The sequence below is a fragment of the Vibrio sp. 1751 genome (assembly GCF_033339895.1).
Lineage (GTDB): Bacteria > Pseudomonadota > Gammaproteobacteria > Enterobacterales > Vibrionaceae > Vibrio > Vibrio alginolyticus.
Genome location: NZ_JAWOVM010000013.1, coordinates 1 through 57,671, shown reverse-complemented (window position 1 = coordinate 57,671; position 57,671 = coordinate 1). Strand labels below are relative to the sequence as shown.

Below are 57,671 nucleotides of genomic sequence, written 5' to 3'. Positions count from 1 at the left end.
AATGGCATCACTACCTGATGTTGATATGGAAAAAGTAGAACAAGTACGCAACGCATTAGCGCGTGGTGAACTTAGCCTAGATACAAAAGTGCTATCCAAGGCAATCATGCAGTTCCATACAGGTCACGAGTAATAAAACGCTAGGAAGACATCATGGCAAGCGCAGTATCGCAGCGAATTCAACAATTTGTTCGCTCTATATCTGAGGATATTAAGCTTTATCAACAACTGCTTCCTTTGCTGCAGCAGCAAAAGGTATTGTACTTAAAGTTTGATGGAGAGGCACTGAACGACAATGTTCAGAAACAAATGCCGATACTCAATAAACTCAGCCGCTCCGCCAATGACAGAAGCCAGTGTATGCGAGCGCTGGGGTTAGCGTGTAATGACGCCAGCGTAAAACGAATTTTCAATGCTTTGCCTGCCCAAATAGGTATGCAAGCTAGAAAACAATGGGCGCTATTGGAAACGTTGGTAAGTCAGTGCCAACAATACAATCAGAGCAATGGCCACAGCTCTGCGGCGTTCCATGAGTTGGTCAGTCAACTCAAACAACCTGTGCAACACACTTATGAAGATAAATCGTTCTAAACGATGTTCGTCTTGCCTACAGATTCAGTCGCCATCTCGGCTGAGTACTGTAGGCCTTTTTATTTTTATTGCCTTTCTGTCCTACCTTCCATTCACATGCCAGGCAAAACCAAATGCTGTCGATATTCAAACGCAGTATCAAGTATTAGCCCCATACAAGCCACAAATTGCCAAGCGTCTCGATTCATCCAAGCCGGTAATTAACCACATTTTCAAACAGCTTCAAAACCACTCATTACCAAATAGCCTAGCCTTAGTGCCAATGTTAGAATCTTCTTACAACCCCAAAGCCGTTTCTCACGCTAACGCCGCCGGACTTTGGCAATTGATACCAACCACAGCGAAACGATTCGGATTAACGATAAATACAAAACAAGACGATCGCTTTGACACAGAAGCTAGCACAACGGCCGCGCTCAAGTACCTGGCGTTTTTATACAACAAATTCGATCAAAATATGGCTCTCACTTTAGCTGCATACAATGCCGGAGAAGGACGTGTTGCACGTGCTATTCAGCGAGCAGGAAGTCGAGATTTCCAACAACTCACGCTGCCTAACGAGACTCGCCAATATGTCAGCCGCTTCTATGCATTGGAAAAGTTGATAGATATCGGTCAGTTACAATCCTCATCATTTCAACCTTTACTCTTATTTGCTCCAGACGCTCCTATGATTTCACAACCGCTGGTCGACTTTAGCCGACTGCCTCCGCTAGTTAATTTGTGATAAAAGCTACGACAGAGCTCAATGTCAGAGAAACGTAAAATCACAAGATCCTGTTCGGCGGATTTGAAAACTCGTGATCTCTATGCAAACGTGTGCAAAAAAGTTGAGGTAAGGTATCTCAAAGATAAGAAAGAGTAGTGGTTTACTAAAAAGCGCCCCAATTGGGTAGATATGCGTCACATTGCGTTTGCAAAAAAACATGAAAACCAATGGTCAGACCTAATAATTATTTACACACTAAATGTAAAACAGCTATTGTTTTCATAGTTCGAAACAAATCTAACATATCAAGATGACGCTTCGCTTGCGCGTCTGGAATAAGTCCGGGTTCCGGGGGGGAGTCCGGACTTTTTTATTGCTCTAAAATCTTTGCCCACAATAGAGCCAACAGAAGCTAAGTCGTAATGATGCAAACTAGCTGTTTATAGTAATTCTTTAGAAATCAACTGAAGTAAAAACGTTTCGCGCTCAATGCTCATGCCTTTTTTCGGGCTTTCTGCCATCGTTTTTTCATTGTGTGCAATTGCTTCGTGTATGTTCATCCATACCGGGCGCATTCCATTTTTAACTTCGTAATCTTCATACGCCGTTTCGCCTAGCTCACGTTCGATTTTACATGTATAACAATACGACACCATGTGCATCACGTCAGCGTCATCCTTGTACCACGGACGAAACTCCTCAAAGATTCCGAAAGGCTTAATACCATGTATATTTTGGGCGCCCGTTTCTTCCTCTAATTCACGGACTAATCCAGCAATGACATCTTCACCATCATCAATACCACCGCCTGGTAGCGTGTAGTCATGGTAACGTTCTGTATAGAGCAACAGCACATCTTCACCATCAAGTACAATGGCTCGCGCTGCATTGCGCTGAAAAACAATTTTGTCATCCAAATGCTCTATGTCTGGATGAACGGTCGATTTTAAATGTCTCATCGAAAATACCACGGTCAATGTTTTGTGCGCATATTACCGAATTTCACACTTTAAATCATTGTTGTAGACCAGGTACGTTCGAGCGCTTGTCAGGAAGTGATTGATATGACCTTCACAACAATACGCCTAGAACAGAAGTGTGACGTGCTAATCAGCAATAAATGAGAATATCTAAATTCTTATACGTCCCTCTTACTTTTAACATCGATAAGACAATAATCTCTTAAAGTTGCCTATAATCAATACAATACTCGCCCACCCCATGCGGAGATAAAGAATGAAAAAGACAAATTTAATGATGGCTATGGCTGCAACATTGGTACTGGCTGGTTGTTCAACTTACGAGGGAGCGACCCGATCAACTGAGTATACCTCCGTTGCAAATCCCGCAGCCGTATACTGTGTTCAGCAAGGTGGTGAGCTGGATACCGTGTCGGAAAACGGCGAACGTGTCACTTACTGTGTGCTGTCGGACAATGAACGCGTCGAGCAATGGGAATACTATCGCGAGAATCACAAAGAAAATGAGGGTGACAACTACTAATTATTTTTATCGATACGTCACCTTCCCTCTATCACTTAGGAGCCTTTGGGCTCCTTTTTTATTTGATTTATCAAAGTGTTCTTACGTTGTTTTTACATATCTCTGACTTTACCGCACATCGACCCTATATCGAACAGTGTTCTATTCTTGACATTCCCCTGACATAACTTTCCACTTGGACAATAAAATTCCAAACACAGATCACACTAATTCACATTTCTTCCACATTTTCTGGGACAGGTGAGCAAGATGAAAACACAAATAGTAAAAGAAGCCGAGTCAGCCCCAAGCAACGTTGTTACTGAAAAATCAAAGCGCATTATTTATAAATCGAGTTTAAACGCCTTGATGATTGTCGCTATAAGTATTCTCGTTAACCTTAGTCTTCGTCTTGATTATGTCGTGTTGGGATCAAGCCTTGGCGAGCTTTCCGTTACAGAAACGCTCCAGCTTGTGATGCTTGCTATTGCATCATGGTCGTTTTTCAGCTTATCGAAACAACAGCCTCAGCTAAAGCATGCGGCTATTTTGATTGCAGGATTTTTTGCAGTACTGATTATTCGCGAAACGGACTATTGGACAGACATGATTCATCATGGCTCTTGGGTTTTCCCAGCACTTGCTGTCACCGCACTGGCTTGCGCCAAAGCTTACCAAGGTGGTAAAGGTACCATGAACGAAATGGCGACCATTTTAACGGTGCCACATATGAAGCTATTAGTTGGTGCTGTAATGCTATTATTAGTCTTCTCTCGTTTGTATGGTATGGGTAGTTTTTGGCAACAAGTGATGGACGAAAATTACATCCGTGATGTTAAAAATATCTCAGAAGAAGGTATAGAACTGCTTTGCTACTGTTTGATCGCATTAAGCGCCGTCCGCACAAAACGCGAGCTTAATGAATAGACTCTGGGTCAAAGCGACGGTTCAATGCAGTCAGTATCGGATGGAAGATACTTAATGCCTTTTCCGCAGCACCTATAGATTCATCCAAGGCCGTCATTTCGACGGCCTTTTTCATTTCTCCAATATGTTGCAAAGCCTCTTTATCGAGCGGGAAAGAGAGCAATTTGTGAATAGCATCTCTTGCGATCATAAGTGGCTTTTTTCGGACAATTGATAAATCTCGGAAAAATACGCCATGCTTGACCCCTTCTAAATAAACTCGGTAGGTTGTGAGTTCATCGAGTAGCAAGAATGTCTCCGCCATAAGCCCTTTATGTGGGTATGGCACGCTAATATGTTTGCTGATATCCAGTGGAATATTGAGAGTCACCCCCATGGATTCGCAATCGGATTTAAGTACTCGTAATAAGCCTTGCTCATCCATCAAATTCTGGATATCAATGATTCGTTCGAGGTGGTAGTCATTAGACAGCAAGATAACCTCAACCGGATGCCCCGACCATAACTCGAACAACCCACTTTTGCACAAAACTTGGGAAACATAACGCATGTTTTGAAACGTGTTCAACGACTCCGTTTCTAAGAGTATATGACGTTCAGGGAACGGATTCACAGAGTCTGCGTTTAGGGTTCTAAAATACGCGTACATCGCCTCTGCTTCAGAAACACTTTGTCCTTGCGTTACTCCGCCACAAAAAATAATCGCCGTTCGCTCTGTCGGTAGTGATGCAGTCCTACAAGACAAAGCTTCGACTCTGGTTATGCCCTCAGAGGTCAACCTGTTATTGACGAGGCGTTTACCTAAAACGATGACGATGTTGTCTAACTTCATTTTAAAATCTCGCGCTTAGTTGGCAGTGTTACAAAAATCTTCTTTCACTCCCGACCCACAAGCTTTAACATCTAGTTAACAACACTGTTCTAGAGACCTTTATAAAGGTTCACTGCTAAAGGAAGTCAATTATGCTGTCGATTTTCGATATATTTAAAATTGGTGTCGGGCCATCCAGCTCCCACACTAATGGTCCTATGCTTGCCGGATTCCATTTCACTCAGCTAGTTAGCGACTCTATGGCGAAAGTGCATCGGGTGCAAGTGGACCTTTATGGCTCATTGTCACTGACAGGTCGAGGGCACCATACAGACCGAGCCACGGTCCTTGGTTTGATGGGAAATAAACCTGATACCATCAAAATGAGCAGTGCCAAAAGTGCGCTACAAAATACCATAGACAATAATACGCTCATGCTCGCCGGTACACACCAGATTGAGTTTAGCTACGACCATGACATCGTCTTTCATAGCGACAACCTTCCCCTGCATGAAAATGGTATGACGATTACGGCATTAGACGCAGCTGGAGATCAAGTAGCGTTTGAAATTTATTACTCCATTGGGGGCGGATTCATCGCCACCGCCGACGAACTAGAGAACGGCACGCAACAAAATGAGGTCGCAGTACCATTTCCGTTTACATCCGCAGATGAGATGCTGGAAAAAGCCGAGACGAACGGTTTCAGCTTGGGAGGCATGATCCTCCAAAACGAACTCGCATTTCGCTCAGACGAAGAAATTAACCAAAGAGCAGAGCAAATTTGGAAAGTGATGTCGCTCTGCATGCAACGTGGCTTCGATACGGAAGGGATTTTGGAAGGTGGTCTAAATGTCACTCGTCGAGCACCAAACCTTTTGAAAAAGCTCGAAGCCAACGCTGCAGTTGAAAACGATCCGATGGAGATCATGGATTGGATCAATCTCTTTGCCTTTGCGGTTAGTGAAGAAAATGCAGCAGGAGGGCAAGTCGTCACTTCTCCAACGAATGGTGCAGCAGGGGTGATTCCGGCGGTATTGATGTACTACCATCGCTTCATCAAAGAGCTCGATGTTAAACAGCTAAAAGACTTTCTCGCAGTCGCCGGCGCTATCGGCATCTTATATAAAACTAACGCGTCAATTTCTGGTGCAGAAGTGGGGTGTCAGGGAGAAGTTGGGGTTTCTTCATCCATGGCTGCCGCTGGCTTAACAGCGCTAAGAGGGGGCAGTAACGAGCAGATTTGTATTGCTGCGGAAATTGCGATGGAGCATTCATTGGGTATGACTTGTGACCCGATTGGCGGCTTGGTTCAAGTACCTTGTATTGAAAGAAATGCCATGGGAGCAATGAAAGCGATTAATGCATCGCGTATGGCATTAAAGCGCACAAGTAAATGCTTAATTTCGTTAGATAAAGTTATCGAAACCATGTATCAGACTGGTAAAGATATGAATAAAAAATACCGTGAAACCTCTTTGGGGGGCTTAGCTGTCATTCATATGGCACCGCCATGCGAATAATGGCAAGTGGTCATTGCGCTTAGCTTCTCACCATGCGCTTATCTGGTAATTGTGATCTGATGATATTACATATAGAAATGCCGCGTTCTTCGCGGCATTTTCTTAACAAGAAACTATTCGATTAATCACGTCGACCACGAAGTTCAATTTTTTGAGTTGCAGCATCCGAATGGATTGTTACACCGCCATAAGCCATTTCATTGCGACCCTTCAGCGTCAATTGAGAATCTGCACGCTCTACGTCAACCTGATTTTTCGTTGCCATCGTCATATCAATCGTGCCCGTGTATGACCCATCGCCAGCAAATGCTACGTTTGTTGAGCAAACCATCAAAACAAGTGCGATTAGTTTTTTCATACATCACCTCTATTATCGTTCTTACTTTCTGTCGGTGGAAAAACTGTAACAACAGAAACGCGCTCATACGAGGAAAGCCATTATTTACCAAATGGAAATCCATGCTAATAAACTGATGTAACCAAGAATAACTTATCGTTACCTTCAATAAATCAGGGATAAGGCAGCAACTTAAATTGACCGAGCGTTGTCTTTTCTTAAGAAATTCAGCGATATGATTTGTCGACAAAAGCCAAGCGAGACAATGTATGAGCGTTAATCTGGATATTCAAAATATTTTGGTATTAAAACGGATGTATGAGTTACGTAACGTCCGGTTAGTCGCAGAATCACTCGGTAAAACGTCAGGAGCAATCAGCAAAAATCTGACAAAGATGAAAACTCAGCTCAATGATCCGCTATTCGTTCAGACCAAAAATGGCTTTGAACCAACAGCTTTTGTGGAAGCGAACATTGCGCATTTTGAGCAAATAATCAACAGTATTGATTCCATCAAACCACAGCATTTTTCACCAACTCATTTTGACGGTTCAATCACTATTTATGCCAACACATTGTTTTGGGAGTACTTTGGTGACAAGTTTTACTTGGAGTTACTAAAGCACGCCCCAAACGCAAAATTCTCATGTTTGCGCTGGGGTAGCGAAGCAAAAAAACGATTAATTGACGGTGAAAACGCCATTGCGATTCATTACTTTGATGAAGATCTGCCACAGTCAATTGTTCAGACCGAACTAGGGCGAGGAAAAGCGGTATTTTTTGTTCGACAAGATCATCCCGCTCAAAACTCCCAAGAACTAGAAGAATACCCTTTTATACTTTTTAAAACGCCGGGATGGAACGACTACCGATACCCAGTGTTGGAAAGGCTCAAACATATGGGTTTTAGAACCACACCTAAAGTGGAAATTGAGCATCCAGCGATGATTCAAAAAGTGCTTCTGCAAACGAATCATTTTGGCATAACGATGAGTGGACATGTTCCTAAGGATTGCCGGAGTATCGCGCTTCCTGCTGGGCTAGAGCTTGATGTTCGCTACGTGATGAGCTGTCGTCGCTCTCAACAGCAAGCTCCGGTAAATCAGTGGTTATTAGATGTCATTAAGCATGTCGCTCAGTCCTAGACTGATGACTTGCTACTGCTAATAATAGCTAAACCACACATGCGCTCTACTCACTCGCTGAACGAACATTAAAGACTCTGTATTAACCATTGAGCAAAGGTGTTTACGTGTGATTTTTCGGATGCTCGAACCATCATATAATGTGCACCAGAACTTGGCATATGCCAATTTCCAGCCTGGACTAATACGCCCTGTTGCAGCTCATCCTCAACAAGAAAGTCTCTTACCAGCAACACGCCAAGTTGATTAATCGCAGCATGAATAGCAAGCAATGAGTGTTCAAACTCGGCGACGACTTTGCTCACCTTCCCTTGGTAACCTTGGTGTGAAAGCCACTCTTGCCAAGATTCATGATAACCGCTAGTACAGATTTTAGGCGCTTTAGCTAACTGCGAGAGGTCATTTATCGGGTTTAAATGCATAAAGCCGGGGCTTGCGACAACAATCCAGTTTTCTTGGGTTAATCGTATGGCTTCTTGCTCTTGCCAATCTCCATCTCCGTTAATAATTTCGATATCCGCAATCGCACTGGCGTTTGGAACCGTATTAGCAGTGGTCGAGATTTTAAAGGAAATGTCTGGGAATTGTCGCTGAAAATCAGCCAACCTTGGCATTAACCACTGAGAGCAAAAGCTGTGAGCGACATGTAAGTTAACTTGCGTATTCTTAGGACGAGTAAATAAATGCTGCGTCGTGGTCGACAATGTTTGAAGCACATGATTAACCACAGGCCAGTATTCTTGTGCTGAGCAGGTCAGCGTAAGGTGCGTGCCCTTGCGCTCGAATAACGTCGCATTGAGCTGTGACTCTAGCGATTTCACCTGTTGGCTGACGGCCGCACGAGTCACATTTAGCTCCTCTGCGGCCTTTGTAAAACTCTGTAGTCGCGCCGTGGCTTCAAAAGCTCGGAGCAAATTGAGCGGCGGTAAACTTTGCATATCATTCTCCCAAACACTTGGCTGTCATGCTATGAACTGGTGATGACAAATTGATGAAGGTGCTGAGTTTACGTATGTTGAGCATATGTCAAAGCGTCCCGATATAACTATGTTTCTACACAACTACTTAGTTTGTTAAGCGGGATCAAAAAAGCCAGCGTGATACACGCTGGCTTTTGGAACTTTATCTTAAGCAGGAGTTATTCTGCTTTTTCAGTTGTTTGGTATTCAAACGCAGGAACAACCACTTCAACACGACGGTTCATTTGACGACCTTGACGTGTCTCGTTGCTTGCCACTGGGTTAGCTTCACCCATGCCTTTCACTGTCATACGCTCAGCCGCAATACCTTTTGCTTGGAACTCGTCAGCAACGGCTTTCGCACGTTTTTCTGTGAGTTGCTTGTTGTAAGCAGCAGAACCTGTCGTATCGCTGTAACCCGTGATCTCAACTTGAGCTTGTGGGTAAGTATTCATCAAATCAACGGTACCAGAAAGGTTCGACGCGTCTTTCACTTCTGCACTTTCTAAGTCGAATTGTACTGTCGCTGTTGTTTGAGCAGGGTAAACGTGATCTACAATGCGTGTTGCAGGACGTGCTTCTACCACCTCTTCAACGGCTTTTTCTTGAACGACTGGCTCAGAACCAAACTTGTAGTTGAAACCGATACCGAAGAAATCTGAATCCATATCTTCAATTACATCATCAGACATATCTTGGTAGCGTTGGTATTCAGCACGTAGGCTCCAGTTGTAGTTGATTTGGTATTCAGCACCCAGAGAGCCAGTTGGTACGAAATCTTTCTCGTCACCAGCCATCATGTATGCAGCACCAACTTTCGCGAATAGATTCCAAGAATCAGTTAGTGGTAGGTTAAATTTAGGAGCAAGCGTCAATGCCCAAAGATCACCATCAACGGTGTTTAGGCCAGGCTTTTTAAAGTTTGCAGTGAAGTCACCAAGGTAATCAACACCATACTCTGCCGCAACGTACTTGTTGAAGCTGTAGCCTAAGTGCATAGATGCTGCAAAACTGTCGTCGTCACAAGGTTCGTTCAGGTAACACGCATCGTTTAGAGAGTTGTAACCTACTTTACCGCCCATGTAAGTGTCAGCAAGTGCAACGTTTGAGATCACACCACCAGCAAGTACAGTAGCCACTGCTATAGCGATTTTTTTCATTATTCTTTTCCTTTTTCTTGTACACAAAGCAACACATCGCGGCAGCATACTGCCGTAAAATATGAAGCCGTAACTTTCTCTTTTCTTCGAATAGAAATAGCTAAATAGCGTAGGAAAGAATCAAAAATGATATTCAAACGCCAATGACGTAAAACGGAAAAAGGTAACCTCAAGACCATCTATTCATGAGCTTCATCCGCATACCCAACCGAAAAATAAAGTTCGTTGCGTTGGTTTAGCCATAGTCAATTCGTTGCGGAGAATATCACAAAGAAGCCAACTTTCTGTGACGCAAATCACCATAAAAAGCCACTTTCTCAAATTTAAGAATCATCATTTAAGCTTGTGAATGGCAACAAATTTTTACAGGGGAGCGTGGATATGGAGAGCACAAAAAAACAGCTCATTTAAATGAGCTGTTTTCGAAATAATGAAAAAGCGTTAACTCGTCGCGCTAAATTTTATCCGCTACGGTTAAAGTTGCAGCTAATACATCTTGCCCAAACAAGACACTACGCTCAGGAGACCAACCGTAAAGTGGATCAGGGTGATTGTTGTTATCTTTAAATGGCATTTCGATTGTGTAAGACAAGCATTTGAACTGCTCTGCAACCCAATTTGAACCCACCGTCAAATTCGCTTTACCAGGCTCATCTTTATCGTAACCAATCTCATCTTGGAACTCTGGCGTAATAGTCAATAACGCTTGCTTAAATGATACCTCTAAAGCGGCAAGATTTTCATCGTAAGAAGGAATACCTTCTGAGCCAGCGACGAAGTTATACGGAATCGCTTCATCGCCATGGATATCTAAAAACATGTCAACACCCGTTTCCAGCATGCGCTGACGCACAAGGTAGACTTCTGGGCTCTTTTCCATTGATGGCGTTTGCCATTCACGATTTAGGTTTACACCTACTGCGTTGGTACGCAAGTGACCGCGAATACCACCGTCTGGGTTCATGTTTGGTACGACGTAAAGCACCGCTTTTTCAAGCAATGCACGCGCAACCGTGTCGTTTTCATCTAACAGACGTTGGATCATACCTTCCATGAACCATTCCGCCATTGTCTCACCTGGGTGCTGACGTGCAATCATCCAGATTTTCTTTTTACCTTCTTCTGGCTCACCGAAAGTAAGCAGGCTCATGTCGTTGCCGTCTAATGTATGGCCTAGTGTTTCAAGTTGGCAGTGGTGCGAGCTTTGTGCCATGTGTAACAAGTCTAAATGACGATCGTACGTGTATGGCGCAAAGTACGCGAAGTAAATTGAGCTGCGCTCAGGGATTACAGTGAAAGTCAGCGTGTCGCCATCGAACTCTGCCGGTACTCGGAACCATTCTTCACGATCGTAAGACGCAACCACATCGTAACCTTGCCATCCTTCTGGATAAGCCGATTTAGCCAAATCAAGCAATTTGATGGTGTGTGATTGCTCGGCTTCTGTCTCAAGACGGAAGTGGAACCACTGGTAGAATTCCGACATATTGTCGTTAGGAATTTTGAGTTGGATGTCGTTTTTGTCGTCCGCTTTCACTACGTGAATGCTGCCGCTATCGAAGTTGCTGAATACTTTCATTTTATGACTCACCTTTTAAATCTGAGCTTGAAAGACAGAGGCTAACACAAGGCTTCATCGCGCCCCAATGACTTTCACTGCAAACTGTCTCGTTTGTGGCTAAAGTCTTCAGTTTAGTCAAGCTTATCCGCTTTGCCTGCTGGTCCTGCAAGTTTTGCTAGCCACTTATCCCAGATAAACGGCGTTTTCTCGTTATCTTCTGCTTCCTCTTTGCGACGTACCGCGTTGCGCACTATCATAGCCCCGGTCCAGCGAAGCGGTTCTGGTGGGAAATACCCCAACGGTCCTTTGGCTAAACCACTGTTCGTCCACTCGTTATCGATTCCCAATATCAATGAAGATAAGATCTTTCCGCCCATTCGAGTCTGCGCTACACCATTGCCTGAATAACCAAATCCGTAAAAGATATTGCTCTGTTTATCTAGCTCGCCGAAAAAAGGGAAACCAGTAGCAGAACGATCAGAGCCCCCCGTCCATGAATAAGCAAACTCCTCTCCTCTCAAATGAGGAAACAACTTATCGAACGACTTGCGCAGTAGACCTTGGTAGCGTGTTGGCTTGTTAAACATTGCGTCAACTTGGTTATTGAAAGAAAACTGATTGCCGCCTTTCCCCAACATCAAACGGCCATCTGGCGTATCTCGGTAATAGTGGACGAAGATACGTGAATCCAACACGCTAGAACCTGCCTGCCAACCAGATAGAGGTAGTGCGTCACCAAGCGGCTTGGTGATCACCATGTCGGAAGAGACCACCACGATACTGTTTTTGAACTGTTTAAACTGCTCCACCATCCATGCATTTAATGCCAATACCACCTGCTGCGCTTGAACATTTCCTTTAGGTGTACGGACAGTGGCAGGTTTTCCATAATCTAGACGCGTCATCGGCGTGTTCTCATAAACTTCTACACCCAGATCAATAGCAACACGGCGTAACCCCCTCACTAATAATGCAGGTTGAACGCTGGCTGCAACTGGAGAGTGAAAGCCTTCTATATGTCGAGGTGAACCCGCATTGGCACGCAGTTCCTCCACCGAGCAACGACGCCAACTGTTCACTTCTAATCGCTTTAACTCGTCCACAACTGGCTGCATTCCCCCAGTTTGAGCCTGATTGGTTGCAGTGTAATAAACCCCTTTCAACGATAAGTGCGCATCGATGTTGTGCTGCTGACAAAAGTCGTCAATCTCTAGCACTGCTTGTTCCGACTCTTTTACTAACCAAGCAGCATGTTCTTCACCGAATAACCGTTTCAATGTCGGAAACTTGGTAGACCAAGTCAGCATACAACCGCCGTTTGCGCCCGATGCACCACTGCCACAAAGGCCTTTTTCAATCACGACTACCTTTTTTTCCGGAGATTGCTGCTTAATCATAATCGCGGTCCAAAGTCCGGTGTATCCGCCACCAACAATCGCAACGTCAGTATTAATGTTCTGCTGTAACGGTTGTGGCGTTTCTGGTTGCTCAGCTTCAATTGCCTGCTTGAACCAATATGAATGATGTGTCATCGGGTATCCTCGTTAGTGCGTTACATCCATTTCCGCAAACACTTTACAAACGATGATGACAATCAACGAGCAAGAAAATCTAACGCTGAGCGATAGAAAATGTTGCACTGAGAGTGTGCGAATTTTCGCTTCCAACAAAAACAAAATGGGGAGCTCGTGGCTCCCCAAAACAAACAGCAAAAATATTAGTGGTAAACAATTCGAGTCCATCTTACTGGTTAATATTTACCGGTATCACGCATGCGGTACTCGTATTGAACATTGAGAATAGGCTGGTAAACAACTTGCCCGTCACTTTGCAAGAACTCATTTACCATGACTTTTGAGTCAGTGATAGAAAACGATTGGCGATCAACATACGTTGTAAGGCTCGTAAACTCATCACGGAGTTGTCCAGATGATTTATTTTGGTAGCTTTGGATCATGTCTCGGCCCATTTCATAAGCCGCTTGTTTGCTATCCATTACGTCGCCATGGATAGTTTCGGTATCGTTTGTCCAATGATAACCACCAGCAAGAGCCATAGAAGGTGCAGCAATCAGAGCAATCGTACTTGCTAAAGTTGTTAAGCGTTTCATAAACCTCTCCTTACTTACCTTTACATCGGGCCAAAATTGGCTCGATACTTATAAGGTACGTATAAAGACCTAAAACACGTCAAAACAATTTCAAATAATGTTCAATTTTCGTTCAACTTATTTCACATTAACTTAGCAACTCAACGTCATATTCAGCCGACATTCGCATTTTCTTCCTTTTGAACAATGGGTTTCAACCTGACATTTCCTTACCAAACCATACAATACCTAAGGTCAATTTTCTCTTAGAATTCCAGCAAAAGAACAGTGTTCAAAACCTTACAAAAACGTCGGACACAGCAAAAACCACCTCTTTTCAGTCGTGCTTTGCATTCCTCCTTTTCGGGTTCTTCGCTGCTCGTCCGTCGGTTCTTAATTGTCGCTATTGAGCACAAGTTAATCTGGAGTGAAAATGACCGCGAACAAATCCATTTTTTACCATAGCAAATCGATTTACTCAGATGATTATGCTGATGTCTACAAGCCAATTTGGACCTACAGAGCTAAGTTCATCTTACGTGCGCTTTATTACAAACGTGCATTTAAGCACCTTTCAGACAATATTGAATCGTCATTGTTAGAGTTGCTTTGTACACGTACGCATCGGTTTTTAGAGAAACCGTTTCGTCCGTATATCATCAAAAACAACTCAGCGTTCGATCGTTCTAACTTGGTAGTTGATCACTATAAAACTATTTCAGAACTGTTTTCTAAACAAACAATCGAAGAAATCTACACAGACTCGAAAGGCCTAACATTAGCCTCTTTTGAAATTGACGAAATACTGTACTCGGTGAGATTAGTATACGAAGCACGTTATCAAAAAGAAGGCGACATGAGCCTAGTGCTGCACAGCGCTGAAGATGGCAACTTCTACACGCTCTCTTTTACGCTAGGTCACATCGAATCTGGACGCAGCATTATGATTGGAGGCTTACAAGGACCGCGAAGCAGTGAAGAAAACAACGCGAAAATTAAAAAGCTAACTCGTAAGCTTTACGGACAGAGACCAAAAAGCTTGATGGTGAGCTTGCTCACTTTGCTCGCACAAATTTGGGAAGTAAATACGATTCTAGCGGTGAAAACGCAGTCCCATACTTACGCAGCTAAACGTTACAGCAAAGGGCGAATAAAAACGGATTACGATGCACTCTGGCAAGAATTGGGCGGCACCGAATACAATCGTCATTTTTACTCAATTGATGTAAATGCACCCCGTAGAGATATCGAAGGCATGTCGCGATCTAAACGTTCGATGTACCGTCGTCGTTATGAATGGCTAGACAACACCAAAGCAACATTCGAACAAGTACTAAGAAACTAAAAAGCTAAAAGGCTAAAAGCTAAAAAGCTGAGGAGAAACGTTCATGCGTTATTCATTCGTTGCTGCTCTGGTGTTGTCGACTCTTTCCCTATCGGCGAACGCAAGTACAAGCAAGCACATCATAGGCACGAACCTAGGTTATGGCGGTGTAAGCTATGACGCCCCCGCAAGTGAAGAATCCGGTGATATGTTTCTTGGTGAAGTTTATTACCGATACATGCCGACGCAAAACTTCGGGATTGAAGCGGGCTTCAAAGGGGCGTTTGATGGTATTGGCTCAACGCTGTTAAGCCCAATTTCAGAGGTTACCGACACGAGCTTTTCCGGCCCACGATTAAGCGGCTATGCGAGCTATCCTCTTGGTGCTGGTTTCGAACTTTACGGTAAAGCAGGTATGACGCTCTACACCCTTGAGTACACTTACAAGGTGAATGGACAGAGCCGAAACATTGAACACACTAGCGTTGGTGGTGAAGCAGCAGCAGGATTAGGATGGAGCTACAAGCACTTTGGTTTAAACGCAGAGTATGTGTACTCAAAGAACAGTGATTTTGATTCTGGTGGCGTGATGTTCGGCGCTCAATTGCGTTTCTGACGTCCCTTATACTCCTACCCCTTCCCCAAAAACTCAAAAAGAAAAAGGCAGCGATGGCCTGAGTCGCTGCCTTTTTCTTTCATCAATATGAGTCAGTTCGTCAACGCAAGAACGATCCCCGCCACGATAGAAGTAACGCCAAGCCCTCGGGTGAGATACCATTTCTCAGACAGAAACCAAATCCCCATAAACAATCCAAACACGATGCTGATTTGCCTTAGTGCCACCACCAAACTCACGTTGTCTGTCATTGTCATCGCAAACAACACCAAGCCGTAGGTAGATGCCATCATTACCCCTGCCATGCTAGCTGTTTTGCGGATCTGCCACGCTGTCTTAATCTCATCTGGCTTGCCCGTAGCTAAGCACCATACAAGGGCTGGAATACCAATTGCCCAAAACTGCACGCCCAAGTAGAAGATTGCACTGTACTGATCATTCAAGATCTCTGATGCTTGTCCTGTGAGTAAACTCAGCGCTTCTTTATCGACTACCGAGTAACCCGTTGTGCCTATTGCGGCAATCAATGCCCAGAACACACCAACGTTCAAATAAGAGCCCAATGTCATCTGACGAAAATTCGTCAGTGGTACCAGCATACAACCAAGGGTAATCAGCAAGAATCCAAGCCACTGCTGACTGGATAATTCATGCCCCAATGCAACACTGATTGCGCCGACCATCATCACAGGCAGTGCCCGAGCAATCGGATAAACCACCCCCACATCAGTGTGCTTATAAGCGACAATCAAACCGACCAAATAAACCATTTGTGAAATGCCGCTAATGAACAGCAATCCCCAAAATTCACTCGGTAATGATGTCCAGCCAATGGTCGCCAAATACCAAATCAAATAAGGGGTAAGAATGGCACAGGCAGAGAAGCTGGCTGCCATAGTAAACGCGAGTCCAGAGCCTGAGTTGCTTTTACCAAGGATATTCCAGCCCGCATGGAGAACAGCAGAAAAAACGACGAGACCAATCGCCAACAAATCCATTTCAATGTTCCTGTCTGAATAAAATAAAGGCCCCGAGATGGAGCCTTAGATGATGAGAAAATCCACTTAACGATTGAGTTCCGCTAGAGATTCAATGCTGATGGCATCGTGTCGCCAATACTCGATATCGCAATCAATCAACTCACCGTGCTGGTTGTAGTTGATGCGCTCCACCACCATCGCTGGCGTGCCAGCTGTCGCGCGCAGTGCCTGAGCCATTTCACCCAACAAAGTGCTGGTTGAAATGCGGTAGCGAATCTTTTGATACGTTACGCCATAATGATCGCGATAAATGTCCGTCAGTGAATTTGATAAATCGTAGTCCAACAGGTTCGGAAACAGCTCTGGGCGAATGTAGTTTGTTACGAATACCACAGGTCTATCTTCAAGGTATCGCACACGGTCAACTCGATACACATCCGAGAAAGGCTGCAAGTCCAGCAAGCGCGCGGCTTGTTTGTTTGCCAACGTCCCTTTTGCTGCGACCAACTCCGTTTTTGGCACACGATTTTGCGCTTTCGCCATGTTCGGGAAGTTCAGAGTTTGGGTTGGATCGTAACGCAATGGCTCAGGTGAGATAAACCAACCTCGGCGATCTTCGCGATAGATTCGACCTTCCGCTTCTAGCAGTGATAAAGCTTCACGCAGAGTGACGCGTGTAGTATCGAACGACTCCGCCAACTTACGCTCTGCTGGCAGTTTTTGACGCGGCGATAGCATGCCCGCTTCAATCTGTTCAACAATCGAATCTTTAATTTTTACGTATTGCACGAAGTGTCCTTATCTTTTGCGCCAAGCTTGTGTGCGATTCTCTAACAATTTACCCAAAGTCATCTGAACAATCTTCGCAATTGCGGCAGCAATCATGATCATCACAGCCATTGCCGCTGCAGCGCCAGTTTGACCTGCATCGTCCATATTCAGAATCGAGACCGAAGCCGGAATCGTATCGGTTGAGTAAAGGAATACTACCGCAGAAGTGGTGGTCAATGCATTAACAAACAAGTAAGTCGCAATGTCCAAAATCGCAGGTAAGCACACAGGTAATGTCACTTTAAAGAACAACTTGTATTGAGGAAGCTTCACCGATGCCGCCGTGGCTTCAATCTCCGATGGCAACTGCTTTAGCGCTGTCAGGGCGGTCATGTGACCCACTGTGTAGTAATGCACTACCGTGTTAATTACCAAGAATGCCATGGTGCCATAAAGTACGTTCAGAGGATTGTTCGCATCGTTGAAGTAAAAGATGTAACCCAAGCCAAGCACCATACCCGGAACTGCCATTGGCACCACGCTGAGCATTTGCATCACCTGACGAATTGGACCAAACGCACGCCCTTTCTCAATGCAGTAAGCACCGACAAAGATAATGGCTGTACCGATCACTGCCGTCCAGCCTGCCAGCGTTAGCGAATTGAAGAATGGGCTCCAACCGTAAGTGCTCATTTCAGCAAAGTTGTAGTTGTTTAGCGTCAGCGCTTTGTTCCAAGGCCAGAACGTCACTAACGAGCCATACACCGCCATGCCAAGCACAGCCAGCACTGCAATAGAAATGATGCTGCAGTAAACCAAACAGATGCTGTCGCGCGCTTTGTTGGGTTCTGGCTGATAAGGCACCGAGCGTGTGTCAAATAAGCTCTTTTGCTTTTTCTGTACCCAGCGGTCTGCACCAAATGCCATTACCGCAGGGAATAACAACATAATGCTGGTCACCGCACCCATGGCAAAGTTTTGTTGTCCCACCACTTGCTTGAAAATGTCAGTCGCCAGAACGTTGTAGCTTCCACCAATCACTTTCGGCACACCAAAGTCCGTGATAACCAGCGTAAAGACGACAATGAGCGTACTGATCAAACCGTATTTCGCTGCAGGTAACGTCACCATAAAGAAGGTTTTGATTGGTGAAGTTTTAAGTGCGCGGGCTGCTTCATACAAACGGGCATCTGAAGTGCGCAACGAAGTGGTTAAGATCATCAATGCATGAGGGAAGGTCCAGAAGATCAAACCCATCGAGATACCAATCACGCCATAAATCGAGTTTCCTAACAGCATCTCTTTGGCAATGCCTTGATTACCGAAAAGGAAGATCAAACTGATCGCCGGTAACAACGAAGGCGCAAGGATTGGCGCAGTGCCTAGGATTTGGAACAAACCTCTAAACGGCATGCATGAGCGAGTCAGCGCGTAGGCATATCCAAACGCAAGCACACCCACTACCGAGGTCACAATCACGCCTAAAGTGAAGGTGTTACCCACCGACACCCACAAGCTTGAAGAGGAAAAGTATGTCGCAAAGTTTGCCAATCCGACAAATTCGCCATTGGCATTTTGCACACTCTTGGTCAACATAGCCCAGAGCGGCATTAAGATGAACAGCACCATCATGGTCGACAAGCCAGCGAGCAAACCGAACAACACTAGGTTGTCGCGGCTGACACGTCCGAGTAGGGATTTTGCTTTGTCTTGAGTGGTCAGGCTATTCATCGTCATTGTCTTCGCATCCATGTTTACACCTACGCCGCTAGCGCTTTATCAACCGAGGGCACGGCGTAACCATGCAGCCCTTCTTCAGCAAACTGGATGTAACGTACATCGCCCGCCTTGATATTGAGTTTTTGAACCGTTTCCACAGGCACATCCACGACGATGGTTTTCGTTGAGCTGTCGTTTTGCAATACGCAATCAATGCGGAAAAACGCCCCCAAAAACTCGGTAGCCGTTACTCGCACTGGTAAAGAGTTGGTGTAGTTTTCAACGAACTTGATGCTTTCAGGACGCACCGCAAGGTCGAAGCGGTCACCGCGTTGGATCTTACGATTAGTCAAGCTGGGCGCTGGCATCAAGGTTTCCGCAATGCGCACTTGGGAGTCGGTTGCGACTGAGGTTTCTATAAAGTTCATGCTGCCGACAAACTCAGCGACAAAGCGCGTGGCTGGTTGTTGGTAGATCTCTTGAGGTGTGCCGACTTGCTCAATCACACCATGGTTCATTACCACGATACGATCCGCCATCGACAACGCTTCATCCTGATCGTGCGTAACCATGATGGTGGTGATGCCCAGCTTGCGTTGCAGCTTACAAATCTCATCACGTAAGTGAACACGTACTTTTGCATCCAGCGCTGACAGCGGCTCATCAAGTAACAGTAGACCCGGTGACAACGCCAATGCACGAGCCAAAGCAACACGCTGCTGCTGACCACCAGAAAGTTGGTTAGGAAATTTCTCGCCAGAGGTTGGAAGACCAATGGTTTCTAGCCAGTAATCCACCTTCTCTAACGCTTCTTTGGTCGACATACCTTGGTTTTTCAAACCCACCGCAATGTTCTCTTGCACAGTTAGGTTCGGAAACAGCGCGTAAGATTGGAATACGATGCCAAAATCGCGCTTCTCTGGTGGTAGGAATGTGGTCTCTTGACCGTTTTGAAAAATCGCACCAGACGTTGGCAAGTCTAAACCTGCAATGGCACGTAGCAGAGTGGTTTTACCGCAGCCAGAAGGACCAAGAAAACAAACAAACTCGCCCTTTTCAATCGCTAGCGAGATTTTCTTTAATGCAGTGAACTGTCCGAATTGCTTCACTACATTTTCGATATTTAGGTAATGTTGGTTAGTTGACATAACACACGCTCCAGATGGTATATACCAACTTTAGTTTTGGAGTGTTACGTTCCAATGACAAATTTATAGCCAGAAGATGACAAATAGATGAAGGGTGATGAGGTTTGTTTCTACGCTTGCAACCCCCTCCAACTCCCCCTTTTATCAGCATAGTTTGCCAAGCATTTGAATGCGGTTATCAAGGGGGAGAGTTTTCTTTTTCATGGTGAGCTTAGTGCCCCCCGTTATACAGACTTTGATGCTTTCCCTATCACGAGCAACAAGTACAGTTAGTCCCTCCCCTTTACCAGCGTGACTGTTGTAGTCCCCAGAACTTAAAGCCAAGGGGAGGTTAGGTGGGCTTGCTGCTTTTTGGCTTTTGACTTTCGCCTCTTACAGAAACAAAAAATCCACCTCAACCGAGGTGGATTTCAACATTCAACTCAAGCAAATTCAATTAAGACTTTGGCTCTGATTTCGCGTCGAACTTCTCAGACCATGCCGCTAGGATCTCTGCACGCTTGCTACCCATTTGCGCGAAGTCCATCTTCGCCATGTTCTCTTGAACGTTCGGGAAGTTAGACACGGTCGCTTTCACTTCTTTATGTGCAACCACTGGGTACATTTCTACGTAAAGCTCGTTTGCAGCTTTAGAGATTGACCAGTCGACAACACGTTTCGCTGCATCCGATTCTTTTACTAGACCAACAGCTTCTGATTCCCAGCCGATACCTTTTGGTGTGATAACCGCTAGTGGTGCGCCTTGTGTTTTCAGCTTCGCGCCGCGGCTTGCCATCGAAATACCGATAGCCACTTCACCCATGCCCGCTTGAACACATGGCTTAGAGCCAGAGTGCGTGTAGTGTGCAATGTTCTTGTCTAGGTCACGCATGTAGTTCCATGCCTGATCTTCACCCATGTTTTGTAGCCAAGCAGAAACCTGCATGTAGCCAGTGCCTGAAGACGCTGGGTTAGGCATTGCAATGTGACCTTTGTAAACCGGCTTCGTTAGGTCTTCCCAAGATGTTGGCTTAGGTAGGTTCAACTGTTTTGCTACCGCTTCGTTGAAACAAACTGCGTTAAAGAACGCATCGTTACCGAACCAAGCTTGGTTTGATTGAGGGTCGTTTAGGTTCGCGTGCAGCTCTTCCAAACCTTTTGGTGTGTAAGGCTTAAGAAGACCTTCATCTTTAAGCAGTGCCATTGACGAGCCAGCAAGACCCCAAACCACTTCCGCTTGAGGGTTGTTCTTTTCTGCCAGCAATTTCGCCGTCATGATACCGGTTGAATCACGAACCCACTTAATCTTGATACCTGGGTTCTCTTTCTCAAACGCAGACTTGTATTTAGCAAGAATGTCAGTTTCGAAAGCGGTGTAAACCGTGACTTCCTGTGCTGCCATTGCATTCGTAGCTAGCAGAGAGACAAGTGCAGCCAGCGATCCTTTCATCAAACGGTTTTTCATCATTTTCTCCAGTTAATTTGGCTAAGTTTTCATTTGGTCTGTACCAGTTGACGATATACACCCTACTGAGCCTTTGTGACGAATTCATGACCATTAAATGGCAGTTTTACGAAAATTATCGATGAATAATCGTTCAATTGATCCGCCATTTTCTGGATATTAAAGTTTTATGAAATTGGATATTCGCCTATTTACTGCCCTTTTCTTCCTCGCTAGAGTGAACTCGAAATTTGGTGTAGACCAATTAGCCTATTCTGATGGAAATCGAGATGAAAAACGAATACCTACTACTGACTCCAGGTCCTCTATCTACTTCTGAAACGGTACGTGAAGCCATGCTTAAAGACTGGTGTACTTGGGATGATGAATACAACAAAGACATTGTAGAAGTGATCCGCACTAAGCTTGTAAAACTGGCAACGGAGCAAGACGGCTACACTAGCGTACTAATGCAAGGTAGCGGCACCGCATCAGTAGAAGCAACGATTGGCAGTGCCATTGGCAAAGATGGAAAATTGTTGGTTGTCGACAACGGTGCTTACGGTGCGCGTATCGCTCAGATCGCTGATTACCTAAATATTCCATGCCATGTAGTTTCCCCAGGCGAAACATCACAGCCACACTTGAACGAGGTGGAAACTGCATTGGCATCGGATCCTGCAATCACACACGTGGCGATTGTTCACTGTGAGACAACCACTGGCATGCTCAACCCAATTGAGGCATTTGCTTCTGCAGCGAAAGCGCACGGTAAAGTGGTGATTCTCGATGCCATGTCGAGCTTTGGTGGCATCCCTATCGATATCGCAGAGCTTGGCATCGATTTTATGATCAGCTCTGCAAACAAATGTATTCAAGGCGTACCGGGTTTTGGCTTTGTGATTGCAAAACAAACAGAGCTCGAAAAGTGCCAAGGTCAGGCTCGTTCTTTGAGCCTTGATCTTTACGACCAGTGGCACTGCATGGAAGTGAACCACGGCAAATGGCGTTTTACGTCTCCAACGCACACAGTTCGCGCTTTCTATCAAGCATTGTTAGAGCTGGAGCAAGAAGGCGGCATTGAAGCTCGTCATAACCGTTACCAAACTAACCAGAGAACACTGGTTGCAGGTATGCGTTCTTTGGGTTTCGAACCGCTACTGAGTGATGACCTTCACTCGCCAATCATCACTTCTTTCTACTCTCCGACGCACAGTGATTACCAGTTCAAAGCGTTCTACACACGTTTGAAAGAGCAAGGTTTTGTGATTTATCCGGGTAAGGTATCGAACGCAGATTGCTTCCGTATCGGCAACATTGGCGAAGTTTACCCAGCAGATATCGAGCGCTTAATCGGTGCGATTGAAAAAGCAATGTACTGGCAAGTTGCTTAAAGCAGCCTTCTGATTGAGAAAGCGTTATGACTCAGAATATCAAACCGACCCATTTCCGCAGCGAAGGCGATGTCAACACGACACCGGCACGCCAAGCTTGGAATGCATCGATGGACGACGAACGCACGCAAGCATTATTGAAGCGTGATTCGGAGGTCTTTCTTCACCAAGCCATGTCGACACCTTGCTTAGATACCTTGGAAGCAGCAGAAGGCATCTACATCCAAGATGCTACCGGCAAAAAGTACATGGACTTCCATGGCAATAACGTCCATCAGTTGGGCTACGGTCATCCGCATGTGATTAAACGCGTGCAAGAGCAAATTGCCAAACTGCCGTTTTCACCACGTCGTTTTACCAACGAAACTGCGATTGAATGTGCCGAAAAACTCACCCAAATCTGTGGCGGCGAATTGAACCACGTGTTGTTTGCTCCGGGTGGCACATCTGCGGTTGGCATGGCACTTAAACTAGCGCGCCACATCACAGGCAACTACAAGGTGGTGTCTCTGTGGGATTCCTTCCACGGCGCATCGTTGGATGCCATCTCAGTAGGTGGTGAAGCGTGTTTCCGCCAAGGCATGGGACCATTAATGGCAGGTGTTGAGCGCATTCCACCAGCCGTATCTTACCGAGGTGCTTTCCCGGTCGCGGACGGCAGCGACGTGCATTACGCCGACTACCTTGAGTACGTGATTGAGAAAGAAGGCGGCGTGGGCGCATTTATCGCAGAAGCAGTTCGTAATACCGACGTACAAGTGCCAAGTAAAGCCTACTGGAAACGCATCCGTGAAATCTGTGACAAACACAATGTCATGCTGATCATCGACGACATCCCGAATGGCATGGGTCGCAGCGGTGAATGGTTTACCTACCAAGCCTACGACATTGAGCCAGATATGCTCTGCATCGGTAAAGGTTTGGGCGGAGGGTTAGTGCCTATCGCAGCCATGGTAACCAAAGACAAATACAACACCGCCGAGCAAATCTCCATGGGTCACTACACTCATGAGAAAAGCCCTATCGGTTGTGCTGCAGCACTGGCAACCATGGAAGCCATTGAGCAAGACGGCTTGCTAGATAAAGCCAAAGCCGACAGCCAGTTTATGCGTGAAAAGCTGCTAGAGATGAAAGCCAAGTACCCTGTGATTGGCGATGTACGTGGCATCGGCATGTTATGGGGCATTGAGTTGGTCACTGACCACGAAAGCAAAGCACGCGCGTATGACGAAGCGGAAGCTGTGTTGTACCAATGCCTCAACAATGGCGTGAGCTTCAAGGTATCGCAAGGCAATGTGATTCAACTCAGCCCACCGCTGATCATCACTCGCGAACAACTGACAGAAGCGTTGGCGATCTTTGAAGAAGCGATCGCCAAAGTGTGCAAAGACTTTAACTACATCTAACCTCAAAACCAATTTATTCAGAGCGCGGTTCCAATGTGCAGGCAGCGCTCTGGCAAGCAAGAAAAAGGATTGAACATGAGCAACTCACCAATTCAAGCAGTGATCTTTGACTGGGCTGGCACTATCGTCGATTTCGGCTCTTTTGCGCCAACCAGCATCTTTGTGGAAGCGTTCAAACAAGGCTTTGATTTTGAAATCGACCTTGAAGAAGCGCGCGAACCAATGGGTCTTGGTAAGTGGGATCACATCCAAGCTGTGGGTCGTATTCCTGCAGTTGATAAGCGCTGGAATGAGAAGTTTGGTCGCTCAATGACCAGCGAAGACATCGACGCTATCTACGCAGCATTTATGCCTCTGCAAAAAGCAAAAGTGGCAGACCATGCAGACCCAATCCTTAATGCAATTGAAGTTGTGAACGGTCTGAAAGACAAAGGCATCAAGATCGGTTCTTGTTCTGGTTACCCTCGCGAAGTGATGGACGTATTGATTCCAGTTGCAGCGGATTACGGCTACAAACCAGATTACGTAGTAGCAACGGATGACCTGCCGCAAGGTGGTCGCCCAGCACCATTTATGGCACTGAAAAATGTGATTGAGCTGAATGTAACGGACGTTAATGCGTGTATCAAAGTGGATGACGCAGCACCGGGCATCGATGAAGGTCACAACGCCGGTATGTGGACCGTTGGCTTGCTGCTTTCTGGTAACGAAGCAGGTCTAACGTTTGAAGAATACCAAGCTGCGGACGAAGCAACGCTTAATGCCGCTCGTGAAAAAGCGCGTGCAAAACTGCTCAAGAGCTCGCCGCACTACCTTATCGATACGATCGCTGACTTCCCAGAAGTGGTTGCAGATATCGAACGTCGCCTAGCAGCAGGTGAGCGTCCTTAGTCTTCATCTTCCACAAATAAATGAAACAAACGCCCCTTACGTGAGGGGCGCTTTTCTTTTTGGCACTATCTTAAGGAGGTTTGGCTTATTGAAGCGTATTTCCGTTAGATAGCAGCTTTCTTGTCGGCTCTTGCTCAGTGTATTCGACCGCATCGTGATCCGCGAGCTTATCGACTTCCGCCTGTTCACCCACCACAATCAACACATGTTGTTTCACCAGAGCATCGACCACTTCAATGTTGTGCTGACGAAGAAGCGCTCTCACTTCGCTCTCTTTTCCTTCATGATACTTAACAAAGTAACGTGCAGGTTGCTGCTCGGCTTGATCTTGGCGTTCATCCACGAGAGGAAATCCTTGATTGTTTGCCAAGCTGCTTGAGCTCAGTCCGATTGCCAATAGTGCGGTAGCGCCTACCGCAGACAAAGAAAGTAAGGTCAACTTCTTCATAGCCACTCCTTATTGAAAGGTCAGAGTCCAACTGTTGATGGTGCCTGTGTCTCTTCTGGCACTGTCCACCGCTTTTAGTTCCCATGTACCTTGCGATTCAAAACCAGAAAAATCCGCTTGGAACGTATTTTTTATATCGTTAGCGCTGCCGCCGGTATTATTGTGAAGTACAACTTCTCCACCAGTCGGTGACGTTAAAGTCACTCGTAGATCACCGATATAAGTGTGGCTAATATCAACGTCAATACTTACTGTGCCTGAATCACCAGAGCGATCGACTTCTACTGCACTGATTGCGCCAGAAGATTTATTATCTGGAATCGCAACAGGGCTGGTATTTGAGAAGCTAGAGTCCGAAGAGCTACCACCATCAGGTCCATTACAGCCAGCGTCCAAGAACAGCTTCGCCGCTTCAGCATTAACTAGGCCGTGGCCAGTACGGTTGTCTCGACCAGCAACATCAATATCTGTTGCAGTTTTCACTAGGGCATTACGTACTTGCGCTGCTGTACAGGTTGGGTGGTAACTCCACACCAAGCCAGCTACGCCCGTTACGTGCGGTGTCGCCATTGATGTACCATTGTAGTACTCGTAATCTTCACCAGAGGTTGTTGCAACAGTAATTTCCTGACCAACATACCCCAATAGCTCTTGACCAAATGCACGATCAACCGTTACCGAAACCATACGATAAGCGTTGTTTGTGTCTACCAAGAATGGGTTTTGTAAACCAGGTAGTTCAGAGTTGCTGTATACGATTGCAGCTCGCGCACCCGCATTGTAACAAGCCTGAACCGCATCCACTTCAGGGTAGTTTCCTGAAGACTGGTTGCCAATACGCTCAGTCAAACAAATTTTGCCCGACATATCACCACAGTTAACATTACCGCCAGATACATCACAGCTATCTAGCGTTGCCGTTACTGAACCCGCGATTGGATCCGGAACATACGAAGAACCGTTATTGATCAAACGATTGTGAGGAACAATCCCACGATCAAACTGACTGACACCATTCAAGGTAATATCAGAAAGTTTACCTTCACCTACCGTAACCGTTGATAAGATCGCCACACCCGGGCCTGAGATCTCAACTTGACTAGTAGATTGTGAGAACGCTGCATGATCATTTTGATTATCAACGGCCGCAACAGACATCACTGAGTCATAAGAAGCTGGATAGCTGTGCGCTGTATTGCCATCATTACCCGCAGCGGCGATCAATAGAACGCCTTGATCGTAAATATTTTGCAGTGCATTTTGCTCAGTTCGGCTTGATTGACTACCACCAAGGCTCATGTTCACAACGTTAGCACCATTATCGGCACAGGTCTGGATTGCTTTAACAAGCCCAGATGAGTAACCCCAACCCGATTCGTTAAATACTTTCACGATGTGCAAATTCACATTCTGGTTTGGCATCACACCCTTTACACCTTCGGTGTTGGCAATCGCAGCAATCGTACCCGCGACGTGAGTACCGTGGGCATTGTTGTTACCCGGATCACTCCATGATCCCGTACCACTATCGTTAGTACCAGCAACGCGGTTACCGCTTAGGTCGTTGTGCGAAATGTCGTACCCTGAATCGATAATACATACAGTGCGATTACCCGCATTGAAGTCAGCTAGCAGTTGAGCATTAACCGCTTCATATCCCCATGGGGTCGTTTCGCTGAGCAAATAGCGAGGTGGATCGACTTCCACGTATTCCACATCACTACGGTTGCGAAGCGGCTCTAAGTCATCGCCATCCAATTCAACGCTGTAAATGGCGCGATTACCCAGTTTTTCCACCTTACGTGCCTTCACCTGTTCTAGAACAGACTCCTGCGCGATTCGTGGCCCCCAGAATGAGTTACCACCCATTGAAGAACGGCTGACCGCATCTTCTTTGAATTTGACGATGTACTTCGTCGGTAACTTAGATTCATCAAATCCCATTGGTGGAGCCGCAAACGCTGACATCGAAGTGGTCAGTGCTATTGCTACGGCAGACAACGAAAATAAGCCTTGTTTTTTACTTGTTGTGTAGTGCATTTGCCCTATTCCTTATTTGAGCTAATTTTTATTCACTATATTCTCATGAAAAGTCATCATCATGATGTTTGCATGAGAGCTTCAGCTATAGTTTACAGAGCAAAAATGCCAAACAATTTGTTTCATGAATATACAAATTTGTACAAAAGATCATTCAATAAACACTTTAAGTTAACATTAAAAATCATCAACAAAACCTTATAAAGCAATTACTTAATTAACAAAAAGTGAATGTTAAATTAATGTTAGTGAGTAATTATTCTAAATATCACCCATTTAATCGATTGCTATGCTGAATGGATTTTTTGACCGTGGTGCCAAAACTGAAATATTGAATATTTAGTTGTTGACTGTCTTGAGCATTTACTCAGAATTAGAAGGTTTAGTGAGAAAAATTCTCATCTAAATACTGTTATAGCCGAGCGTATTCACGCATTCGGAACAATAACCATTACAAGAAGAGTGAATGATGAAAAAAACAATCACACTATTAACTGCATTACTTCCGCTTGCCTCCGCCATTGCAGAGGAGCCAACTTTATCACCGGCAATGGTTTCTGCGGCTGAAGTGGTTAGCGCGCAAGAAAATCAAACTTATACGTACGTTCGATGCTGGTATCGTACGAGCCACTCTAAGGACGATGCGGCTACCGATTGGAAATGGGCAAAAAACCAAGATGGTAGTGACTTCACTATCGATGGTTATTGGTGGAGCTCTGTTTCATTTAAAAACATGTTCTACACCAATACCTCACAAAACGTAATTCGTCAGCGTTGTGAAGAAACACTAGATCTAGCGAACGAGAACGCAGACATTACATTTTTTGCTGCCGACAATCGTTATTCTTATAACCACACGATCTGGAGCAATGATGCTGCAATGCAACCAGATCAGATAAACAAAGTAGTGGCTTTAGGCGATAGCTTGTCTGATACAGGCAACATCTTTAACGCGTCCCAATGGCGCTTTCCTAACCCGAATAGCTGGTTCTTGGGTCACTTCTCAAACGGTTTTGTTTGGACGGAATACGTTGCTAAAGCCAAAAACTTACCGCTATACAACTGGGCAGTTGGTGGCGCAGCAGGTGAAAACCAATACATCGCGCTAACTGGTGTCGGCGAACAAGTTTCTTCTTACTTAACCTACACAAAGCTGGCGAAGAACTACAACCCTGCTAACACATTGTTTACGTTAGAGTTTGGTTTAAATGATTTCATGAACTACAACCGTAGCGTGCCGGAAGTAAAAGCGGATTACGCTGAAGCTCTGATTCGTTTAACAGACGCTGGCGCGAAGAACTTCATGTTGATGACACTGCCTGATGCAACCAAAGCACCACAGTTCAAATACTCAACACAGGAAGAAATTGAAACGATTCGTGCGAAAGTATTGAAAATGAACGAGTTCATCAAAGCACAAGCGATGTACTACAAAGCCCAAGGCTACAACATCGCATTGTTTGATACACACGCACTGTTTGAGAAGTTAACCTCGGCACCAGCAGAACACGGTTTCGTAAATGCAAGCGACCCTTGCTTAGACATCAACCGTTCATCCTCTGTTGACTACATGTACACTCACTCATTACGTTCTGAATGTGCAGCATCTGGCGCAGATAAGTTCGTGTTCTGGGATGTGACTCACCCAACCACAGCAACGCATCGTTATGTGGCTGAAAAAATGTTAGAAAGCAGCAATAACTTAGAAGAGTTTCGCTTTTAATAAGCCGTTGTTGTTCATTGCAAGTTAATCTGCATAAAAATGACCACGATGCTTCGTGGTCATTTTTTATCGATATCGAACCCCGATAACGGGTTTATTTGAGCTCGCTTAGTTCAAGCCGTTGATTTAGAGACGTTGACTTTGAGCAGCCTCATTCAGCTTTCTGTTTTTGGTACGTTACCGCGGAAGCTGTCCACCATAATAGAGATCAACGTCTTTAAGGTTACATCATCACTACGGTATGAGTAGGCTCGTATACCCGTAAACTGAACCTGGAACAACTGAGCAAGAAGCAATGTATCCTGAGCTTCAATTTCGCCATTCTCGATAGCTCGCTCAAACAGCTTTGCAAGAAAAGATTCAAATTGGTTTGCTAAGCTGTTTGTTTGATTGCGCAGCGCATTAAAATCCTCAGCAAATTCACTTGCTGATTTGACTAACATGCACACTTCACTGGGATTGGAGTCTCGCTGATTGATAACCACATCAATCGCGAAAGCTTCTATTGCATCTAGAACCGTTGTGTTCTGAGCTAAATGCAACTCAAACAGGGCTTGTAAGTTCGCAACGTACATTTTTAGCGCTTCACAATATAGCCCCTCTTTTGACCCAAACGTCGCATAAATACTTCCAGGACGCAGATTCACGCTATCTTGTAAATCACGTGTAGATGTTGCATGAAAACCTTTCTTCCAGAATAGATCCGAGGCGGCTTTCACCACTTCATCACGTTGGAATTTCTTTGTATTCGCCATGAGCAATTATCAATTTTGAACATATGCTCAATTTTATATTGAGCGACCGCTCAAAATCAACTATCCTGTTCTTGCCTAATCCGCTCATATCCAATTACAGGAGATTTAAACATGGCAGAATTTAAACTGTATACCGCAGAAAACGCACCCGAAGGATCAAAGCACCTGATTGAAAATTCAGTCAAAGCGTTTGGCATGCTACCAAATCTTCATGCTGTTATGGCTGAAGCGCCAACCTTGCTTGAGGGTTATCAAGTTGTGCATGAGCTCTTTCAACAAACATCATTTAACGCAGAAGAATTGACCGTCGTATGGCAAACCATCAACGTTGAACATGGTTGTCACTACTGCGTTCCTGCTCATAGTGCGATCGCGGCGTCAATGAAAGTGGATCAGGAGATTGTCGATGCTCTCGTCAACCAAACACCATTGGCAGACGAAAAACTTGAAACACTACGAGAGACAACGCTTCAAATGGTGCGCCAACGTGGTGTAGTTGAAGAGTCTCAGATAGAGAAATTCTTTGCGGCGGGTTACGGACAGCAGCAACTGCTTGAAATTGTTCTTGGTCTAGCGCAAAAAGTGATGAGTAACTACACCAATCACCTAGCTGACACCCCGGTTGATGCACCTTTCAAGAAGTTCGCCAAGTAACTTAAGCTTTTATTACTGGTCCCATTCATGGGACCAGTAATACCTTCAAAAAAAAGCTTTGTTGCATGGCGCTTCGCTAGTGTGTGCTGACCCCTAATTACAACGGCGCAACGTCGGTTCCCCCTAAAGACTGGTAAAGCGTAACCTGAGTGAGAAACTGGTTGTAGCGGTTTTCCAACAAAGAAGCTTGCGCGTTTCTGGTGTCTTCTTGTGCATTCAAATAGTCCATAATCGACGTCGAGCCATACTGATACCGCGCAGCATAAATGGACTCAGCGGCACTTGCGGCATCATATTGCTCTTGTAAACGCGCCGCCTGATACTTCAATTTTTCGCGTGCTGACAAGGCATTTTCGACATCTTGGAATGCGGCGTACAACACTTGGCGATAGCTCACAATGGCCGATTGATAGTCTAAATCGGCAATGGCTTGGCTGTTTTTCATCTCATTCCACTGCAAAAACGGTAGCGTCATATCCGCACCTAAACTGCCGATCGGGTTGGAAAGCAGGTCTTTGAGCGCTTGTGACGATCCCCCCAAAGCCCCAGTGAGCGTCAGCTTAGGCAAGTAGTCCAAATCTGCTGCGTCTTTATTAGCTAGCGCGGCTTTGACGTCATAAATCGCTGCTTTAATGTCGGGTCTGCGGATCAATAAATCAGACGGAGCACCAACACTCAACGATGGCATATCGCCTTCAGGCAGCATTTGGATGTTTGCACTGATGCTCTTCGGCGGTTGATTGAACAAAATCGCAAAGGCGTTGTTTACCTCAAGTAAACTCTGTTCAAACTCACTTTGCTGCGCTTGTAAGCTTGCCAACGTACGTTTGGCTTCAAGCACATCTAACTGATCCACAGCGCCAAGTTGGTACTGTTTTTTAATCAATTGTAGCGTTTGAGCTGCGTCTACCACATTACGCTGACTGAGGTGTAAGCGCTGTTGCAGATAGCCGATTTGCCAATATAGCGATGCCGTCGTTGCTACCAAACTTTGTGCGGTCGCCTCGCGATCTTGTTGACTTGCCATCGCCGTCCACTTAGCTTGGTCAACGTCTGCCGAGATTTTTCCCCACAAATCCAACTCGTAATTGACGGACAAGTTGGTGCTGTAGCTATCTGCCGATTCCCCGCTATCAAGAGATTTTTGAACTTGTCCTGATGTGGAAGAACTCAACGTAGGGAAAAGGTCATCTTGCGCTAAACCCAGCTGTAAACGCGCTTTCTTTAGCGTTAGCGTTGCCAGCGTCAAATCGTTGTTTTGAGCCAACACCTGAGTAATGTATTGATTAAGCGTTGGGTCGTTAAACGCCAACCACCAAGGATCCATACTGACATCACCCGCAACATGCATCTGTTGCCAATTTGCAGGCACTTGCACCTCAGGAGCTTGATAGTCGCTACGCATAAGCGAACCACAACCTGACAACCACACTGCGCTTAAGGCAGCCGCGACCAATCGAGTTTTGAATTTCATTGTGTTACTCATTTTTAGTCTCTCGCTAGCGCTTCTATCGGATCGAGTTTGGCGGCATTGCGAGCGGGTAAAAAGCCGAAGGCGATGCCAATCAACGTTGAGCAAATAAACGCCCAGATGATCGAGTTCATCGAGTAAATCATTTGGAAGCTGCTACCAGACGTACTGAATGCAAAACCAATCAAAAACGCCAAGCCAATACCAGCAATGCCACCACACAAACACACTAGTACCGCTTCAATCAAAAACTGACGCAAAATATCCGCTTGCCGCGCACCCACAGCCATTCGCACACCGATCTCTTTCGTGCGCTCTGTCACCGACACCAACATGATGTTCATTACGCCAATTCCCCCGACAATTAGGGAGATCACCGCAATCGCTGAGATCAGTAACGTCATGGTTGCGGTGGTTTTCTCGATGCTCTGACGAATGGTGTCAGTGTTAATCGTGAAGAAATCTTCTGTACCGTGGCGCATTTTTAACAAGTTGATGATGCTCTGTTCTACCGCTGCGCTTGGGGCGTTCTCATCAATCCGTACAGTAATGCCGTTGAGGTAACGTTGTCCCATCATGCGCCCAGACATGGTGGTGTATGGCACCCAAATTTTCAGCGCGTCGCTGTTGCCAAACGCGTCTTCTTTTTTCTGCGTGACACCCACAATACGCACTGGCAATGAACCAAGAAAAATCACTTCACCAATCGGATTTCTATCCGCAAACATTTCCTTTCTGGTGTTGTCATCAATCACTGCTTCTTGGGCGAGTGAGTTCACGCTCTCTTCATCCCAAAACTGACCTTTGGCGATCTCATAACCGCGCACACGGAAATAATCTTCCCCAACCCCTTCCACAGACGCAGTTGCATCCTGATTGGCGTAACGCACGGTTAAGCTGTTGGATAAAGACGGCGTGACACTGTCGACAAAAGGTAGACTCTCCAACGATTTGGCATCGCCGGCGGTTAGCGTTTTCACTCGTCCGGAGCGGCGGTCACCAAACCCTTTGCCCGGCCTGACATCAATGGTGTTTGTTCCCATGGATGAAATATTCGACAAAATTTGCTGTTGTGAACCATTACCTAGTGCCACCACGGAAACCACCGAGGCTATACCAATAATGATGCCGAGCATGGTCAAAAACGTGCGCATTCTGTGGCTAGACATCGCCAGCAGCGCCATTTTGAGCGCGTCAATAAAACTGTCCCACTTCCACCACTTACTGGCGGCTTGCGCTGGGCGATGAAAAGACGCGCTCGGTGTCTTTGCTGCTTGCTCATTGATTACAACTTGTGCATTTGGCGTATCTGCAATGATTTCACCATCTTTGATTTCAATGATGCGATCCGCAAAGTTCGCCACGTTCATATCATGAGTCACTAAGATGATCGTATGCCCAAGTTGATGCAATTCTTTAAGCAGTGCCATCATCTCTTGCCCACTGTGACTGTCTAATGCGCCAGTGGGCTCATCGGCGAGAATCACCTCACCACCGTTCATCAGTGCACGAGCAACACTCACGCGCTGTTGCTGGCCACCACTCAGTTGGCTGGGCTTGTGAGTCAAACGATCTTCCAGCCCCAAGCGAGCCAATAGTGACTGCGCTCGCTCCGTTCTTTGACGATGAGGAACTCCCGCGTAAACCGCTGGTACTTCCACATTTGCCACCGCGGTTAAATCCCCCAGCAGATGGTAACGCTGAAATATAAAGCCAAAATACTCGCGGCGCAGTTCCGCCAGTTGGTCGGATTCCAACGTCGAGACATCTTGCCCATTAATGAAGTATCGACCACTGGACGGTTTATCCAAGCAGCCGAGCACATTCATCAGCGTCGATTTACCTGAGCCCGAAGCCCCCACGATCGCGACCATTTCACCGCGTTTTATCTCTAAATTAATGTGGTTCAACACGGTAAGCGACTCGTCGCCAGAGACAAATCGTCGAGTTAAATCCTCAACTTTTAAAAGCACGTCACTCATCTTAGAACCTCATTGGAGGTCGACGACGATCACCTCGGCTTGATGATTCTCCATCCATAGCATTGCCAAGAACAACTTGGTCGCCCTCCTTCAAACCTGAGAGAATTTCTGCGTTCACTTTGTTGTTAATACCCACTGTCACGGGCTTTTGCACCACTTGGCCCTGTTCAAGCACTGGCACGGTATAGTTGCCTTTGCCGCCAGATTTTTGCAGCACTTGTGAAGGGACAATCAAGGTATTTTCCGATTGCTCAAGGACAATCGAAACTTGCGCAGTCATGCCGATGCGCAAAATACCTTGCGGGTTCTTCACATCAAATACAGCGTTGTAGTAAATGGCGTCGCTATCTGAAATGCTCAGATCGCTATCATCGCCATCCATGATGGTTGGCCCCGGCTCAATCGCGCGCAATGTACCTTTAAACTGCTGATTCGGTTTGCCTAAAATGGTGAACAGCGCCGTTTGGCCTGGGTGAACAAAAATCACATCGGCTTCCGAAATTTCAGCTTTCACCGTCATAGTATCTAACTTGGCTAACTCGATAATAGTTGGCGTGGTTTGATTGGCGTTTACGGTTTGTCCTTCTTCCACCGCGGTGTAGACCACCGTGCCATCCATCGGTGCGTTGATGGTGGTGTAACCGAGATCTAACTGCGCATTGTCGACGTTGATTTTGGCTTTCTCGATTTCGGCATCCAGTTGCGCTAACTCGGCTTTGTAGATGGCGAGCGTCGCTTCGGCATTCTCGTAATCAGCTCGTGAGCTCGCTTTCGCTGCCAACATGCCTTTTTGGCGCACGTATTCATAGTTTGCTTGTTTAATCTGCGCTTGCTTAGCCTGGTACTGAGCGTTGAGACTATTAAGAGACGCTTGGGCTTCTTTGAGGCTGTTTTGCTGAGTCAGGCTGTCAATCTGTGCAATCAAGTCCCCCTGTTTTATCTCATCCCCTAAGTTCACAGCGAGGCGTTGAATTTGCCCAGATACTTGCGCACCTACATTCACCAATTTGGACGCTTGCAACATGCCGTTAGCTAATACCGCCTTTTCGATATTGCCTTTACGAACGACTTCTGTCGCGTAAGGAGAAATGGGTTCTGGACGTTGCAGATAATGATAACCACCAGCACCAATAGCAAGTAAGCCACACAAAACGAGCCATTTTTTATTGAGTTTCATAGCAGGAGTGAAGTAAATAATCGTTTTGATTTTATACTGCTATTTGTCTTAGCCGTACAGGGTACGAGACGTAAAGATAGGTAAATTAACGTCAAGAAACTGAATGAATAACTTCACTAACGTGAAAAATCAGAGATATTATAGTCACTTCAAAACTTTATTATTCAATACGTATAGCAAAGACCATTTTTAATATAGAAATTCAAGTTATAAGTATTATAAACAAAACTTTTAAATACCAACAAACCAGTAAAAATCTTAACTTATTAAATATACAATCCATTAAAATTTCATTATGGCCATTTTTAATTATTGAATTTCAAGAGGAGTTAAGTGGCAAGTTAAATAAAAAATACCCACATAACACAGGTAAGACCGAGAGGAGTGTGTCATGTGGGTTTAAAACGATAGTTCTCTTGCTGATTCGAACTACCAACGTTGGGATGCAATGGAAATACAAATGACTCAGAGTTTCCATCACGGACACTTTATCGCTGGATTTCCCTCTATTTGTTAGGGAACAGTCAGCACAATAAAAATAGAGAAGTAATACCGCAAAAATAAAAATAGAGGTTCAGGATTTAATTTACACGTAAAATAACCACTATATTCACGCCATGAAGCATTAATAAATTCAACAATAAATATTTATTAAGTTAAATTTACTTATTGTCAGCACACTGTTAATTTTACTCCTAAATGCACTGGTCAGATTTGTTTATTTTACTGATTTTCGTTGCAATACAAATTCTAATTAATTCATGAGAAAAACATGCAGCGACAATTAACTCTTTCACCGATTTATTTATTAATCGGGTTAGCCTACTCGACGGCGTATGCCGGTGGTTTTCAAATTAACGAACATTCGGCGACGGGTCTTGGTCGTGCTTTTGCTGGTGATGCCGTCATTGGTGATAATGCGTCTGTAGTCAGCCGTAACGCCGCAGCGATGACGCTGTTTAAACAAAATGCCTTATCGTTCGGTGTCACTTACGTCAAACCTGACGTTACCGTTAAAAATGCGCAATATCATCGAGCTAACATTAATGCGGATGTCAATGTTGGTATGGGTGGTTTTCCTCCGTCCCCTCAAGCTGACATTACCCCGTCCTTCTCTCAAACCGTGACCGACATTGATGACGTCGATGGCGTTGGTCAACCAGCCGTTGTACCCAATTTTTACTTTATTCACCCTATCAACGACGACTGGTATCTAGGCTTATCGGCATATTCCAACTTCGGAACCGACATGGAGTTTAAACCAAACTATGGCGCACCTGTTTTTGGCGGTGTCACCAGCGTAGCGAGTGTCAACCTTGGCGCAAGCTTGGCATACAAGGTGAACGATCGTTTTAGTATCGGTGGTGGTATTGATGTGATTTACGGCTCTGGTGAGCTGTACCGCGATATGGACGTGGGTGTTTGCGTTGGTGGGAACATACTTGGAAACGAACTAGAACAACGCTGTGGATCCGTAAAAGGCAACGCACTTGATGTGGAAGCTGGCGGCATTGGGCTTGGCGCGAACATTGGCATGATGTACGAGTTTAACGAACGTCATCGCTTAGGTTTAAGCTACAAGCACAGCCCTAACATTGATGCCAAGGGTGACATCCACTTTGCTGGCGAATCGTACGACTCGCTTGCTATGCCGCTACCGGATATTGCGGAGTTTTCCGGTTATCACCGCGTCTTACCTAAATTTGCCCTGCACTATTCTGTGCAGTGGATTGGTTGGTCAGCATTTGACAGCTTGAAAGCTGATGATCAGTTGCTAAAAGATTTTCAGTGGCAAGACTCCGCGCACTACTCCATCGGTGCGACTTGGTACGCCAATGAACGTTGGACACTACGCACGGGTTACATGTTCGACAAAACACCTGTCGATGAGCTGACTTCGCTTTCTATCCCAGATTCGAACCGTCACTGGTTATCTGCGGGGGCCTCTTACCAATGGTCATCAGATACCACGGTTGACATCGGCATGACGTACTTGATTGGTGAAGATGTCAACGTAGAAGAGTACGCGTATGAAGGTGTTCCTGCACCGATGGTGACGGGCGTTACCCATTCAAATGCGTTCCTAATTGGTGCCCAACTCAGCCACCGTTTCTAATTCGTCAGGCAGTGATCAAACCTCTAGGTCATTGCCTTGTAACAACGCTTATCAAAGCGACCGAACAGAGACATTATTATGAACAAAACACTACTTGCTTTTTCACTCTCACTTCTCACTCTAAGCGCGGCTCAGGCTTCGGAATGGGGCTATGGCAATGACAAACACGGGCCAGAACACTGGGGAGAAATCGCCAAAGACTGCGCAACCACGAAAAACCAAAGCCCAATCAACATCGACAACCCAGCCGATGCAAAACTGGAAGCACTGAACCTTTCGTACACTGGTCAGGTCATTGGTTTAACCAACAATGGTCATACGCTGCAAGCGCAAGTGAACGGACGTAACAGCTTCACCATCGATGGCGAGACGTTCGAGCTGCAACAGTTCCATTTCCACACACCTTCAGAAAACCAAATCAAAGGCCGCCAATATCCACTTGAAGCGCACTTTGTACACGCCAACGCAGACGGCGAGTTGGCGGTAATTTCGGTGATGTTTGATGCTGGCGATCAAAACGCAGCGCTGTCTAAACTGATCAACGCAATCCCACAAGAGAATCAAACCACGTTCTTTAAAGATACTTTTGAGATTAATGACTTACTGCCAAAAACTGCAAACTACTATCGATTTAACGGCTCTTTAACCACACCGCCATGTTCAGAAGGTGTGCGCTGGTTTGTGCTTAAAGACACTCAAACCTTATCCAAAGATCAAGCCGCGAAACTGATGGAAGTCATGGGACAAAACAATCGTCCGCTGCAACCGCTAAATGCGCGCGTTGTACTTTCTAACTAAACGCCACATCCGATAAGGGGCATCGTATTTGCCCCTTATTTTGATTCGATCTAACCTCACTTCGTTACAGGAACCCCCAATGAAAACTCCATCTGTTCTGTCACTCTTACTCGCACTCGCCCCGACATTCGCCTTCTCTCATAACCTTTCTGTCGGTCAAACCACCCCTTCCGTCAGCATTGATACCTATGGCGAAATGACGCTGCAAGGAGACGATGTGGCTTATCAACCTTGGGCAACTCAGCAGATGTTAGGCAAAGTCCGTGTGATACAAGCCATTGCAGGTCGTAGTAAAGCCAAAGAGATGAACGCGCCGCTGATGTCAGCAATCACTGCCGCTCACTTTCCTGAAGATCAGTATCAGACCACAACCGTGATCAACCAAGAAGACGCCATATGGGGAACCGGTACATTTGTTAAATCGTCGGCAGAGGACAGCAAAAAGACATTCTCTTGGTCTTCCATGGTGTTAGACAAAAATGGCGTATTAGCAACAACTTGGGATCTACAGCAAGAAAGTTCTGCGATTATCGTACAAAATAAACAAGGCGAAATTTTATTCGTGAAAGAAGGGGCTTTAACTCAAGACGAAGTCACACACGTCATCGAACTGATTAAACAGAATATCTAAACCTAAGGTAAGGAAAAGCTATGAAACTGTTCAACACCATCGCACTCTGTCTTTTAGCGGCTGTAGCCTCTTTCCAATCGGTTGCAGGAGACAACGATTGGGATAAGATTGCAGATAAGACCGTCAGTTTTAAATCGGAAACCGACACAGTCAATCCACTGTCACCATTTGCTAACGCTCGTTTCAGCCACATAAAAATCAAATGTACGCAAGGTACGGTCGATCTGAAAAGCGTTAAAGTAATCATGAAAGATGGTCAGGAAAAGACGTTCGACAGTTTAGGGGTTCTGACTAAAGGCATGTCATCAAGAAGCTTAAGCCTACCAACAAAAGATAACGCGAAGTTAGACAAAATCGAGTTGAACTATGAATCGGTTGGCAGCACTGCGCTGCAAGTCGCGGGGGTGACCAAAAAAGCGCAAGTGGAAATCTTAGGTAAGAAAATCGACGAGTAAGCGATGGCTCAACGAGCTCACCCAAACTAAAAACAGCGGCACTAGGCCGCTGTTTTCATTAAAAAATCGTAATGAATAACTAAATGAATTTCTTCAGCTTCGCCAAACCATAAGCAGCGATGGTGACACAATCTTTGATCGTACCGTCGATCATCATCTGTTCGAACTCCTCAACCGAAAAAGCACGAGCGATCAAATCCTCTTCTTCACTGTCGAGTTGATTGCCCACGTCCGTTAAATCAGTGGCGAAATAGACGTGACATGTCTGATTCAAAAAGCCGTATGCGATAAACTGCGCGCCGACATACGCCATGGCGCTCGCCTGCATGCCCGTTTCTTCACGCAGCTCGCCTTTGGCAAGCTCAAGATGATCCGCATTTGGGTTTGATTCCCACGCCCCTTGTGGGATCTCCCAACAACGTTGACCTACGGTGTAACGGTACTGCTGAACCAAGTGAATCATCCCGTTATCGATAGCCAGAATCGCAGCACAATCAGGTTTGTCGACCACACCATAGATGCCCTCTGCGCCGCTCGGACGTAAAATTTTGTCCTCACGCACCGTCATCCACTTATTCTGGTAAACGACTTTGCTGTCTAGCTGTTTGATGTCTGACATGGTTATTCCTTGATTTTTCTGAGGGTTACTGTGGAATAATACCCGATTCGGTTACGCCACCAAAATGTTCTTTAGTTCACTCAAAGACTCAACGGTGTAATTTGGTGCGATACGCTCATCAACGCTTGCGCCTGTGGTATTTAACCAGCAAGTTTCAATACCAAAATTATTACCACCCAGAATATCGGAATGCAGGTTGTCACCCACCATCAGTACGCGCGTTTTGCAGGGATTGCCCATTTGCTGCATCGCGTATTCAAAAATACCTAAGTCCGGTTTTGCTACGCCCACTTGTTCAGAGATCACCACTTTATCGAAGTACTCAGTCATCCCTGTGCGCTCAAGGCGGATCGCTTGCAACTCTGTAAAACCGTTGGTGATAATGCCCATTTTAGCTTTGCCTTGCAGCGCTTCCATCAGCTCTTTTGCACCTGGCAACAAGCTGCAAATATCGGCCATTGCTTCTAAAAATGCGCTGTTGAGATCTGCTGTTGTGGTATTCAACTTCTCAGCCCACTCGGTAAAACGCTTATGTTTTAGCTCATCTGCCGTTACTTTGCCGTCTTGGTAATCCACCCAAAGCGGTTTGTTTACGGTTTGGTAATGAGCAAAATCTTGTTCAGTAAAATCTACGCCTTTGCGAGAAAACATAAGCTGCAAACCTTTGAAAGCATCAAAGTGGAATAAGGTTTCGTCAGCGTCAAACAGGATCCAATCGTACTTCATTTTCTTCTTCCCAAAATCAAGGTCGTAATACTGGTGCATAGTCTAGATTGTTTTCTTCTTGAAGATAATCTCTATAATTGGAAATTAATTGTATCCTTGTGCTCAACAATAAATGCTTCACGATAATAGGAGATTGATGTGAACGCGATTGCCTCCCTGCCCGTTTTTGTTGCTGTTGTCGAATGCGGCAGCTTTTCCCTTGCGGCCAAACAGCTGAATCTGACGAAATCGGCGATCAGCAAACGCATCAACCAACTAGAAGACGATTTGGGCATTCGTCTCCTTAATCGAACTACGCGTAAGCTGAGCCTGACCGAAGCAGGAGAACGCTATTTTGAGTACGCTTCTCAAGCGCTCAATCTGGCCCAGCAAGGCGTGGACGCGGTATCGGAGCTGCAAGGATCTCCACAAGGTCGGCTCAAAATTACCGTGCCGATGTCTTTCGGTGTGCTGCATATCGCGCCTTTGATCAGCGAGTTTCTCGCTCGTTACCCGAAAATTGAAGTGGATTTAAACCTCGAAGACAAAATGGTCGATTTGGTTAAAGACGGTTTTGATTTGGGGATCCGTATTGGTGAACTCACCTCTTCCAATCTAATCGCAAAACGTCTCGCCCCTTGTAAAAGTGTGCTTTGTGCCTCACCAGATTACTTAGCGGAGTTTGGAACACCACAAAAACCAAGTGATTTAGTCGGTCACAACTGCCTGCGCTACTCCTATTTCCGTGGCGGCGTCGAATGGATGTTCATCAACAATGGCAGCGAATACAAGGTGCTTCCAAAAGGAAACTTTATCGTCAATAACAGCGAAGCCATTCGCCAGTTGCTGTTAAGAGGTTCGGGCATTGCGCAACTGCCGACGTTTATTGCAGGAAGAGACTTTGCCGCAGGAAATCTAAAACCGGTGATGGAAGAGTATTCTCTACCAGAACACGCCATTTATGCGGTGTTCCCTGAGCGCAAGCACATGCCGTTGAAAGTAAGAGCCTTTATCGATTTTATCAGCGAAAAACTCGGCACAGATTTACCTTACTGGGATCGTTACAACAGCCCAGAAAAATAACCATATTGATGATAAGTGAGTGAGATTTCACTACTGACATGTTCTGACATTCCATCCGCGTAACCTTATTTGGAACTCAACAGGCAATCCGCCAAAACCAATAAGGAATCACAATATGGAAACCGTTATCGAAACTGTGCAATTTCGTCTAACCACAGGCACAACAGAGCAAGACGTGATCGCCGCTGCCAGACAGTCACAAACGTTTGTGAAGAATCTGCCAGGCTTTTTGTATCGCTCACTCAGTCACGAAGCGACGGACGATGTGTGGACAGACATCATTTACTGGCGTTCAATGGACGATGCAAAACAGGCGGGAAAACAGCTTAAGCAAGCCGCTGAATTTCAGCCTCTGTTATCAATGATTGACTGCGAAAGCTTCGAGCTTAAACATCACAACTTAAAAATGTGCAGTGAGCTAGAGAAGTAATCAGCCGCACTACCACTAACAACCAGTAGGTCTAGATAAGGAACATCATGAGCAAATCAGAACGACTGTTTGAGCTACTGACGCTTTTGCGCGCAAAGCGTTACGCCGTGACAGCGAAAGAGCTCGCAGAAAGAATGGAAGTTAGCGAACGTACGATTTATCGCGATATTCAGTCGTTGCTTAGTTCTGGTGTTCCTATTCAAGGTGAAGCAGGTGTCGGCTACTTGTTGCAAGCTGGCTCTCATCTCCCGCCTTTGATGTTCTCAGAAAAAGAGATGATGGCGCTTGAACTGGGTATGCGGATGGTTCGAGCTTGGTCGGATGCCGAACTCGCCGAAGCGTCTCACTCTGCGTCCACCAAAATACTTTCGGTATTGCCCGATAAGCTCAAACAACAAGTGGAAGATTGTCCGCTGATTGTGCCCGATTATCACACCCAATCCGAGACTGCCAAACGAGGGCAGCTTCTGCGCCACGCGATTGATCATCAGTTTAAAGTCAGTTTGGATTACCAAGATGAAAGCGGACAGGTGACCGAGAGAAAAATCCAACCGTTAGGCCAGTTCTTTTGGGGCAAAGTCTGGACGCTGGTCGCCTGGTGCGAATTGCGCGATGACTACCGCCAGTTCCGCCTCGACCGTATCCAAGCACTGCGTATGCACGATGAAGAGTTTCAGAGTGCGGAAACCAAATCTCTCAAACATTATATTGCGCAGTATGAATCGAAAGATTGAGTGTTCTTCATCCTTCCATCACAAGGATTCTAAATTGCTCTGCTCAATGCGCGATATTTGGAAAGGCACATTTGGTTAAACTAATGTTTCATTTTTAACAGATGCGCAACCAACCTAAGATCGTTAACTTAAGTAGCACGTCAACCACACCGGAGCGTGAAGCTATGAAAGTACTGATTCAATACACCCAAGCAGGGAAATATCGAGATCAAGCGTGGGAGTCTTTAACTCTTCGATCTAAAGGTGATATGCAGGCCGTTACCCCTTCTTATGCTGCCCAACTTATCGAACAAAGCAAAGCGACACTTGTGATGACAGAAGACGGACAGATCATCTTTCACTCCTAAATTCTATCAGTCCTATGACGAAAAAGGCCTGCATTGCTGCAGGCCTTTGTATGAGTGAATTAAGAGTTATTTACTGGAAACTCACTGCAGTTGGTAGGCGATCAAGCATCTTGTAGTAATCACCAGCCACAGCGCCGATATCACCACGCAAATACGCTTGAATCATATTGAGATCTTTCAGCCAAAGTTCTTTGTCAGCATCTGAAGACGCCATGTACCCTGCGTACACATTGTCGACCGCGAACATCATGTCTTCGGCGTGATCGTTGTAAATCAAAAGCATCGCATCTGTGTAAGCTTCGAACGCTTTCAGCTCATCGTGCGCTTTACCACCTTTATAGCTCAATGTGCCCGAAGTTGCATCGATGACCAAATCACCCGAAGTCACATTCGCTGTCGTAAAGTTGATGAAAGACTGGCTGAACGACAGCACACCTGCCGCAATATCCGCATCAATGGTTCGCTTCATTGCGTTGACCATTGGCGCATCCAGCAGCAATACAGGATCGTGGAACGCTGGGACAATCGCTGTTCGGAATGGCCCCCAAGCGCTATCGATGCTCTCTGCGACCTTGTTTAGTGTTGCAGGCTCATAGCTATCTAGGTACGTTTTTAGATCGTAACCTTTGGACGTCACCAGTTGATTTGCGTAGTCGTAAGCCAGCTTGTTTGCTTTTGTTGCCACAAACTTCTCGCCGTCGATAACAAACTCAACCTTGTCACCCGCAATAATACCGTAGCGGTCTTGCTGCTTCGTAAACGTATCAAACTGAGATTGACCACGAGTCTTCACTGTGTAGTCGTAAGACTTCATTTGGCGCACTCCCATTCTCAAGATGACATCGCCAACACGTCCGCGGCCTTCTGCACCAATATCAAGGAATCTTGCAATACCACGAGGCATTGGTGGTAGGGACTCCATTTGCTCAGTGATGTGTAGGTTCACGGTAACACCTTTTAGATTGGTGTATTCCTTACCGTCTTTACCCACCAATTTAACTGGCGTATTTAACGCGTCATTTGCCACGATGTTGCCCATGATGTCTTCGTATTCAGCTTGCACCCCAGGGATATCAAGCAGCGATGCAAAGCTCACCTCATCGGTAAAACGGTTCGAGAATCGACGTGCTAAGAAGTGGCTCGCCAACGCTTTGTCTGGCCAGTTGCCCAACACAGACACCGCATTTGACCAAGGATAATCAGGGTCAAAGCTACCAATTGAGTTTAGGAAGCGTCCATTCGCAGTTTCCGCAACAGCTATATAACCCTCATCTGAATCTTCGATAAAGCGTGCTGCCAAATCATCAAAACAGCTGGCTGTTGAAAGATCGTAATCAGCCGGAATTTGGTGTGAGTTGTTGTCTAACAGTTGACCAAAAGAAATCACTTTTTGGTTGCCTGCCGCATTTTCTATCACACATTGATGCTCTGGTGTGCGCAAGATATCAAGGAAGAACGCCGCGGATTTTTTCGCCCCATTCGCGTAATCACAGAACCATGAGTTATCGGCTTTGCCTTCGCTACAGTATTGAGGGTTTGAAGCAATGCGCAATAAGAAATCACCCGGCTTATCCGTTGACGAAGTGTAACCAAGATTGGTGTACAGGTTATCGATGCGCTCAAGATCTTCCATCTTGTCACGGATAGCGCTCATTTCCATATAACGGCGCACTAAGTAACCAGGATAATCGGACGAGAATAATCCCGTCGTCCCATATAACTCCAAGTTGCGTCGATCATAGCTATCGAGATAGTTCTGCCACTCGTAAGAAACAATTTCTTCTAGGTTTGTACCTTCGTCAAAACGGTTACAGTCGCTGTTTAGAGAAACGTTCCCATCGGTACAGAAATCGTAAGACTTACGCTCAATTTCATTCACTTTATCTAGGTAGTAAAGTGCGCCATAACGAGTTTTCGCATTCAGTTCAGGATCATCAGACAACGCGGCGGTATCGAATCGGCTGAAGTCACAGTTGTAGAGTGATTTGCCTTTCTCGCTCCCCGTTAGTGCCTTCACTTCAGAACACACCATCAGCGATGTGTTGTCTGGATTGTTGCCAAACTTGTATGCAAAGCTTTGTTGGTAGGCTTGCTGATCAGCGAGGTAACGAGCGTATGCCGCTTTGTCTTCATCGCTCGCACTGTCTGCCGGTTTCGCAACAGGCGCAGGAGCTGAACCTGAAGAATCTTGAATCGTCTCGACTTTACGACCGTAGCCAAACTTAAACGCCGCAATGTCGTACAGACCCCAAGTTGGCGTTTCATCCAACATGCTTGGTGCGTAGTCCATTGTCGAACTGTAAGCAGGAATGTTGTTCAAACCAAGTTGATGCGCTTGCTCTAGCGTGTAGTAGTTCGCTTTGTCATTTGAGCCTTTAAAGTTATGGCGCAGACCCATGTTATGACCAAGCTCGTGAACAAGCGTATTGCTGTAAGTCGCAACCGTAATCGCATCTGCGGCTTTCACTTGCAACTCTTTTGGTAGGTATTTCCAACGCTTAAGCTGACGCGATACTTCGTTACCTGCGTCATCGAGTTTGATCTCAAAGTAACGCTCGTCATCCAACTTCAAGTTGTCCAACATGGCCTTGTTGGTTGAAGAAACCCACGACGCTTCGATTGGATAGACGTTGTTCTCTGCCCAGAAAGACAAACGGTTCTCTTCAGCTTCAACCACCTTTTCAAACTCCATGTCATCATTGAAGTTTTTCATTAGCTGAGTTGGGCTCTTCGTCGCTGCTTTTCCAGAAACGATGTCTTCTTTTGAAACGAGCGGCGCATGAATGTTTTCATCCGATTTCAGGCTCGCCATCGCCGCCATTGTAGAAAGCGCTTCAATTCTATCCGCGACTTCTGTTTTCACAGATTCGCTGCTGGTTGGCAATGGATCTAAGCCATCTAAGTCCAGTTGATTACGATTATAGAAACGCGCCAAGTTGTCCCAATAGAAAGGCACACCCGTTCTTGCAACGCCTGCGTATTGGTTCACGTGGCCTTTGATGATTTCCCCCGTCATCGGGTTAGAAACCGACGGGCCATAGCCAAGCAGACCGTTAGCTAAAGGCTCGTCAATCAGGTTAATCACGTTGTAACGCAGATCTCCTGGGTGAATACCAGCCGCTTTGGTTTTGTTCACAATCTCGATTTCAGGCTTGCCTGCATCCGCCCCAAATACATTCAGCGCTTGGTTCATCTTGTCGATCGATTGCAGCGTTGCATCCAAGAACAACTTGTTCTTCTCTTCAAAGAAATTGTCGCTCAAGTAATATTTGATAGAGCCTTGATCTGGGTTGAAACGATTGAGGTAAACCACATCACGGTCGTATTTATTCGTGACTGGGTTAAGCTTTTTCGTCGATGTGGTGAAGAAACCAATGTCGTTCTCATCACCCACTGGGTACAAGATCGGTTGGTAACCTTCGGTTGCCACTTCACTTTCGTGCACTAACGAGTAGTAGAAACGAGATTTAAACGCGCCATCCACAAGCGCTTCATCCAAGCTCGCTTTCGTTGCAAAGTTGATGTAGTCAGAAATATTATCTAAATCGATACGGAACGTGCGCTCTAGTTCGAAATTGAGAAGACCGTTTTTAGGGTCAAAGTCCCACGAGATCAATCGTGGTGCGCCAATTTCATCAATGCCCTCGGTAATGCCATACAGATCTTCCATATTGAATTCTGCAATTTCGAGATCTTCAGGGCGAGGAGTGAAGTGGGTTTTCTTCTTGTAGTTTAGGCTTGCGTCTTCGTTGGTTTCTTCTTTGTTGGTGCAATCACCATGCGCGTCTTCTTGACAGCGATACGCCGCAAAGTCACCCGGAATCGTCAGCACTTGCGCGAAGTTAACGCCGTCGTCGTCTGCGACAAATTTCTCTTCACCGCAGTAGTTATTAGCATCTTTGCTTAGATGCGCGTCTGGGTAGTTTTTATCGTAACTGCGAACTTCCAGACCTTCTTTGGTAAAACAAAGCTCAACGTAACGAGGTGAACCTTGTAAGAATGGGAATTGGTTAAGAGCAAAGCGTGGAGCGGCACCAGTCGTCGGAACGTAAAACCAACGACCGTCTTTAAGATCTTTTACTGCGACTTCTTTTGCATCTCTTTCGACATAGTCATACGCCTGATCATCTGCGCCACAGCCTGCAAGTGCGGCCGTTATTGCTGACACCAGAGTCAATTTTTTAAACATTATTTGGATATCCTTAATTGTTGTAGTTTTCCTAGAAGGAGTAAGTCACTGTCACGATGTAAGACGCTTTCTCTTGGTCCAACAAATCGATGTTGCCCAAGGTGCCTCGCTCTGCATCTTGATAGAAACCCGTTGATGATGCCGCGAGTAGCAATGACCAGCTTTCATCAAACTCGTATGTGCCGTACAACGCCCCCTCATACTGCCAACTGCTTCTGCGCGTACCTTGATAACTGATGCTGTTACCACCTAACGCCGTAATCCCCACTGCGAACGATTCCCACGACTTTTCCGCAACAGCAAACAACGAGTAAGTCCACTCAGTCAGCGAGCGTCCACCCATGGTTTTGTATTCGTGGAAATTTTTTCTCAGTCTTGGCGAAACCGAAAAATCGACGCTCCAAGCTGAAAAAGAGATCGGCACATCTAAACGAACCGCGGTGTGCAGTTCATCTTTACGAGATGTTTCTGAAGTTGGAATGGTGAGCTGACCCGCAACGCCGATTTTCCCTGTATCTCCAAAGCGATATAGGTTCGTGTATTGCAAGCCCAACACCGAATCTGTCGCGTAGGTGCCGACTTCATCTTCTAGGGCACGATAGCCCCCCGTAGAAAAATAGGCTTTTGTGTCGCTCGAAAAGGAATAAACGAGATCGCCTCCCCACGAGAAATTGCGGACAGAACGGTAGTCGTCTTTATCGTAAATGTTTGTATCGTAAGATAGGTAAACGGCCCCACTAAACTTACAAACAATACAGGACGTATCTCCTTCATTTTGTGTAGATTCAGGCGTGCTAGTGCTATCAATTACACTCGTTTCCACCGCGAATGATGGCGCTGAAAACAGCGTACCCAACAACATTGCAAGCGGCGTCATCATCCACTTTGTTGTGTGCTGCATGTTTTGAAACTTCCATGAGAATTAAGTTCATTTGAATAAACTTAAAGACAAACAGATTATTGGGATGAAATTCCATAAAAATTCAGATAATCAACCCCAATAAACCTATCAACCATAAAATTACTCTTATGGTTAAATCCTTATTTAACTTTTTAATACTATTTATCTGAGTATTGTTGCGTTCTACTTTGCTTAAAAACGTACTTTAAAATGACTTTTTATAAATAAAGCCACACACCACAACATTAAAGAAGCAGCAAAGCAACGTCATTAAAACAAAAGTTAAAAGACAATTATTATCAACAACTTAAAATCAACAAAAACAGTTAAAATGAATGAGTAAAAATGTATAAGTTAAAATACAATAAAAATACAAGAACATCATTCCGTTTAATTTTAGTCGTTATTGTATTGAGAGAGTTTAATTTTCAATTTCTAAAATTGGTGGGATACACATAAGAGAAATCATCAAAACCATCCGTTGTTAATAATGAATTTCGCATTTAAAACAAAAGATAGAAACAAGATCAAATTCATGTTTTCTAATATATCCATTCAACCTTTCACAAGTTTGAATAGAAAATCAAACCTTTAGTCAATCTAAAAACAAAAAAACATTCACCAAGTGAATACACAAAAGATAAATCAAAACTAAATAGCACATACGGTCAGCATATTTGTGAATTACTATTCATTAATTATTTTTTTATAAATTAAACGTTAATGTGACCAATTTCACACAATTGCGCTACATACAACATAAAGCAAACGAAATTTAAGTGTTTACTGACCCAAAACGTGTCGATAGAACAGAGTTTAAACATCGAGCTGAAACACGTATTTCTCACCAAAATTTATTATATATAGCAGTGAGTTATCTGTATCCAAGCGGTTAAAATGCGTACTGATGTGACTCATATTTGAGAGAGGAACACAAGAAGAGCAAAAGCACTAAAAGAGGATGATGCGACTTGAATAACCAGTGCTTCAAACCGCACTTATGAACTTATGCAGAGAAAGAAGGACTATCAGTTACTATTGAATGGTTTTATGACCACAGTTTTCGCAGATCAAATGACGTTCAAATTCATCCATAGAGGCAAGGAAGGCGCCGAATACTACACTTTTGAGAAAGCCAGCGATGAACTCTTTCTTTTTGCGATTTTTATCACCTTCAAAACCACTTTTTTTTCTAACTAACACCACGACATGATGCGTTTCTACCCCACATGTAGGGCACATGAGGACTTCTGTCTTGTTCGACATCTTAGACTCCTTGATGAATTATCCCTTTCTGCTGGCATGATTCTCTTACGCCTGTAAAGCGAGTCATCATGCCATCACTATCGATTCTTACTCTTCTTCGTTGAGACGATGAATCAACTTAGCTGGCGTGCCTCCGTATAGACAATCTGGCGGCACATCATGGTTAACGACCGAGTTCGCCGCAATCACCGAGCGAGCGCCAACTGTTACACCTTGGTTGATGACGGAATTTCCGCCAATCCACACATCATCTTCAATCGTGATAGGTTTACAAAACGTTTCCCAACGTCGACGACTTCGGTAATCAACAGAATGAGAAGCGGTATAAAATTGCACGCTCGGTCCAATGAGCACGTGGTTCCCGATGGTAATTTTGGCACCATCGAGCATGACCACGTTCATGTTGATAAAGGTTTCTTCACCTATTTCGATGGTCTTACCAAATTCACAATGAAAAGGGGACTGGACAATACAACGGCCTACCTTGCCAAATAGCTGCTTTTGCAATTCGTCGCGCTGACTTTCGTCGGTGTTATTATTAAGTGCTCTAAGTGCTTGAAGAGCATGGCTTCTAATGGCGTCAATTTCTTTGTCCATGCCATCAAAGACCTGGCCAGACATCATTTTTTCTAGTTCTGTCACTGGAAGACTCCTACAACCTGCAATTACTGCTTTCAGATTCTTCACAAGGTACGTGAATTGCGAAATAAAAAAAGAGAAAAGCCCGGACTTTTCTCTTTCCTGTTTTTATATTTTGTGGAGTCTGTCGGCTTACACAATTTCCCAGCTGTGGGTCATCTCAACACCTTCACCTAGCATTAAGCAAACCGAGCAGTATTTTTCTAGCGAGTCAGCCGCCACTTTTGCTACGACTGCTGGGTCAAGCTCGTCACCTGACACTTCAAAGTGGATATTCACTTGCGTAAAGATACGCGGTGCGGTTTCACGACGCTCTGTGGTTAGCTTGGCATTAACTGACGAAACCTTTTGGCCTGCTGTTTTCAAACCATCAACAACATCGACAGAGCTACAGCCACCAGCAGCCATTAGTACCATTTCCATTGGGCTTGGTGCGGTTGCACCACCATTGCCATCCATCACTACGGAGTGGCCCGACTGAGATTGCCCAAGGAATTTAAAATCTTCTATCCATTTAACTTCAGCTTGCATGATTTACCTCATTTAGCATCGCTTATTCAAGGCATCGTTGCCCTTACTAGCGGTGTGTTTCTTGTCGATACTTTAGCCCTATCGCATAAAAGGGCAACGGAATTTTCAACATTACTGTAATTTTTTCGCTCGGTTACCTTTCTCTATACGTAACACTTTTTATTTAAGTAACACTTTCTACAAAAATAACGATGAGGTAGCTATGAAGAATATGTCTAAGTTATTGGCCGGTTTCTCCTTCGCACTTCCAGTCTTGTTTCTACTATTGAGTAAAACAGGTACCGCCGATACGATGGATAAGCTGAAGGCTTCAGAGAATACAAGAATCGCAACGCTAGCTGGCGGTTGTTTCTGGTGTACAGAATCGGATTTAGAGCAACTGCCCGGCGTAATCGATGTTGTATCAGGTTATTCAGGTGGTCATATTGAAAACCCGACTTACCGCCAAGTCTCTTCTGGTAAATCTGGTCATATTGAAGTGATTGAGGTGAAGTACGATCCTGCTGTTGTGAACTACGAACAAGTGCTGGATTACTTCTTCCGTCATATCGACCCTACCGACGATAAAGGTTCATTTGTTGACCGTGGTCCTCAATACCGTCCGGCGATCTTCTATCATAATGCGGAGCAAAAGCAGATTGCTAAGCAGTTTATGATGGAAATCGACAAGGCGATGATCTATCCAAAACCGTTGAAAACAGAGCTGATCGAGTTTGAAAAGTTTTACCCTGCGGAGTCGTATCATCAGGATTACTACAAGAAGAGTAGCCTGAAGTACAAATACTACCGCTACGCATCAGGTCGCGATAAATATCTCGACGAAGTATTTGGTGAAGATCGAAAAGAAAGCCCTAAAACACTTCGACAGTTGATTGAAGAAAAAAAGCTGCTTTCGAAAGTGAAAGTGTACAGTAAGCCTGCTCAGTCTGAAATCAAATCAAACTTAACAGAGCTACAGTATTACGTGACGCAAGAAGAAGGCACGGAGCGTCCGTTTGATAATGAATACTGGGACAACAAAGAAGCGGGAATTTATGTGGATATTGTGACCGGTGAACCGCTATTTTCTTCTACTGATAAATACAAATCTGGCACAGGTTGGCCAAGCTTTACTCGACCAATTAACCCGGGTTACATCGTGGAGAAAACCGATTATAAACTACTCTACCCTAGAACGGAGATCCGCAGTAAGTTTGGTGATTCACACCTAGGTCATGTGTTTAAAGATGGTCCGAAGCCGACGGGATTACGCTATTGCATGAACTCTGCTGCGATGAAATTTGTACCTGTGAACAAGATGGCGAGTTTAGGCTACGGCGATTACCTGTACCTATTTGATAAGTAGTTTTAACCAAATTAGGAGTGAACATTCAGCGCGATGAAAGGTTTTAAATCCAACCTTCCCATGAAAGTCTGTCCGGTCTGTCAGCGCCCATTTTCTTGGAGAAAGAAGTGGGCGCGAAATTGGGAGGAAATCGTTTATTGTTCTGAGCGTTGCCGAAGAAATAAATCAACGAAAACGTAGGTCACTCCGACCCTATCTGGAGTATGTTATTTCATTTGTATTAACGTTTGTACGCGTTCTCTTACCAAGGTAATAACGTCCCATCATAAGCCCAAAACGCCCCGCTATCTTGCGGGGTTGCTTTTTCTATCAAGCCTAATAAATCCTTAGCAACTCGCTCTGGCGTGAACAGCTTTCCCTCTGGCACATTGGTTTGAAAAGGTGCCGACAAAGCGGTATCTGTGGTGCCAGGGTGAAGTGAAAGCACCGTGCCATGTTTGACCACTCTTTGCCATTCGATCGACATGGTTTTTAGGAACATGTTTAATGCGGCTTTCGATGCTCGATAGCTGTACCAACCACCTAACTGATTATCGCTAATGCTGCCAACTTTGGCCGAAATGGTCGCAAACTTGGGTGCAGTACTGCGCTTTAGCTTGGGCGTGAAGTATTTCGCCAACAGCAAACTTGGCAAAGTATTAACCGTGATGGTTTGCTGAAAGAAGTCTGCGTCGAGCGAGCTAAGATTCTTCTCAGGACCTTTCTCTTGGGTGTGCAACATACCAACACAGTTCACCAACCAATCGACGTGTTCAATCTGCTCACTGAACGCTTTTACCTGCTCGTCTTGCGCTACATCCACTTGATGCCAAACGACATTTGGGTGTTGCCAATCTGGTTGCTGCTTACGATAAGTGGCATGCACGCGAGCTTGAGGAAACCGAGCTGCGGCTTCTCTCACCATCGCCAAACCAATTCCACCATTGCCACCGACGATGAGTATTTCCATCACAAGTTCTCCACGTTTTCTATGTAGTGCTCTGCGGTATCAAGAATCGCTTGGCGTTGTTGTTCTTCCATGTTGTCCCAAGAGCGGAAAATCATCCCGATTCGTGGATTGGCTGCGAGGCGCTTGTCGTGTTTGTTCATAAAGCGCCAATAAAGGCTGTTAAACGGACACGATCCTTCCCCACTCCTCGCCTTATTGTCGTAATGGCAACCCTTACAGTAGTCGCTCATTTTGTTGATGTAAGAACCACTCGCCGCGTAAGGTTTGGTGCCAACAATGCCGCCATCCGCAAACAATGCCATGCCACGTGTGTTCGGCATTTCGACCCATTCAATCGCATCAACATAGATACCGAGATACCACTCATCCACTTGATCTGGGTCGATCTCGGTTAGCAAGCAAAAGTTACCAGTGACCATCAATCGTTGGATGTGGTGTGCGTAGGCGTAATCGAGGGACTGCCCAATCGCATTGCGCATACAAGCCATTTTAGTTTCACCATTCCAGAAGAAATCTGGCAGCTTTCTTTCTGCGCCCAATTCGTTGTTTTTCGGGTAATGAGGCATGTTCGCCCAATAGACCCCTCGAATGTACTCTCGCCATCCTAAGATTTGGCGAATAAACCCTTCAACTTGAGAAATGTCGATGTCCGCGTTGGAATGAAATGCCTTGAGTGAAGCATCAATGACTTCTCTCGGGTGCAGTAATTTGCTGTTAAGCGAGAATGAAATTCGGCTGTGATACAAGCTCCACTTAGCGTCGTGCTGGCCTGTCATGGCATCTTGAAAACGTCCGAATAACGGCAGACAGACTTGGCAGAAATGCGCGAGTAAAGAGAGGCTTTGCGCGCGATTAATCGGCCACAACAAGTCCCCTTCGAGATTTCCGATGGTTTTGATGTCATGTCGTGCCAGCCGCTCAATAATGCCGTGGATGTCAGTACTGAACATCAAAGGTTGTGGCAGTTGTTCAATGTCTTTGGCTTTGAGCTTGTTACGATTATTGGCATCGTAATTCCATTTTCCGCCGACGGGCTTTCCGTCTTGCATCAAGATGTCGAAGCGCTTGCGCATACGGCGGTAAAAGTGCTCCATCATGATGTGTTTACCTTGAGGAAACTGCGATTCTATTTCCTCAAACGGCAACAAAAAATGTTCCGAGTCGACACAACGCGTCACGACCCCATCAAGCTTTAGTTTGGCTAACTGCTCCAGAAGACGGTATTCGTCCGGGCGTTGATATTCAAACTTACTTGCACCAACTTCACTCGCGTAGTGTTGCAAGACTTGCTCAAGATCGTCGAAGGATTGTGTGTCATCCAACGTGAGGTGCAGAACTTGGTGACCTTCACTCTGACGCTCTTTCGCAAACTGTTCCATTGCGGAAAAGAACGCACACACTTTCTGAATATGATGCGTGACGTAAGTATTCTCTTGCTTGAGCTCCGCAATCAGGTAAAGCACTTGCTCATCCGGTTGCTGAAACCAAGAGTGCTCACTGTTAAGTTGATCGCCCAAGATCAATCGTACGGTTTCAAATTGCATTACGGTTTCTCCGATGACGAAGCTTTGTCACTGCTGCCCATCACAATCGGCCAATCGACCATGTCTACACTATCCAAATGCGCGCCAGAACAACGACCTTGCCACCTATCGATGAACTCCATGTGCGGGTCGTACATTTCGGTTTGCTTTTCGAGGTTGAATTGTCGTGAACCACGCGGATCAGCACCAACGCCTGCTAAGTATTGCCAATTTCCCCAGTTTGATGCCACATCGTAATCGACCAGTTGTGACTCAAAGTACGCCGCGCCATAACGCCAATCGAGGCCAAGCTCATGCACCAAACAACTGGCAACTAACTGTCTGCCACGATTCGACATATAACCCGTTTCATTAAGTTGGTGCATACACGCATTGACGATAGGAAATGGCGTTTCACCTTTCTTCCATTGTTGAAAACGGTGCGCGTAAAAGCTGGTGAGTGGTGCTCGATTTTGGATGCCACCGAATCGGAAGAGCTGTCGCTTGTGTCGACGGGCATACCAATAAAAGTATTCACGCCAAAGCAGTTCGAAGTAAATCCAGTAGGTTGAATCATTTGCACCATTCTCCGCTTCATAACGTTTCAACATGGCATAAATAGTTTTCGGAGAAACGCACCCATGAGCTAACCAAGGAGAGAACTTGGTGGAGTAATCCATGCCATCTAAACCGTTGCGTGTTTGTTTGTATTCACTGGCTAGTGTGGAAGCAAAATACTGGCGACAATGTTCAAGCCCGCGGCTTTCTCCACCATGAAACGCAGCTTTTGCGTCAAAGTAATATGCAGTAACGGAAGGAAGATTCACACCTAAAGGAATTGGAGGTAACGAACGGATACTCTCGTGGGGCCGAGAGATGTCTAAACCTTCAACTTGCTTTCTAAACTGCGTGAAAGTGGTAGGCAGATTGCTCAAGTCAAATGGCAGTTGTTCTTCCCTTAACAGGGTCCGGATTGCTTGCTGTTTTATTTTTACATGAGAAGCGCCTTCAGCTACGCGATCTAACGCTTGTTGCTCATCCGAACCGGGAAAGGCGTCAGCATATATATGTGTGACGCCGAAGCGATTAACAGCATACTTGATTGCTTGATCGGGCGTTAGTTCAACCGCCCATAATCGCTGACCAAGGTGATTCAAAGATTGATTGAGTTCACTAAGCGATGCGTCGAGAAACTGCAATTTCGCACGCCCGAAAGAGGCTTCCTGCGCAAAGTGATGCAAGTAAGGCGTCATTGAAGGGTAGCAATACAAGCAAATTAACTCGTCCATTTCTACACTGGCGCTTTTCAACAGTGGGTTGTCGTGCAATCGCAAGTCGTTCGTGAACCAATAAAGTCCTATTTTCTTTTTCAATTCGCACCCTCAGATGTTAATTCTTCGTCTACGAGTTCTTTTCACGGAGACCCTGACGTTAAGCCTTTTGATTTACTTGCTTTTATACGAAAACGAGAGTTTGACGATCATTAGGTTACTAACGTTCACACGGAATCCATTTGCTGGATATCTCAAACACGCAATACCACCAAATGCCTGTACATGTTTCATACTGATATTTTATAAAATTTGAATCCAACGGTATTGATCACGATCTTAATCACTCATTTTCTATATAAACCATGCAAAAGTGATAAAAATTAAAGCGACATTAGTTAATATCCGTTAATCTAAGCCCAATCCCATTTTGCTAGTACCATCGCAGAAATGACCGACGAGTTTAAGAAATCAACCGCTAATTTAAAAAAAGCGGTCCCACTGATGATCAAAAACCATGTTGCTGCCACGCCAGCCAACTACGCGCTTTGGTATACCTACGTTGACAAGACCATTCCAGAACTCAACTTTGAGTTAGACACGGTGTTAGAAAACTACGGTATTTGCCCGCCAGCAACCAATAAACAGCTTTACAACAACTATGTGGCCAGCAAAGCAGAAACCAGCCTTGAAGATCTTAGAACCAATGTAGAAGTTCTGCTACATGAAGTATCCAGTTCAATGAGCGATACAATTTCAGATACTTCCTCCTTTTCTGAGATGGTAGACAAAAGCTTTAATAAACTGGAAAAAGTTGAGGACAATAGCCTAAGCATTGAAGAAGTGATGGTAGTGATTCGTCAACTTGTCGCAGAGTCACACGAAATTCGTCACTCAACAAAGTTTTTGAATAGCCAATTGACTAACGCGAGTGAAGAAATTTCTCGCCTCAAAAACCAACTGGCTGAAGTACAGCAAGATGCGTTGTTCGATGGTTTGTCAAACCTATACAACCGCCGAGCATTTGACAAAGATCTCTCTTCACTTATTGCATCAAATCAGGCAATGACCTTGATCATGCTTGATATCGATCATTTCAAATCATTTAACGACAATTACGGGCACCTTTTTGGCGATACAGTATTAAAAGCCATTGCCCGCCGGCTACAACAAAGCTGTCGAGATGGGATATGTGCGTACCGTTTTGGTGGTGAAGAATTCGCGTTAATTGTACCTAACAAATCTCTGCGAATTGCTCGCCAATATGCAGACACACTACGCCGGATGATAGAAAAACTGCGTATCAGAGATAAGCGCTCAGGCACACAAGTTCACAGCATTACCGCTTCTTTTGGGGTAGCAGAATTTGAGCCGGGTGATACGCCTGAAGCCTTAATCAATAAAGCCGATAAACAGCTTTATGAAGCAAAACAACTCGGTCGTAACCGCGTGATGCCAATTTAAATAAACTGACTAAGCGAAAACGACTTTTATGATGAAAAAGAAAACCCCGCGACGTAAAGTGCGGGGGTTTTGTATCCAATCATGAGTATCTTAATCGACGCTGTAGCAGTAACTTAGAATGTAGTCGTCACCATTTTTTGCGGTATATTCTTTATCTTCACTGCATGCCATCGGCTTACCTTTTTTGTCGCCTTTGATTAGACTTATCCAATGGCGCATCGCGGTTGGTGCATTGCCAGTTAGTTCAGGATGAAACGTCGTGCGAGTTTCCAATTGAATATCATCAATGTCCACTAATTCCACGCAACCAGTGCCTTTATGACAGCCAAACAGCACTTCTACATGATTGCCCGAATCATCTTTGAACAAAATAGACTTTGGATCTTCCTTTTCACCAGTGTACGCCACGAAGTGTTTTGGGCTTTTCAGGCCGCTGTGTGTACCGTCTTTGAAATAAGC

General features: G+C 45.3%; 54 protein-coding genes and 1 pseudogene (1 of these 55 running past the window's edge). 25 read left to right on the top strand and 30 right to left on the bottom strand.

Annotated features, from left to right (window positions below):
• The 3 genes in view from flgM to R7041_RS07210 are tightly spaced (at most 20 nt apart) and all read left to right on the top strand, a layout consistent with a single transcriptional unit that may run on beyond the window.
• Positions 1 to 133, top strand: partial view of a flagellar biosynthesis anti-sigma factor FlgM gene (gene flgM, locus R7041_RS07220; RefSeq protein ID WP_005374016.1) — the final stretch only. 149 nt of this gene lie to the left of the window's left edge; only the last 133 of its 282 coding nucleotides appear in the window; its start codon lies beyond the left edge, outside the window; it ends in the stop codon at positions 131 to 133.
• A 20-nt stretch (positions 134 to 153) separates the two neighbouring features.
• The gene (gene flgN, locus R7041_RS07215; protein ID WP_005374018.1) at positions 154 to 591 is read left to right on the top strand and encodes a flagellar export chaperone FlgN; all 438 of its coding nucleotides are present in this window, start codon (positions 154 to 156) and stop codon (positions 589 to 591) included.
• Positions 572 to 1,318 (top strand): lytic transglycosylase domain-containing protein, encoded by a 747-nt coding sequence (locus R7041_RS07210; protein ID WP_054579235.1) that lies wholly within the window; start codon positions 572 to 574, stop codon positions 1,316 to 1,318. The genes flgN and R7041_RS07210 overlap by 20 nt, the downstream gene beginning before the upstream one ends.
• A gap of 422 nt (positions 1,319 to 1,740) precedes the next feature.
• Here R7041_RS07210 and R7041_RS07205 read toward each other — a convergent pair whose 3' ends face one another.
• Positions 1,741 to 2,259: an NUDIX hydrolase gene (locus tag R7041_RS07205; protein ID WP_005374021.1), complete on the bottom strand. Its 519-nt coding sequence runs from the start codon at positions 2,257 to 2,259 to the stop codon at positions 1,741 to 1,743.
• Positions 2,260 to 2,536: 277 nt separating this feature from the next.
• Between R7041_RS07205 and R7041_RS07200 the strand changes: the two genes are divergently transcribed.
• Positions 2,537 to 2,803: a DUF333 domain-containing protein gene (locus R7041_RS07200; RefSeq protein ID WP_005374023.1), complete on the top strand. Its 267-nt coding sequence runs from the start codon at positions 2,537 to 2,539 to the stop codon at positions 2,801 to 2,803.
• Between the two features lie 249 nt (positions 2,804 to 3,052).
• The gene (locus R7041_RS07195) at positions 3,053 to 3,709 is read left to right on the top strand and encodes a hypothetical protein (protein WP_005374025.1); all 657 of its coding nucleotides are present in this window, start codon (positions 3,053 to 3,055) and stop codon (positions 3,707 to 3,709) included.
• Here the strand turns inward: R7041_RS07195 and R7041_RS07190 are convergent.
• On the bottom strand, positions 3,699 to 4,541 hold the full coding sequence (locus tag R7041_RS07190) for a YdcF family protein (RefSeq protein ID WP_005374027.1): 843 nt from the start codon (positions 4,539 to 4,541) through the stop codon (positions 3,699 to 3,701). The genes R7041_RS07195 and R7041_RS07190 overlap by 11 nt on opposite strands.
• A gap of 131 nt (positions 4,542 to 4,672) precedes the next feature.
• Here R7041_RS07190 and R7041_RS07185 point away from each other — a divergent pair, with 131 nt between their 5' ends.
• Positions 4,673 to 6,043 carry an L-serine ammonia-lyase gene (locus tag R7041_RS07185; protein WP_005374028.1) on the top strand — a complete coding sequence of 457 codons (1,371 nt, stop codon included), beginning with the start codon at positions 4,673 to 4,675 and terminating at the stop codon, positions 6,041 to 6,043.
• 121 nt (positions 6,044 to 6,164) lie between these two features.
• Here R7041_RS07185 and R7041_RS07180 read toward each other — a convergent pair whose 3' ends face one another.
• A complete protein-coding gene (locus R7041_RS07180; RefSeq protein ID WP_005374030.1) occupies positions 6,165 to 6,401 on the bottom strand; it encodes a hypothetical protein in 237 nt (78 codons plus the stop codon).
• A 248-nt stretch (positions 6,402 to 6,649) separates the two neighbouring features.
• Between R7041_RS07180 and R7041_RS07175 the strand changes: the two genes are divergently transcribed.
• Positions 6,650 to 7,525, top strand: coding sequence for a LysR family transcriptional regulator (locus tag R7041_RS07175; RefSeq protein WP_064369424.1), 876 nt, complete (start codon positions 6,650 to 6,652; stop codon positions 7,523 to 7,525).
• 68 nt (positions 7,526 to 7,593) lie between these two features.
• On the opposite strand, the gene R7041_RS07170 is transcribed toward R7041_RS07175, so the two are convergent.
• The 5 genes from R7041_RS07170 to R7041_RS07150 form a co-directional block, all read right to left on the bottom strand.
• The gene (locus R7041_RS07170; protein WP_064369425.1) at positions 7,594 to 8,463 is read right to left on the bottom strand and encodes a LysR substrate-binding domain-containing protein; all 870 of its coding nucleotides are present in this window, start codon (positions 8,461 to 8,463) and stop codon (positions 7,594 to 7,596) included.
• A 200-nt stretch (positions 8,464 to 8,663) separates the two neighbouring features.
• On the bottom strand, positions 8,664 to 9,644 hold the full coding sequence (locus R7041_RS07165; protein ID WP_005374035.1) for an OmpA family protein: 981 nt from the start codon (positions 9,642 to 9,644) through the stop codon (positions 8,664 to 8,666).
• 454 nt (positions 9,645 to 10,098) lie between these two features.
• Positions 10,099 to 11,223 carry a M14-type cytosolic carboxypeptidase gene (locus R7041_RS07160; protein ID WP_064369426.1) on the bottom strand — a complete coding sequence of 375 codons (1,125 nt, stop codon included), beginning with the start codon at positions 11,221 to 11,223 and terminating at the stop codon, positions 10,099 to 10,101.
• A 113-nt stretch (positions 11,224 to 11,336) separates the two neighbouring features.
• A complete protein-coding gene (locus R7041_RS07155) occupies positions 11,337 to 12,737 on the bottom strand; it encodes an FAD-dependent oxidoreductase (protein ID WP_064369427.1) in 1,401 nt (466 codons plus the stop codon).
• Between the two features lie 218 nt (positions 12,738 to 12,955).
• On the bottom strand, positions 12,956 to 13,315 hold the full coding sequence (locus R7041_RS07150; protein WP_064369428.1) for a DUF3316 domain-containing protein: 360 nt from the start codon (positions 13,313 to 13,315) through the stop codon (positions 12,956 to 12,958).
• 412 nt (positions 13,316 to 13,727) lie between these two features.
• On the opposite strand from R7041_RS07150, the gene R7041_RS07145 reads away from it, so the two are divergent.
• Complete coding sequence (locus tag R7041_RS07145) at positions 13,728 to 14,639, top strand: VirK/YbjX family protein (RefSeq protein ID WP_064369429.1); 912 nt, start codon at positions 13,728 to 13,730, stop codon at positions 14,637 to 14,639.
• A 43-nt stretch (positions 14,640 to 14,682) separates the two neighbouring features.
• Complete coding sequence (locus R7041_RS07140) at positions 14,683 to 15,234, top strand: outer membrane beta-barrel protein (RefSeq protein WP_009705052.1); 552 nt, start codon at positions 14,683 to 14,685, stop codon at positions 15,232 to 15,234.
• Between the two features lie 92 nt (positions 15,235 to 15,326).
• Here the strand turns inward: R7041_RS07140 and R7041_RS07135 are convergent, their stop codons facing one another.
• From R7041_RS07135 to R7041_RS07115, 5 genes are all read right to left on the bottom strand, one after another.
• Positions 15,327 to 16,232 (bottom strand): EamA family transporter, encoded by a 906-nt coding sequence (locus tag R7041_RS07135; RefSeq protein ID WP_064369430.1) that lies wholly within the window; start codon positions 16,230 to 16,232, stop codon positions 15,327 to 15,329.
• Between the two features lie 66 nt (positions 16,233 to 16,298).
• A complete protein-coding gene (phnR, locus tag R7041_RS07130) occupies positions 16,299 to 17,003 on the bottom strand; it encodes a phosphonate utilization transcriptional regulator PhnR (protein ID WP_005442366.1) in 705 nt (234 codons plus the stop codon).
• Positions 17,004 to 17,012: 9 nt separating this feature from the next.
• Positions 17,013 to 18,737: a putative 2-aminoethylphosphonate ABC transporter permease subunit gene (locus R7041_RS07125; RefSeq protein WP_064369431.1), complete on the bottom strand. Its 1,725-nt coding sequence runs from the start codon at positions 18,735 to 18,737 to the stop codon at positions 17,013 to 17,015.
• Positions 18,738 to 18,745: 8 nt separating this feature from the next.
• Positions 18,746 to 19,852 carry a putative 2-aminoethylphosphonate ABC transporter ATP-binding protein gene (locus tag R7041_RS07120; protein ID WP_005432488.1) on the bottom strand — a complete coding sequence of 369 codons (1,107 nt, stop codon included), beginning with the start codon at positions 19,850 to 19,852 and terminating at the stop codon, positions 18,746 to 18,748.
• Between the two features lie 436 nt (positions 19,853 to 20,288).
• Complete coding sequence (locus R7041_RS07115; RefSeq protein ID WP_064369432.1) at positions 20,289 to 21,299, bottom strand: putative 2-aminoethylphosphonate ABC transporter substrate-binding protein; 1,011 nt, start codon at positions 21,297 to 21,299, stop codon at positions 20,289 to 20,291.
• Positions 21,300 to 21,565: 266 nt separating this feature from the next.
• On the opposite strand from R7041_RS07115, the gene phnW reads away from it, so the two are divergent.
• The 3 genes from phnW (at position 21,566) to phnX (ending at position 24,966) form a co-directional block, all read left to right on the top strand.
• Positions 21,566 to 22,669, top strand: coding sequence for a 2-aminoethylphosphonate--pyruvate transaminase (gene phnW, locus R7041_RS07110; protein ID WP_064369433.1), 1,104 nt, complete (start codon positions 21,566 to 21,568; stop codon positions 22,667 to 22,669).
• Positions 22,670 to 22,695: 26 nt separating this feature from the next.
• Positions 22,696 to 24,075, top strand: coding sequence for an aspartate aminotransferase family protein (locus R7041_RS07105; RefSeq protein ID WP_206949452.1), 1,380 nt, complete (start codon positions 22,696 to 22,698; stop codon positions 24,073 to 24,075).
• A gap of 75 nt (positions 24,076 to 24,150) precedes the next feature.
• Entirely contained in the window at positions 24,151 to 24,966 is an 816-nt protein-coding gene (gene phnX, locus R7041_RS07100) for a phosphonoacetaldehyde hydrolase (RefSeq protein WP_011999177.1), read from the top strand.
• Between the two features lie 85 nt (positions 24,967 to 25,051).
• On the opposite strand, the gene R7041_RS07095 is transcribed toward phnX, so the two are convergent.
• Together R7041_RS07095 and R7041_RS07090 are read right to left on the bottom strand one after the other, a co-directional pair.
• On the bottom strand, positions 25,052 to 25,414 hold the full coding sequence (locus tag R7041_RS07095; protein ID WP_005384348.1) for a hypothetical protein: 363 nt from the start codon (positions 25,412 to 25,414) through the stop codon (positions 25,052 to 25,054).
• A 9-nt stretch (positions 25,415 to 25,423) separates the two neighbouring features.
• On the bottom strand, positions 25,424 to 27,454 hold the full coding sequence (locus R7041_RS07090) for a S8 family serine peptidase (RefSeq protein WP_206949453.1): 2,031 nt from the start codon (positions 27,452 to 27,454) through the stop codon (positions 25,424 to 25,426).
• Between the two features lie 466 nt (positions 27,455 to 27,920).
• Between R7041_RS07090 and R7041_RS07085 the strand changes: the two genes are divergently transcribed.
• Entirely contained in the window at positions 27,921 to 29,177 is a 1,257-nt protein-coding gene (locus R7041_RS07085; RefSeq protein WP_115386464.1) for an SGNH/GDSL hydrolase family protein, read from the top strand.
• Positions 29,178 to 29,332: 155 nt separating this feature from the next.
• On the opposite strand, the gene R7041_RS07080 is transcribed toward R7041_RS07085, so the two are convergent.
• Positions 29,333 to 29,932, bottom strand: a complete 600-nt coding sequence (locus R7041_RS07080) for a TetR/AcrR family transcriptional regulator (protein WP_005374096.1) — start codon at positions 29,930 to 29,932, stop codon at positions 29,333 to 29,335.
• A 111-nt stretch (positions 29,933 to 30,043) separates the two neighbouring features.
• Between R7041_RS07080 and R7041_RS07075 the strand changes: the two genes are divergently transcribed.
• Positions 30,044 to 30,586 (top strand): carboxymuconolactone decarboxylase family protein, encoded by a 543-nt coding sequence (locus R7041_RS07075; protein ID WP_005374097.1) that lies wholly within the window; start codon positions 30,044 to 30,046, stop codon positions 30,584 to 30,586.
• A 97-nt stretch (positions 30,587 to 30,683) separates the two neighbouring features.
• On the opposite strand, the gene R7041_RS07070 is transcribed toward R7041_RS07075, so the two are convergent.
• Genes R7041_RS07070 through R7041_RS07060 form a run of 3 tightly spaced genes read right to left on the bottom strand, consistent with a single transcriptional unit; the run spans position 30,684 to position 35,216 of the window.
• Positions 30,684 to 32,060: an efflux transporter outer membrane subunit gene (locus R7041_RS07070; RefSeq protein ID WP_206949454.1), complete on the bottom strand. Its 1,377-nt coding sequence runs from the start codon at positions 32,058 to 32,060 to the stop codon at positions 30,684 to 30,686.
• Positions 32,061 to 32,074: 14 nt separating this feature from the next.
• Positions 32,075 to 34,039, bottom strand: coding sequence for a MacB family efflux pump subunit (locus R7041_RS07065; protein WP_206949455.1), 1,965 nt, complete (start codon positions 34,037 to 34,039; stop codon positions 32,075 to 32,077).
• A gap of 1 nt (position 34,040) precedes the next feature.
• The gene (locus R7041_RS07060) at positions 34,041 to 35,216 is read right to left on the bottom strand and encodes an efflux RND transporter periplasmic adaptor subunit (protein ID WP_005384341.1); all 1,176 of its coding nucleotides are present in this window, start codon (positions 35,214 to 35,216) and stop codon (positions 34,041 to 34,043) included.
• A gap of 772 nt (positions 35,217 to 35,988) precedes the next feature.
• On the opposite strand from R7041_RS07060, the gene R7041_RS07055 reads away from it, so the two are divergent.
• From R7041_RS07055 to R7041_RS07040, 4 genes are all read left to right on the top strand, one after another.
• Complete coding sequence (locus tag R7041_RS07055; RefSeq protein ID WP_206949456.1) at positions 35,989 to 37,332, top strand: OmpP1/FadL family transporter; 1,344 nt, start codon at positions 35,989 to 35,991, stop codon at positions 37,330 to 37,332.
• Positions 37,333 to 37,410: 78 nt separating this feature from the next.
• Positions 37,411 to 38,130 (top strand): carbonic anhydrase, encoded by a 720-nt coding sequence (locus R7041_RS07050; protein ID WP_020841751.1) that lies wholly within the window; start codon positions 37,411 to 37,413, stop codon positions 38,128 to 38,130.
• 79 nt (positions 38,131 to 38,209) lie between these two features.
• Positions 38,210 to 38,761, top strand: a complete 552-nt coding sequence (locus R7041_RS07045) for a YtfJ family protein (protein WP_005480925.1) — start codon at positions 38,210 to 38,212, stop codon at positions 38,759 to 38,761.
• A 20-nt stretch (positions 38,762 to 38,781) separates the two neighbouring features.
• On the top strand, positions 38,782 to 39,216 hold the full coding sequence (locus tag R7041_RS07040; protein ID WP_005480927.1) for a hypothetical protein: 435 nt from the start codon (positions 38,782 to 38,784) through the stop codon (positions 39,214 to 39,216).
• Positions 39,217 to 39,295: 79 nt separating this feature from the next.
• Here the strand turns inward: R7041_RS07040 and R7041_RS07035 are convergent, their stop codons facing one another.
• Both R7041_RS07035 and yjjG read right to left on the bottom strand, forming a co-directional pair.
• The gene (locus tag R7041_RS07035) at positions 39,296 to 39,835 is read right to left on the bottom strand and encodes an NUDIX domain-containing protein (protein ID WP_172563700.1); all 540 of its coding nucleotides are present in this window, start codon (positions 39,833 to 39,835) and stop codon (positions 39,296 to 39,298) included.
• 51 nt (positions 39,836 to 39,886) lie between these two features.
• A complete protein-coding gene (gene yjjG / locus R7041_RS07030) occupies positions 39,887 to 40,561 on the bottom strand; it encodes a pyrimidine 5'-nucleotidase (protein WP_005374109.1) in 675 nt (224 codons plus the stop codon).
• Positions 40,562 to 40,699: 138 nt separating this feature from the next.
• Here yjjG and R7041_RS07025 point away from each other — a divergent pair, with 138 nt between their 5' ends.
• The 4 genes from R7041_RS07025 (at position 40,700) to R7041_RS07010 (ending at position 43,134) form a co-directional block, all read left to right on the top strand.
• Positions 40,700 to 41,623, top strand: coding sequence for a LysR family transcriptional regulator (locus R7041_RS07025; protein WP_053307145.1), 924 nt, complete (start codon positions 40,700 to 40,702; stop codon positions 41,621 to 41,623).
• A gap of 115 nt (positions 41,624 to 41,738) precedes the next feature.
• Complete coding sequence (locus tag R7041_RS07020; protein WP_054574511.1) at positions 41,739 to 42,053, top strand: hypothetical protein; 315 nt, start codon at positions 41,739 to 41,741, stop codon at positions 42,051 to 42,053.
• 47 nt (positions 42,054 to 42,100) lie between these two features.
• The gene (locus R7041_RS07015; protein WP_005497912.1) at positions 42,101 to 42,787 is read left to right on the top strand and encodes a helix-turn-helix transcriptional regulator; all 687 of its coding nucleotides are present in this window, start codon (positions 42,101 to 42,103) and stop codon (positions 42,785 to 42,787) included.
• Between the two features lie 164 nt (positions 42,788 to 42,951).
• Positions 42,952 to 43,134 (top strand): hypothetical protein, encoded by a 183-nt coding sequence (locus R7041_RS07010; protein WP_005393690.1) that lies wholly within the window; start codon positions 42,952 to 42,954, stop codon positions 43,132 to 43,134.
• 70 nt (positions 43,135 to 43,204) lie between these two features.
• Here the strand turns inward: R7041_RS07010 and R7041_RS07005 are convergent, their stop codons facing one another.
• The 5 genes from R7041_RS07005 to R7041_RS06985 form a co-directional block, all read right to left on the bottom strand.
• Positions 43,205 to 47,323, bottom strand: a complete 4,119-nt coding sequence (locus R7041_RS07005; RefSeq protein WP_054574510.1) for a M66 family metalloprotease — start codon at positions 47,321 to 47,323, stop codon at positions 43,205 to 43,207.
• Positions 47,324 to 47,354: 31 nt separating this feature from the next.
• Positions 47,355 to 48,224, bottom strand: a complete 870-nt coding sequence (locus tag R7041_RS07000; RefSeq protein ID WP_005384146.1) for a hypothetical protein — start codon at positions 48,222 to 48,224, stop codon at positions 47,355 to 47,357.
• Between the two features lie 1,035 nt (positions 48,225 to 49,259).
• The gene (locus tag R7041_RS06995) at positions 49,260 to 49,490 is read right to left on the bottom strand and encodes a hypothetical protein (RefSeq protein ID WP_085569221.1); all 231 of its coding nucleotides are present in this window, start codon (positions 49,488 to 49,490) and stop codon (positions 49,260 to 49,262) included.
• 87 nt (positions 49,491 to 49,577) lie between these two features.
• Positions 49,578 to 50,132, bottom strand: coding sequence for a sugar O-acetyltransferase (locus tag R7041_RS06990; RefSeq protein WP_258512352.1), 555 nt, complete (start codon positions 50,130 to 50,132; stop codon positions 49,578 to 49,580).
• 129 nt (positions 50,133 to 50,261) lie between these two features.
• Positions 50,262 to 50,660 carry an OsmC family protein gene (locus R7041_RS06985; RefSeq protein ID WP_172563698.1) on the bottom strand — a complete coding sequence of 133 codons (399 nt, stop codon included), beginning with the start codon at positions 50,658 to 50,660 and terminating at the stop codon, positions 50,262 to 50,264.
• A gap of 202 nt (positions 50,661 to 50,862) precedes the next feature.
• Here R7041_RS06985 and msrB point away from each other — a divergent pair, with 202 nt between their 5' ends.
• Positions 50,863 to 52,005 carry a peptide-methionine (R)-S-oxide reductase MsrB gene (msrB, locus tag R7041_RS06980; protein WP_167415760.1) on the top strand — a complete coding sequence of 381 codons (1,143 nt, stop codon included), beginning with the start codon at positions 50,863 to 50,865 and terminating at the stop codon, positions 52,003 to 52,005.
• A gap of 33 nt (positions 52,006 to 52,038) precedes the next feature.
• Entirely contained in the window at positions 52,039 to 52,185 is a 147-nt protein-coding gene (locus R7041_RS06975) for a DUF2256 domain-containing protein (protein ID WP_005374142.1), read from the top strand.
• A gap of 61 nt (positions 52,186 to 52,246) precedes the next feature.
• On the opposite strand, the gene R7041_RS06970 is transcribed toward R7041_RS06975, so the two are convergent.
• Genes R7041_RS06970 through R7041_RS06960 form a run of 3 tightly spaced genes read right to left on the bottom strand, consistent with a single transcriptional unit; the run spans position 52,247 to position 55,850 of the window.
• Positions 52,247 to 52,954, bottom strand: coding sequence for an SDR family oxidoreductase (locus tag R7041_RS06970; protein WP_206949459.1), 708 nt, complete (start codon positions 52,952 to 52,954; stop codon positions 52,247 to 52,249).
• Positions 52,954 to 54,498, bottom strand: coding sequence for a cryptochrome/photolyase family protein (locus tag R7041_RS06965; RefSeq protein WP_005374147.1), 1,545 nt, complete (start codon positions 54,496 to 54,498; stop codon positions 52,954 to 52,956). Before R7041_RS06965 ends, R7041_RS06970 begins: the two co-directional genes overlap by 1 nt.
• Positions 54,498 to 55,850, bottom strand: coding sequence for a DASH family cryptochrome (locus tag R7041_RS06960; RefSeq protein WP_206949462.1), 1,353 nt, complete (start codon positions 55,848 to 55,850; stop codon positions 54,498 to 54,500). The genes R7041_RS06965 and R7041_RS06960 overlap by 1 nt, the downstream gene beginning before the upstream one ends.
• A gap of 348 nt (positions 55,851 to 56,198) precedes the next feature.
• Here R7041_RS06960 and R7041_RS06955 point away from each other — a divergent pair, with 348 nt between their 5' ends.
• Complete coding sequence (locus R7041_RS06955; protein ID WP_005374150.1) at positions 56,199 to 57,212, top strand: GGDEF domain-containing protein; 1,014 nt, start codon at positions 56,199 to 56,201, stop codon at positions 57,210 to 57,212.
• Between the two features lie 90 nt (positions 57,213 to 57,302).
• Here R7041_RS06955 and R7041_RS06950 read toward each other — a convergent pair.
• Positions 57,303 to 57,671 (bottom strand): annotated as a pseudogene (locus R7041_RS06950) (hypothetical protein); the annotation flags it as partial.

Coding starts and splice junctions, on each gene's coding strand:
- flgN (WP_005374018.1), top strand. CDS start 154: ATGGCAAGCGCAGTATCGCAGCGAATTCAACAATTTGTTCGCTCTATA.
- R7041_RS07210 (WP_054579235.1), top strand. CDS start 572: ATGAAGATAAATCGTTCTAAACGATGTTCGTCTTGCCTACAGATTCAG.
- R7041_RS07205 (WP_005374021.1), bottom strand. CDS start 2,259: ATGAGACATTTAAAATCGACCGTTCATCCAGACATAGAGCATTTGGAT.
- R7041_RS07200 (WP_005374023.1), top strand. CDS start 2,537: ATGAAAAAGACAAATTTAATGATGGCTATGGCTGCAACATTGGTACTG.
- R7041_RS07195 (WP_005374025.1), top strand. CDS start 3,053: ATGAAAACACAAATAGTAAAAGAAGCCGAGTCAGCCCCAAGCAACGTT.
- R7041_RS07190 (WP_005374027.1), bottom strand. CDS start 4,541: ATGAAGTTAGACAACATCGTCATCGTTTTAGGTAAACGCCTCGTCAAT.
- R7041_RS07185 (WP_005374028.1), top strand. CDS start 4,673: ATGCTGTCGATTTTCGATATATTTAAAATTGGTGTCGGGCCATCCAGC.
- R7041_RS07180 (WP_005374030.1), bottom strand. CDS start 6,401: ATGAAAAAACTAATCGCACTTGTTTTGATGGTTTGCTCAACAAACGTA.
- R7041_RS07175 (WP_064369424.1), top strand. CDS start 6,650: ATGAGCGTTAATCTGGATATTCAAAATATTTTGGTATTAAAACGGATG.
- R7041_RS07170 (WP_064369425.1), bottom strand. CDS start 8,463: ATGCAAAGTTTACCGCCGCTCAATTTGCTCCGAGCTTTTGAAGCCACG.
- R7041_RS07165 (WP_005374035.1), bottom strand. CDS start 9,644: ATGAAAAAAATCGCTATAGCAGTGGCTACTGTACTTGCTGGTGGTGTG.
- R7041_RS07160 (WP_064369426.1), bottom strand. CDS start 11,223: ATGAAAGTATTCAGCAACTTCGATAGCGGCAGCATTCACGTAGTGAAA.
- R7041_RS07155 (WP_064369427.1), bottom strand. CDS start 12,737: ATGACACATCATTCATATTGGTTCAAGCAGGCAATTGAAGCTGAGCAA.
- R7041_RS07150 (WP_064369428.1), bottom strand. CDS start 13,315: ATGAAACGCTTAACAACTTTAGCAAGTACGATTGCTCTGATTGCTGCA.
- R7041_RS07145 (WP_064369429.1), top strand. CDS start 13,728: ATGACCGCGAACAAATCCATTTTTTACCATAGCAAATCGATTTACTCA.
- R7041_RS07140 (WP_009705052.1), top strand. CDS start 14,683: ATGCGTTATTCATTCGTTGCTGCTCTGGTGTTGTCGACTCTTTCCCTA.
- R7041_RS07135 (WP_064369430.1), bottom strand. CDS start 16,232: ATGGATTTGTTGGCGATTGGTCTCGTCGTTTTTTCTGCTGTTCTCCAT.
- R7041_RS07125 (WP_064369431.1), bottom strand. CDS start 18,737: ATGGATGCGAAGACAATGACGATGAATAGCCTGACCACTCAAGACAAA.
- R7041_RS07120 (WP_005432488.1), bottom strand. CDS start 19,852: ATGTCAACTAACCAACATTACCTAAATATCGAAAATGTAGTGAAGCAA.
- R7041_RS07115 (WP_064369432.1), bottom strand. CDS start 21,299: ATGATGAAAAACCGTTTGATGAAAGGATCGCTGGCTGCACTTGTCTCT.
- phnW (WP_064369433.1), top strand. CDS start 21,566: ATGAAAAACGAATACCTACTACTGACTCCAGGTCCTCTATCTACTTCT.
- R7041_RS07105 (WP_206949452.1), top strand. CDS start 22,696: ATGACTCAGAATATCAAACCGACCCATTTCCGCAGCGAAGGCGATGTC.
- phnX (WP_011999177.1), top strand. CDS start 24,151: ATGAGCAACTCACCAATTCAAGCAGTGATCTTTGACTGGGCTGGCACT.
- R7041_RS07095 (WP_005384348.1), bottom strand. CDS start 25,414: ATGAAGAAGTTGACCTTACTTTCTTTGTCTGCGGTAGGCGCTACCGCA.
- R7041_RS07090 (WP_206949453.1), bottom strand. CDS start 27,454: ATGCACTACACAACAAGTAAAAAACAAGGCTTATTTTCGTTGTCTGCC.
- R7041_RS07085 (WP_115386464.1), top strand. CDS start 27,921: ATGATGAAAAAAACAATCACACTATTAACTGCATTACTTCCGCTTGCC.
- R7041_RS07080 (WP_005374096.1), bottom strand. CDS start 29,932: ATGGCGAATACAAAGAAATTCCAACGTGATGAAGTGGTGAAAGCCGCC.
- R7041_RS07075 (WP_005374097.1), top strand. CDS start 30,044: ATGGCAGAATTTAAACTGTATACCGCAGAAAACGCACCCGAAGGATCA.
- R7041_RS07070 (WP_206949454.1), bottom strand. CDS start 32,060: ATGAAATTCAAAACTCGATTGGTCGCGGCTGCCTTAAGCGCAGTGTGG.
- R7041_RS07065 (WP_206949455.1), bottom strand. CDS start 34,039: ATGAGTGACGTGCTTTTAAAAGTTGAGGATTTAACTCGACGATTTGTC.
- R7041_RS07060 (WP_005384341.1), bottom strand. CDS start 35,216: ATGAAACTCAATAAAAAATGGCTCGTTTTGTGTGGCTTACTTGCTATT.
- R7041_RS07055 (WP_206949456.1), top strand. CDS start 35,989: ATGCAGCGACAATTAACTCTTTCACCGATTTATTTATTAATCGGGTTA.
- R7041_RS07050 (WP_020841751.1), top strand. CDS start 37,411: ATGAACAAAACACTACTTGCTTTTTCACTCTCACTTCTCACTCTAAGC.
- R7041_RS07045 (WP_005480925.1), top strand. CDS start 38,210: ATGAAAACTCCATCTGTTCTGTCACTCTTACTCGCACTCGCCCCGACA.
- R7041_RS07040 (WP_005480927.1), top strand. CDS start 38,782: ATGAAACTGTTCAACACCATCGCACTCTGTCTTTTAGCGGCTGTAGCC.
- R7041_RS07035 (WP_172563700.1), bottom strand. CDS start 39,835: ATGTCAGACATCAAACAGCTAGACAGCAAAGTCGTTTACCAGAATAAG.
- yjjG (WP_005374109.1), bottom strand. CDS start 40,561: ATGAAGTACGATTGGATCCTGTTTGACGCTGACGAAACCTTATTCCAC.
- R7041_RS07020 (WP_054574511.1), top strand. CDS start 41,739: ATGGAAACCGTTATCGAAACTGTGCAATTTCGTCTAACCACAGGCACA.
- R7041_RS07015 (WP_005497912.1), top strand. CDS start 42,101: ATGAGCAAATCAGAACGACTGTTTGAGCTACTGACGCTTTTGCGCGCA.
- R7041_RS07010 (WP_005393690.1), top strand. CDS start 42,952: ATGAAAGTACTGATTCAATACACCCAAGCAGGGAAATATCGAGATCAA.
- R7041_RS07005 (WP_054574510.1), bottom strand. CDS start 47,323: ATGTTTAAAAAATTGACTCTGGTGTCAGCAATAACGGCCGCACTTGCA.
- R7041_RS07000 (WP_005384146.1), bottom strand. CDS start 48,224: ATGCAGCACACAACAAAGTGGATGATGACGCCGCTTGCAATGTTGTTG.
- R7041_RS06995 (WP_085569221.1), bottom strand. CDS start 49,490: ATGTCGAACAAGACAGAAGTCCTCATGTGCCCTACATGTGGGGTAGAA.
- R7041_RS06985 (WP_172563698.1), bottom strand. CDS start 50,660: ATGCAAGCTGAAGTTAAATGGATAGAAGATTTTAAATTCCTTGGGCAA.
- msrB (WP_167415760.1), top strand. CDS start 50,863: ATGAAGAATATGTCTAAGTTATTGGCCGGTTTCTCCTTCGCACTTCCA.
- R7041_RS06975 (WP_005374142.1), top strand. CDS start 52,039: ATGAAAGGTTTTAAATCCAACCTTCCCATGAAAGTCTGTCCGGTCTGT.
- R7041_RS06970 (WP_206949459.1), bottom strand. CDS start 52,954: ATGGAAATACTCATCGTCGGTGGCAATGGTGGAATTGGTTTGGCGATG.
- R7041_RS06965 (WP_005374147.1), bottom strand. CDS start 54,498: ATGCAATTTGAAACCGTACGATTGATCTTGGGCGATCAACTTAACAGT.
- R7041_RS06955 (WP_005374150.1), top strand. CDS start 56,199: ATGACCGACGAGTTTAAGAAATCAACCGCTAATTTAAAAAAAGCGGTC.